The following is a 55,817-nucleotide window of genomic DNA, read 5'->3' as shown; positions in this document are numbered from 1 at the left end:
CTCGGGGTTTGACCCGGGGCAGTTCACGCTTAACTGAGTGCCGCCCGATTGTACTCCTATGGTGTCGCAAGTCCTCGTCGCGATGGACGACTCGGAGATGGCGGTGGAAGCACTGCGCTATGCGCTCGACGTGCACGCGGACGCGGAAATAACCGTATTGGCCGTCGTCGGCGAACCGTCGCAGCTGATGGGCAAGGCGACGGCCATCGCGACGGCCGAGGACCCCCAGGCGAAGGCTGCGGAGATCGCCGCGCCGATCCTCGATCGCGCCCGCGAGATCGCCGACGAGGCGGGCCGTGAGATCACCACGACCGTCGGCTACGGCGCGCCGGCGCGGGAAATCGTCAACCGCGCGGAGTCGTTCGACGCGGTCGTCGTGGGCAGCCACGGCGGGACGCTCCGCGACCGGCTCATCGTCGGCGACGTCGCGAAGACCGTGTTCAACCGCTCGCCGGTCCCGGTGACCGTCGTTCGGTGACCGACGGGCCGATCGATCGCGCGTCGGGCGTGCGCGACACAGTGCCGCACCGCTCCCGTAACGGAATGTTTAAACGAGTATATCTGCCACATGTGAATGCAGGCTCGGTTGGTGTAGTCCGGCCAATCATCTTGGCCTTTCGAGCCGAGGACCAGGGTTCAAATCCCTGACCGAGCACTTCTCTCGACGCCAGTCACCGAGCGACAGCGAGGCGGCTTGCGAGGACAGAAGCGCGACTCGACGTCTCACCAGCCTCGCGCTCGCGCAACGGATGGCCTCATCCGTCGGGGCCACCACCGACGGGAACTATACGTGTCGATGCGTATACATCTACCAATGGAGTCCCGGCATCGGATCCGCGTCGGCGACGCGAGCGGTATGTCGGACGTCGCAACGGACGCCGTGGACCTCGTGGTCACCTCACCGCCGTACCCGATGATCGAGATGTGGGACGAACAGTTCGCCTGTCAGTCGGAATCGGTGGCCGCGGCACTCGAAGACGGCGACGGCGAGCGGGCGTTCGAGGCGATGCACGAATGCCTGCACTCGGTCTGGCGCGAGGTCGCCCGCGTGCTCGCCCCCGGCGGCGTCGCGGCCGTCGTCGTCGGCGACGCCACCCGGACGCTCGACGGCCGGTATCGCGTGTACCCGAACCACGCGCGAGTGATCGACGCGTTCGAGGCGCTGGATTTCGACCCGCTGCCCAACGTCCTCTGGCGGAAGCCGACCAACGCCGCGTCGAAGTTCCTGGGGAGCGGGATGGTGCCGCCGAACGCCTACGTGACCCTCGAACACGAGTACGTGCTCCTGTTCCGGAACGGCGGGTCCCGCCGCGAGTTCGAGCCGGGCGCGACCCGACGCTACGAGTCCGCGTACTTCTGGGAGGAGCGGAACCGGTGGTTCTCGGACGTCTGGACCGACGTCCAGGGGGCGAGACAGCGCCGCGACGACGGACGGGTCGACGACGGCGAGGGGGCACCCCCCGCGGACGGTCCGCAGCACGGCGACGACCCGCCGACAGTCGGCGGCAACGACGACGGGCCGGGGGCTGAGGGTGACGATGGCCCGCCGACGGCCGGCGGTGACGACGGACCGGGTGGCGTCGTCGCCGCCGACGTCGCGTCAAGCCACGGTCACGACGCGCCGACAGAGCGCGACCGAACCGGGGCGTACCCCTTCGAGATTCCGTACCGACTCGTCTGTATGCACTCGGTGTACGGCGACACCGTCCTCGATCCCTTCCTCGGGACGGGGACGACGACACTCGCGGCGATGGTCGCCGGTCGCGACTCCGTCGGCTACGAGATCGACCCGGAGATCCTCTCGACGCTCGGCGAGCGCGTCGAGGGCGTGCCCGGACTGTCGCGACGGGTCGTCTCCGACCGCCTCGACGCGCACCGGCGGTTCGTTCGGTCGGCCCGCGCGGACGGGACGACGTTCGACTACGAGGCGACGCACTACGATTTCCCCGTGCGGACGCGACAGGAGCGGGAAATCAGGTTCCGGGTGGTCGAGGACGTGACGGAGCGACCGGACGGCTATCGGGTGCGGTACGAGCCCGCAGGCGAGTGAGCCGCCCCAGCGGCGAGCACGTCAGTCTCTGAGCCCGTCCGCGACCGCCCGCGATCGCCGTCGGATCTCGTCTGCGTCGCCGGTCCGGAGGCCGCCGGCGGCCTCGTCGTAGACCACGTCGCCGTCGACCATCGTGAACGTCACGTCGTCGCCGTGCGCCGAGAAGACGAGATGCGAGAGCGGATCGAAGAGCGGCGTCGCGCGCGTCAGATCGGTGTCGAGCGCGATCACGTCCGCCTGCCAGCCCTCCCGGAGCGCGCCGACTTCCTCGAAGCCCGCCGCGCGGGCCCCGCCGAGCGTCGCCATCTCGAAGACGACCTGCGCGGGCGTCGTCTCCGGATCGAGCCGGTCGACCTTCTGGAGGAGACTCGCCTGTCGCATCTCGGTGAAGGGATCCAAGGTGTTGTTGCACGGCGGGCCGTCGTTGCCGAGCGCGACGCTGATCCCGCGATCGAGGTAGTCCGCGATCGGCGCGATCCCCGAGGCGAGTTTCATGTTCGACGACGGGCAGTAGGTCACGTGCGTCCCCGTCCGTTCGAGGATGTCGCGCTCGCGCTCCGTCGTGTGCACGCAGTGGGCGAGCACGACGTCGTCGCCGGTCAGGCCGACCTCGTCGAGCCACGCGATGTTCCGCATCCCGGTGTCCGACTCCACGGTCTCGATCTCCTCTCTGTTCTCGCTGGCGTGGGTGTGGATCCGGACCCCGTCGTAGCGGTCGGCGATCTCCCGCGACCCGCGGAGGCACGCCTCGGTACAGCTCACGGCGAAGCGGGGCGTGACCGCGTACCGGATTCGGCCGTCCGCCGCGCCGTGGTACTTCCGGAGCAGCCGCTCGGTCGACGACAGCGCCGCGTCGGTGTCCTCTTCGAGCCCGTCCGGCGCGCGCTTGTCCATCAGCACCTTCCCGAGTCGACCGCGGATCCCGAGGTCGATCGCCGCCTCGAACGCGGCCCCGGCGTGGCGGACCGAGAGGTGGTCGATCGCGGTCGTCGTCCCGCTCTCTAAGAGTTCGAGGTACCCGAGTTCGGCCGCCGTTCGCATCTCCTCGCGCCCGAGCGACGCCTCCATCGGGAGGACGTGCTCGAAGAGCCACTCCAGGAGCGCGGTGTCGTCAGCGATTCCGCGCCCGACGCTCTGTACGGAGTGGACGTGGCCGCCGACGAGACCGGGCGAGACGAGGTCGAACTCCCGGACCGCGTGCCCGGTGTAGGCGTCCTCGAGGTCCGCGCGCGGTCCGACGGCTTCGATCCGGTCGTCGTCGACGACGACGGCCCCGTCGTCGTAGACGGTCTCGGGGTCGGCGACGACGGTTCCTGCCAGTAGCATCCCACCGCTCGGAGTGTGCGCGTCGACAAGTGCCTTGCGTTCGAGGGTAGTCTGTTCCGGGCGGTTCACCCCAGGAACGCCGGCGTCGCCGTCGGTAGCGAGATCAGCCACAGGCTCGCGACGGTGTAGCCGATCATCACGAAGACGAACGGGTACTGGCTCCGGATCGCCTGCAGTCGACTCGGGAACAACCGATAGGCGATCGAGTGGGCCACCCAGATCGCGACCAGGTGCCCGCCGAGGACGAAGACGATATTCAGCGCCGACACCCACGCCGGCAGGGTGAGCACGATCGGGTTCGTCGGCGCCGCCAGCGGCGTCGCCAGCACGGCCGCCAGCGACGGGGACAGCGACAGGAAGAAGGCGAAGTAGTGTGCGAGGTGGTAGCCCGCCGCGACGACGAGCAGCGACGGCGCGAAGGCGACCGCCAACTCCCGCGGCGTCCGCGTCGTCAGGATCCGTCGCACTGAGACGCGCGCCGCCAAGAGGAACGCGCCGTAGAAGACCGCGAAGCCGCCGACGAAGAGGCCCGCGTAGACGAGTAGCGGCGGGAGCCCCACGCCCGCGACGCTCCTGATCGCCGCGGCCCCCTGCTCGGTCGTGACGAAGCCGCTGAAGGTGAGTTCCCAAACCAGCGCCACGGCGATTGCGACGTCGTCGAGGCCGGTGACGAGTCGCCGACGGGTCCCCCCCGACCCGTCGGTCGCGGCCGTCGGTTCGTCTTCGCTCCGCGATCCGCCCGCGACCGCTCCGCTCCGCTCGTCGATCTCGACGAGCCGCATCGCGGGCAGGGAGAGGCGGAGCCGACCGTCTTCCCACGCCAGCGGGGCGACCCGACCGTAGAACCGGAAGAACGTCGCGATCGGGTCGATGTGTCGGAGCCACGCGTCGCCGCCGACGAGAACGGTGCCGACGACCGCCACGACTCCGTAGACGGCTACGGCGGTCGCGAGCGTCGCCGGGGTGTCGGTGACGCCGGTCGTCGTCTCGATCCAGACGAGGAGGAGGATGCCGGCGGCCGCGGGCCACCGACCGAGCCGTTCGGGATAGTCGACGAACCCGCTGGGGAGCCGCGCGCCGAGGATTCCGACGGGGTTCAGCGCCGGCCAGACGTTGCCGATCGCGTAGGCCGCCATCGTCAGTCCCGCGCGACCGCCGGCGAAGACGACGACGATTGCGAAATTGACAGTCGCGAGCGGTGGGCCGGTGAACCCGCGGACAACCACGAGCGCGAACAGCGCGAGTCCGAGAAGCGCGGCGAGCGCGCCCGTTGCGGCGCGGACTCGTCCGCCGTGACCGAGGTCCCGCCGCCACCCGTGGACGCGCTCGACGAACCTCCGATCCGTGACGAAGCCCGCGAGCAGCGCCGAGGCTCCGATCGCCGCCCCGCCGGTCGCGACGTAGAGCCAGCGGGGGACGGCGAGCGCGTCGCCCGACGCGTCCGAGAGACCGACGGCCGCGTTGCTGGCGGCGACGCTGCGCGCGAGGAGCAGCACGCCGACGACGGCGAGGCCGAACGCACCGGCTCGAACCGCCGGCCGCCACGTTGCTCGACGACCGTTCCGATCAGGAGGCATAGAACACGTAGAGGAAGAGAAAGCCGAAGTACAGTGCCACGAGGATTCCCAGCGCGCGGATGCGGAACGATCGGATCGCGCGCTCCTCGGCCGCGTACGCCTCCCGGTACGCGTCGCGCTCGGCGTCGTCGAGCGCCGCCGGATGCGTCACTCCGCGGTGCAACACGAGCAGGTCGGCGGCGTAGAACCGCCGACCGCAGTCCTCGCAGACGTACTCGGGAGTGTCGGCGACGTCGGATTCGGACCTGTCGCCAGGATCGAACCCGCGGGTCGACTCGCGGCCGTCAGCCGTTACAGCGGCGTTGGGATCGGTCATCGTGCTCTCGATCGGAGTGTGGAGGCGAGCAGTCGAATCGCCTTCGGTTCGAGTCGACAGTTACGTCCAGGGGACGGAGCGCTCCTGTAACTCGCCGGCGATCGATCGGCGCATCGCTCTCGCCGGATCGTCGTGGTTCGCGAGCGCCCACATCAGTTTCACCTTCGCCGTTCCCGGGAGGGTGTCGCCGGCCTCGACGACGCCGGCGTCGAGCAGGTCGCGACCGGTGTCGTAGACGCGGTCGCAGACGCGGCCCTCCAGGCACTGGCTCGTCATCGCGACGACGACACCGTCGTCGACGAGGCCTTCGAGAACCGGAATCAGATCCGTGTGGACGTGTCCGAGGCCGGTTCCTTCGACGACCAGTCCGTCGAGGTCCGCCGAGCGCAGCATCTCGGCGTAGCGCTCCGTGTCGAGTCCCGGAGTGAACTTCAGCAGGTCGACGCTCTCGTTCAGTTCGAGACCCACGTCGAGATCGACAGCGTCGCGCTCGGCGTACTCGCGACGGAACTCGACAGCCTCGGCGTCGTAGTCGACCGTGCCGAGCGGTTCCGCGCCGACCGTCTCGAAGGCGTCGCGCCGGGAGGTGTGGTTCTTTCGGACGCGCGTGCCGCGGTGCAGCGCGCAGGCGTCGTCGGACGTCGAGGCGTGCATACAGACCAGCACCTCGGCGGCGTCGGCCTTCGCGGCCTCGACGGCGCAGACGGCGTTCATCACGTTGTCGGAGGAGGGGCGGTCCGCCGAGCGCTGACTCCCCGTGAAGACGATCGGGACCGGCGTATCGAGCATATACGACAGCGCCGAGGCGGAGAACTGCATCGTGTCCGTTCCGTGCATCACGACGACGCCGTCCGCGCCGGCGCGGACCTCCTCGGCGACGGTGTCGGCGAGGTCGCGCCACACCGTCGGCGTCATATTTTCCGAGAGGATGTTCGTGACGACCCGACCGCGGTAGTTGGCGCGGCCGGCGAGGTCGGGGACGGCGCGGAGCACGTCCTCGGCGTCGAACTGCGCGGTGACCGCGCCCGTGCGGTAATCGACCGTCGACGCGATGGTCCCGCCGGTCGAGATGAGCGAGATCGTCGGGAGGTCGTCGTCGAAGGCGATCTCGCTCTCCGCGGACTCGGACTGTGCGGCCTCGACGTCGTAGGCGTCCGATTCGAGCACGTCCACGTCGGCGTCCTCGCGTGCGATCCCGACGTTGTACCCGCCGTCGAGTTTGACGACGAGGTGGTCCGGCGTCGAGGAGGGCATCAAGACGCCCTCGTTCGTGACGCCCGCGCGCTCGACGCGGACGCGGTCTCCGGGGTTCATACACGGCGATACCGGTGGCGCGGACTTGAATCCATTCGTTCGCGGCGCGGGTCGGTCAGCGTCGTCGTCGATCCGGCGGTCCGGCAGCTACGCGACGAATCTGCGACTGCGCTGGCCGCGAGGCGACGAGCCGGCGGCTGCTTCGACCGCGACGGGTCACTTCCGCGGTGACACCCGAGCGCGAGCAGCACAAGAGTCAGGATCCGCGAGAACGTTGTCTCCGTATGCAGCGCTCCAGCGAAGGGGACGAACGAGAGCGGATCGACCCCGATTCGCTCCTCGACGACGACAGCGGCCGCGACACGTTCGGGACCGCGGGGGAAACGAGCGGATCCGACCGCGCCGAGCGGGACGTAACGACCGGCGGCAGTCGTCTGCGTCGGCTGCTGCCCTCGCGGCCGCGGCCGTTGCGCGGTTCGTTTTCGATCCGATCCTTCCTCGTCGTCCTCGCGCTCTCGATTGCGGGCGTCGTCGCCGGCGGGTCGATTCCCCTCGTGGGATCGATCGGTCAGTTCCTCGGCCTGTTTCTCGTCGCGTTCGTCGTCGGGGCCGTCGGATCGCGACGGCGGTACCTCGAAGTCGGCCTCGCGGGGGCGGTCGCGGCGGGGCTCGCCTTCGTCCTCGGGACGCTCACGAGCGTCTTCGCGCCCGTAGCGGTGCAAGTCCTCGCGGACTACGGGGTCGCGATCGTCGGAGTCGGCACCGGAGCGGGGCTGCTCGCGTCGCTCGCCGGGCACTACTTCGGCCGGGACCTCCGGGACGGACTCACTCGGGAGGTGTGAGTAATCTGAGAGGGGCCGCCGCTGGGGTCAGACGATCCGCCAGCCGGTGCCGTCGTACTCGACGAGCTCCTGCTCGGAGAGGCGGTCCAGCGCCGTCTCGACTCGCTCGGTGCTCGCGTTGAGCTCTCGGGCGACCTCGCGTGCGCTCTTCGGGTCGTGAGCGATGGTTGCGAGGAGTTCGGCGTAAAACCGGCTGTCCGCCTCGGCGCCGATCTGCGCCGAAAGGCTGTCGAGGACGTCTGTCACCCGGCCGTGAACCCAGCGCTGTGCGAGCGAGAGTTCGCTCTCGACGTCTTCGAGATAGGCGTACTGCCGCGCGAGTTCTGCCACGTCGTCCTCGGACGCATCGTCGGTTCCCCGATCGAAATCTGGGTCCCCGATATCCGGATTCCCGGCATCCGGGCTCTCGACGCTCGGGGCTTCGGTTCCGCCGTTCGCCGCTGCCTCGTCGTCGCAGAGCCGTCGCGTTCGTCCGTCGGCGACCTCTTCGGTGTCGTCCTCGTCGATATCGTTCTCGCCGCCGTCGTTCTCGCCGCCGTCGCTCTCGCCGCCCCGACGGCCCTCGGGCGCGGGAACGTCGAGCGAGATGTGCTGGCAGCGACCGCGCATATCGAGACTCCGGCTGGCCGGATAGGCGCTCTTCGCGCCGAAGCGGTACGGCGAGACGCTCACCTCGAGTCTGAGGTTCCGCGCGATGTGGAAGTACTTCCGACGCTGGTCGTCGGTGCGGCTCTCGACGAGGCCGGCCTCTTCGAGTCGCCGCAGGTGGTCGATGACGGCTTTCGGACTCACCCCGAGGTACTCGCTGATCTCGGTGACGTAACACGGTTTGTGTGAGAGGAGCCGGAGGATGCGCCGCCGGTTCTCGTTCCCGAGGAGATCCAGCAGTACCGCGGAGTCCATAACCGGAGGTAAATCGCCGAGACGTAAGACGCTGACGCATCACCAGACGGCAAACTGCGGGACGACACGGGAACGTCGGCTGCACGGTGATCTGCCGCGGATGGATGGGGGAGTCGGCGGATAGCGGACTATTCGCCGCTTGGCGGGATATCGGCGGCTGGCGCATAGTCGGTGCGCGCTGGAAGGGGCGAACAGCCGGCACACCGCTCGCGACGACGCCGTCGGGCCGCGCCGGTGCGGTGCGTCCGGGTCGGCGTCGCCGTTCCCCGCGTCGACGTGCCGAACAACCGCGGCCCGACGCGGGGTGACATTCACGTCACGGAGACGGTGGCACCGTTCTCGTATATAAATTCACGTCGCGGCGCGCCGGGAGGCAACCGCCTCGGTCGCTCTACTCAGTCATCCGTGCCGTGGCGGTCGAAGACCCAGGCAGCGGTAGCGACGGCGACGACGGAGAGGACGACGGTGATTCCCGCCAAGAGCGGTCCGGCCTCGTATCGAAGCGGCGGATACAGTCCGAGTCCGTAGTCGAAGGCGTCGTTGACGAAGAGCAGAACGATCGCCGCGACGAGCGCCTCGCGCGTCGTCCGCCCGTAGTAGGGGATCACCGCCGCCTGCAGCAGGAAGAACAGGTGCGTGATCAGGATCCCCCAGTACTCCCACAGCAGCGCCGGCGTGAAGCCGACGTAGAGGTCCGGCCGGAGATTGAGCGCGACGGCCGTCCAGAGGCCGTATTTCACGAGCCAGACGAACGCGAGCGTGTGCAGGAGCGCGAGCACCCGATTCGAGGGGGCCTCGGTGACGCGCCGCCCGAGGTTCGGGAGCAGCGTCGCCACCGAGAGCGTCGCGAGCGCGAGCGCGGTCGGCGAGTCGCCGAACAGCGGGTACGCGAGCGAACTGAGGTCGTTCAGCGAGGGGTCGGAGTGGACGTAAAAGCTGACGCCGAGGAGGAAGGCCGCGCCGTCGACGACGAGCAGCCATCCGAGGCTCGCGCCGTTGCCGAGGTAGTACTGCACCCAGCGCTCGGGGAACGGGCGTCGGAGGCGCGACCGCCACCCGCGACCTGCGTTCGATCCGCCCGACGAGTCGGTCATCAGTCCCGACGACGGCGGGGACCCGAAAGAAGGTATCGCGTCGGCGCTGTTGGGGGGAACGGCTCACGGGGAGTCCGACAGCCGAAGCGAAGCCTATTCCCGACGACCTCGCGTCACCCCAGGTATGCAGGCAGCGCTCGTCATCCTCGACGGCTGGGGCCTCGGGGACCACGACCGACGCGACGCGGTGACGGCGGCGTCGACGCCGAACTTCGATCGACTCGCCGAGGCCGGCGCGTACGGAACGCTCGACGTCTCCGGCCGGAACGTGGGCCTCCCGGAGGGACAGATGGGCAACAGCGAGGTCGGCCACCTCAACATCGGCGCGGGCCGCGTCGTCAAGCAGGCCTACACGCGCATCGAGGACGCCATCGAAGAGGGCACGTTCCGAACCAACGACGCCATCGTCTCGGCGTTCGACCACGTCGCGGAGACGGGCGGTCGCGTCCACTGTATGGGGCTCCTGAGCGACGGCGGCGTCCACTCCGAGCAGGGACACCTCCACGCGCTGATCGAGGTCGCGGCCGACCGCGGCGTCGAGGCCGTCACCCACGCCTTCACCGACGGCCGCGATACCGACCCGCACGGCGGCGAGGAGTACCTCGAGACGCTCGAAGGCGTCGTCGACGAGCACGGGACCGGCGACGTCGCGACCGTCTCGGGACGGTACTACGCGATGGACCGCGACCAGAACTGGGAGCGGACGAAGCGCGCATACGACGCCATCGTCCACCGCGAGGCCGACCACGAGGCGCCCTCGGCCGTCGAGGCCGTCCGCGATTCCTACGAGCGCGGCGACACCGACGAGTTCGTGGAGCCGACGCTCGTAGCGGACGGGCCGGCGCTGGAAGACGGCGACGCGGTACTGTTCTTCAACTTCCGGCCCGATCGGGCGCGGCAACTCGTCCGGCTCCTCGCGGACATCGACCCCGAGTGGCCCTTCGAGACCGACCCGCCGGACACGCGGATCGTCACGATGACCGAGTACGACGAGACGTTCGATCTCCCGGTGGCCTTCCCGCCCGAGGAGCCGACAGACACGCTCGGCGCGACGCTCTCGGCGGCCGGGAAGACGCAGCTCAGAATCGCCGAGTCCGAGAAGTACGCCCACGTCACCTACTTCCTCAACGGCGGCCGCGAGGTCGAGTTCGAGGGCGAGATCCGTCGGATCGTCGAGAGCCCGGACGTGCCCACGTACGACCTCGAACCGGAGATGAGCGCCGCCGAGGTGACCGACACGGCGATCGAACTCATCGACGCCGAGGATCCCGACGCGCTCGTGCTCAACTACGCGAACCCGGATATGGTGGGACACACCGGCGACTTCGAGGCGGCGGTCCGAGCCGTCGAGGCGGTCGACGAACAGCTCGGCCGACTCGTCGCGGCAGTCCAGGACGCGGGCGGTCACGTCCTCGTCACGGCCGACCACGGCAACGCCGACGATATGGGGACCGAAACGGAACCGCACACCGCCCACACGACGAACCCGGTCCCGTTCGTCTACCTGACGCCCGACGGCGACGACGGCGGCCGGCGGGTCCGCTCGGGCGGATCGCTCTGCGACATCGCGCCGACGATCCTGGAACTGATGGACGTGTCGCAACCGACGACGATGACCGGAGCGTCGCTCCTCGAATAACGAGCGTCGGTCCGACCCCGCCGCTACGCATATACGACCGCGTCACGTACCTCCGAACTGGAAGGGTGGCTCAGTGGTAGAGCGTTCCGGCAGCGACCGTCACTCGGTCGCTCCGGCGTACGGCTTCGCGTGGTTCGATTCCCGCCCCTTCCATTCCCCTGCGAATGCCGAACGGACAGTATCGTCAGCAGTCGAAAAAATCGCCGTCGGAGCGCGCCGGAACACCGATGAACGTTCGTCCACTTTTGCGAAGATGCGGAGTAGGAGCATTCTCCCGACCGATCTCTGATCGAAGCACTTCGACAATCGTCGTGGATGGGTTTTATTATCGTCGAAGCTAAGGGGATGACAACAACAATGCAGGGAACGATGCACTCACGACCGACGGCCGGGATCGAGACACCGTCCATTCCGTCCGACCTCGAATCGCCGCGTGCGAAACTCGTCTATCTGTTCCTTTCGACACACGGGGAAGCGACCCTCTCGGAACTCGAATCGTGCCTGGATATGAAGAAAATCTCGTTGTACAGCATTCTCTCGACGTTGTGTGAACGCGGCCTGATCGATCAGGACGCCGAGCGCTACCGCCTCTGCTGAGGCCGCCGTCCGGCATCGACTGTGTCTCTCCGCGAGCGGTGATTCTCCGCGGCTGCGCTCGTCGAGGTCTACCGCGGCGGGCGCTGTGAGCGGTTCGGTTACACTTCGTCGCCGCCGTGGAACAGCGTCAGTTCCTCGGCCTCGTAGATGTTGATGAGTTCTGTGACGATTTCGTCGTAGTCTTCGCCCTCCTGCCGGAGCGAATCCAGTCGCGCCACGGTGTCCTCGTCGAGATGTATCTGCGGCATATCCGAGAAAACGCCGCGTAGCGACTTAAACACCGGGGCGCGGACTACGTGTACCGACTCTGTCCGGCGCTTCCGGAGACTTCGGTCAGGTCGGCGTGGACGTCGGCGATGCGCTCGCGGATCTTTCGCCCGGCGACTCGCGGGTCGAAGACGTCCTTGTTCGGCGACCAGTCGGTGTCGTTGAAGAACGTGTCGCGGTCGGCGTCGACCCCCTCCGGCGGGACGATGTTGGTCGGGTCCTCCCGGTAGAGGTCGTAGGCCGTCCGCGTGTACTCGTACTGGTACCGCGTGTCCTTGTTCACCTTACAGATGCCGTGCTGGAGCATTCGCTGCAACTGCTCCGGTTGGACGCCAGAGGAGCCGTGAAGCACCAGCGGCGTGTCGAGGCCGTGGTCGCGGAGCGCCTGCCGGATGTCACCAGCCAGATCCGGGCGCAGTTCCAGGTCCTTGCCCTTCGCGACGCCGTGTTGCGTCCCGACCGAGATGGCGAGCAGGTCACAGCCCGTCCGGTCGACGAACTCGACGGCCTGCTCCGGGTCGGTGTAGAACGCCTCTTCGGCTTCGACCTCGTCCTCGACGCCCTTGATCTGGCCGAGTTCGGCCTCGACGAGGACGTCCGCGTCTTTCTCCTCTTTCATTTCGACGACCGCTCGGCTCGTCGCGACGTTCTCCTCGAACGGCTCGTGTGAGGCGTCGATCATGATCGAGGAGGGGATGCCGAGGTCCATCTGCGCCTCGATGAACTCCATGTCCGACTGGTGGTCCATATTGAGGAAGACGCCGATGTCGTACTGGTCGGCGATGGTCTCGATGTACGTCCCCATCGCTTTCAGCCCGTCCACCGGATCCTCGTTGCCCGCGAACGTGGCTGCGCCGCCGCTGAGTTGCAGGAGGAGGTCCGAATCCGCTCGCGCGGCACCCTCCATTAGCCCCATCAGTATGTTCGGTTCGGCGATGTTCGACGCGACGAGGCCGAATCCCTTCTCTAAGGCGTCGTCGTAGACGTTGGCGAGTTCACTCCCGCCGTAGAACGGCACTTTGTGTCACCTCGGTTCGGACATCCCGCGCCTGCGTGATAAGGGATACGGAGCCTGTCCGTCTCTGCACGATATTGCGCGTTCCGGCGCCGCATCGATCACGGCGCGATCGAATTCGACGCCGAGAGATCAGGAGAAGAGCTTCTTGAGGCGCGCGAACAGCCCCTTCTCGCGGTCGCCGCCGCGTCGGCTCGGCTCCGACGCGCTCGATTCGCCGGCGTCGGTCTCGGCGGCACCGCTGTCGGTCGCCTCGGCACTGGCATCGGACGCGTCGCCGTCGACCTCGACGGCGCCGGTCGTGCCCTCTTCGACGAGTTCGGCCGCCCGCTCGAAGAGGCTCTCGGGGTCGTTGACGCCGTCTTTCACGGTTCCCTTCACCACGGGCTTGCCCTCGAAGCGGTCGCGGCTGACCGCGGTGTCGGAGGCGATGATGACGGCGTCGGCGTCGGAGATCTCCGCGGCGGTGAGTTCGTTCTGCGCGCCCATCGCGCCCTGGACCTCGACCTTGATCTCGTGGCCGAGTCGCTCGGCCGTCTGTTCGAGGTTCTCCGCGGCCATCTGGCTGTGTGCGATTCCGGTCGGACAGGATGTGACTGCGACGAGGTTCATCGTGTGGTCTCCGTTAACACGGCTTCGACTTCAGCTTTCGTACTGGCCGCGAGCGCCCGCTCCGCGAGGTCGCGCGCGTCCGAGACGGTCGTTTCGGTCACCGCCCGTTTCACCTGCGGCACCGTGACCGCGCTCATACTCAGTTCGTCGAGTCCGAGGCCGACGAGCAGTCCCGTCAGTTCGGGGTCACCGGCCATCTCCCCGCACATTCCGACCCAGACGTCCGTCCCCTCCGTGGCCTCGACCGTCGCGCGAATCGCTCGCAGCACCGCGGGCTGGCGGTAGTCGCCCAGGTCGGACACTCGGCTGTTGCCGCGCTCTGCGGCCATCACGTACTGCGCGAGATCGTTCGTCCCGATGCTGAAGAAGTCGACGTGCTCGACGAGGTCGGGAGCCAGAAACGCCGCCGCGGGCGTCTCGATCATCACGCCGAACTCCGGAACGGCGTAGTCGACGCCCGCCGCTTCTAGGTCGGTCGCGACCGACTCCAACACCTCGCGCGCCTCGCGGACCTCCTCGACCGTCGAGACCAGCGGCAGCATCACCGAGAGTTTCCCCTCGCCGTCGCCGGCCGCACGCAGGAGCGCACGGAGTTGCGTCTCGAAGAGGTCGGCGTCGGGACCCAGCGAGCGCCGGATGCCGCGTTCGCCGAGGAACGGGTTCTCCTCCTCGGGGAGGTCGAGGTAGTCGATCGGTTTGTCGCCGCCCACGTCGAGCGTCCGGACGACGACGCGCCCCTCGGGGAACGTCCCCAGCGCGTCGCGGTAGGCCTCGTACTGCTCGTCCTCGTCCGGCGGCGACTGTCGGTCCAGGAAGAGGAACTCGGTGCGGAAGAGCCCGATCCCGTCCGCGCCCCGGTCGGCCGCGGGAGCGAGGTCCGCTTCCGTTCCCACGTTCGCGGCGACCTCGATCGGCGTTCCGTCCGCCGTCTCGACCGGCTCCGCGCGGATCTCGACGTCCTCACTGCCCGCCGCGGCCTCGCGCGTCTCCGCGTCGGGATCGACGACGAGCGTACCCTCGGTGCCGTCGACGACGACCGTCGAGCCGTCCGCGACGTCGTGGAGGCCCTCGCCGATGCCGACGACCGCCGGCAGCGCCAGCGAGCGCGCGAAGATCGCCGCGTGCGACGTCCGCCCGCCGGTGGCGGTCACGAACCCGGCGACGCGCTCGGGGTCGAGCTGGGCGGTGTCGCTCGGCGTCAGCCGCTCCGCGAGGACGACGCTCCCGTCCGGGAGGTTCGCGAGGTCGACGCGGTCGCCGCCGACGAGAACGCGCACGAGGCGGTCGCGAACGTCCCGGAGGTCGTCCGCGCGCTCGGCCATCCGTCCCTCCATCTCCTCGAACCGCTCGACGAACCGGTCGAACGTTCGGGAGACGGCGTGTTCGGCGGGCAGTCCGCCTTCGATCTCTCCCTCGACGCCCTCCGTGATCTGGGGGTCGTCGAGGAACTGCACGTGGGCGTCGAAGACCTCGGCCTCGGCCTCGCCGACCCGCTCGGCCGTCTGCTCGCGTTCCGCGCGGATCTCCTCGCGGGCCTCGTCGCGGGCGCTCTCGAACCGATCGATCTCCGCGTCGGCGTCGACCGTCTCGGGGGCCGGCGGCTCACCGAGATCCGCGTCCGGCGCGTACCAGACGACGGTGCCGACGCCGGACAGCGGCGTGACGCCGATGCCGGAGAATCGTCGCTCAGTCATCGGTTCAGAGCTCTTCTTCGGGCGTCGACAGGATGCGTTCCAGTTCGTCGAGCGCGGCCTCGGCGTCGTCGCCCTCCGCGCTCAGTCGAACGTCGTCGCCGGTGGCGGCGCCCAGTCCGGTGACCGCGAGCATGCTCGCCGCGTTGACCATGTCGCCGTCGACGTGCCCGACTTTCACCTCCGCGTCGAACTCGTTCGCCGCCTCGACGAACTTCGACGCCGGGCGCGCGTGCAGTCCGTCCTCGGGGACGATGGTGACGACGCGCTCGGGCATCAGTTCACCGCCTCCCTGACGGCCGCTTGGACGGTCGCTTCGTCTTCGGCCTCCAGCAGCGTCTCGCGGACGTCTTCGTGCATCAGTGCTCTCGATAGGGCGCTCAAGATCTGTAAGTGTTCCTCGCCGCCCTCCGCGGGAACGAGAATCATAAAGAGCAGGCGAGCGGGTTCGTCGTCCATCGCGTCGAAATCGATCCCCTCGCCCGAGCGAGCGAACGCGATCGACGGCTCCTCGACGGCGCTCGTCTTCGCGTGCGGGATCCCGATCCCCATCCCGACGCCCGTCGTCGCCTCCTTCTCGCGCTCCCGCAGCGCGGCGAGGGCGGCCTCGCGGTCCGTCACGCGGCCGTTGTCCGCGATGAGATCCAAGAGGAACTCGATCGCGGCCGCCTTGTTCGCCGGCGGCTCCGCGAGCGAGATGTGCGCGAGCGGCAGCAGCCGGTCGATGTCATCTTCGAGCATAACCAATCGAATATGTGCACGGGATTGTTAAGGAATTTTCTCTTCGATTCGCGGTCAGCGCGTCGGGTCGGGAAAAATCGAAATCGATCGGTCCGCCGATCAGTCGTCGGCACTCGCCGCCGCGCCGGCTTCCGCCTCGCCGGCCGCGCCGACGCCCTCCTCATAGTCCGGTTTGAGGACCGTCGCGAGCGCCGCCGTCACGAGCGAGCCGATGACGATGGCCGCGAGGAACATCAACGGGCTGTTCGACAGCGGGACGACGAAGATGCCGCCGTGCGGGGCGGGCATCGAGACGCCGAGCGACATCGACATCGCCGCGCCGACGGCGCTGCCCACCATAATCGACGGGATGACGCGGATCGGGTCCGCCGACGCGTAGGGGATCGCCCCCTCGGTGATGAACGAGAACCCGAGGATGATCCCGGACTTGGCGTTCTCGTACATCTCTTCGGCGTACTTATGCGGCGCGATGAAGTTCGAGATCGCCAGGCCGATCGGCGGGATCATCCCGGCGATCATCACCGCCGCCATCGGCTGGGTGATCCCTTCGGTGATCAGGCCCGCGGCGAACACGTAGGCGACCTTGTTGACCGGACCGCCCATGTCGAACGCCATCATCGCCCCCAGAATGCCGCCGACGAGAAGGGCCTGGCTGCCCTGTAGCCCCTGCAGGTACGCGGTCAGACCCGCGTTGGCGATGGCGACTGGAACGCCGAGGACGAACAGGACGACCGGCGAGACGATCGCCATCGTCAGCACCGGAACGATGAGGACGGGCATCATCGGCCGGATGAAGTCCGGAACGCTCCAGTTCTTGATCCACCGGGCGACGTACCCGACCAGGAGACCGGTGACGAGCGCACCCAGGTACCCGGCCCCGGCCGATCCGCCTTGGAGGCCGATAACCTCTCCCGCCGCGACCAGGACGTCACCCTGCTGGATCAGATACGACGCCAGGAAGCCGGGTGCGAGTCCCGGTCGATCGGCGATCGCGTACGCGACGTACGCGCCGAGGATCGGGACCATAATCGTCAGTCCCAGTCCGCCGATCTGGCCGAGGAAGTACGCCATCGTTCCCACCTGTGAGGTATCCGGAGCGCCGTTCGGCCCCGTCGGCGCGACGGCGAACCCAAGCGCCAGGAAGATCCCGCCGATAGTCACGAACGGGATCATGTACGATACGCCGGTCATGAGGTCCTCCTTGACCTTCGTCAAGTGGGACCGCATCTTGCTCTCAGCTTTGGATGACATATGTCTCCCTCACGGATATTGCTGAAGATCCTCAAAAATACTTTCGCTCGCGTTTGTTTCTGAGTTAAAGATATAAAATTAAGATAAAGTGATCAGTACGGATCAGACAGAGCGAATCTCGACCCGCTCGCGGCGCTCGAAGACGTCCTCGAAGGAGGGGACGCTCGTCCCCGACACGGACACGACGCGCGCCGCGACGACGACGGCGGTTCGGAGGGCGTCCGCGGTCGAGTCCCCCCGAGCGAGCCCGGCTAAGAACCCCGAAAGGAGCGCGTCGCCCGCGCCGACGGTGTCGACGACGTCGACCGGCAGCGCCGGTGCGCGGACGGCCCCGGACTCGGAGACTAAGAGTGCGCCGTCGGGGCCGAGCGACGCCAAGACGTACCGGTATCCGCGCTCGCGGAGCTCGGCGGCGGCCGATGCGGCGTCCTCGATCGTCTCGACGGCTCGGCCCGTGGCCTCGGCGAGTTCCGCCCGGTTGGGTTTGCATACGAGGTAAGACCCGTCGAACCGGCCGAGAAACGACCCGCCCATATCCACGGCGGTGTCCCAGGGTCCGGCGCCGGCCAGCCGGTCGACGGCGTCGGCGCCGATCCCGCGCGGGAGGCTCCCGGCGACGACGAGCCGTTCGGGCTCACGGTCGCGCACCCGTTCGACCAGCGCGTCGACGTCTCCCTCTTCGACCACCGGGCCGTCGTGATTGATCTTGTACTCACCGTCGGGGCTCAACACCGTGGTGTTCAAGCGGGTTCGCCCGCCGATTTCGACGAAGTCGCGGGCGACACCTTCCTCGTCCAGGGTTCCGCCGATCATCTGCCCGAACGGCCCGCCGAGGAATCCCGTCGCGGGGGCGTCGACCCCCAGTGCGGTGAGGTACTGCGAGACGTTGATCCCCTTCCCGCCGGCGTCGAACTTCGCGTCGTCGGTCCGCACGACTTCGCCTTTCCGGAGCGGTTCCGCGACCGTGAGCGTGTGGTCGAGCGCCGGGTTCATCGTCACCGTCAGCACGGCTGCGCCGGTCGGTGCGTCGCTGTCCCGGTCGCTGCTCACGGCTCCCCGGCTACTACTCACGGCGTCACCACCTCTTCGTCGGCAACGACGAGGGTGACGTCCTCGGCCTCGAACCGCTCTCTGACCTCGTCGTCGATCTCGCCGGCGGTGACGAACAGGTCGACGTCCGAGAGGTCGGCGAAGGTGACGAATGACCGCTCGCCGATCTTCGACGCGTCAGCGACGAGGACGACGCGCGAGGCCCGCTGCACCATCAGTTCCTTGACGCGCGCCTCCTCCTCGTTCGGCGTCGTGAGCCCGCTTTCGACGTCGACGGCGTTCGCACCCAGAAACAGCAGATCGAAGTTCGTCCGTTCGAGGAACGACTCCGCGGTCGGCCCGACGAGCGAGCGCGTCCGCCGCCGGAGCGTGCCGCCGGTCAGTTTGACGTCGTTGTCCTCCTTACCGAGTTCGACCGCCAACCGGGGGGAGTTCGTCACCGCGAGCATCGAGCCGTCCTTCGGCGCGTTCTGTGCGACCTGCATCGTCGTCGTTCCCGCGTCGAAGAAGACGACCTGTCCATCCGTGATCTCCTCGACGGCGCGCTCGGCGATGGCGCGTTTCGCCTCGAGGTTCTGGACCTCCTTCTGTCCGTACGCCTGTTCGTGCCCGACGCTCGTCACCGGGACCGCACCGCCGTGTGACCGCTCGATGAGGCCCTGGCCCTCCAGTTCCTGAAGATCGCGACGGATCGTCGCCTTCGAGTAGCCCAGCTCCTCGGCGAGGGCCTCGACCGATCGGCCGTCGGCGGCGGTGACGAGTTCCACGATGCGCCGTTTTCGCTCAGCGGGTAACATAGGATTCGTCTGTGCGGTCTTCGCTCTGTGTATTGTTAATGGTTTGTGTTCGTATCGGAACGGTACGGCGAATGATTTCCCTTCGATCGATCACGAACGGACACCAGTAGGCGGATACGGCCGTGGCCGAACGCGCTCGGCCACCTTCACTTGACAAATAACAGATATTTGTTGCCCGACGATCGACGGGGAGGTGTCTGTCCGGGAAAGATCCAGACGATTCGCGTGCGGAAGGACCCCGAAAACCGCGGCGTCAGTCCAGTCGGTCGAGGACCGCGGTCGTGACTTCCTCGGTCCCGGCGTCGCCGCCGAGATCGGCCGTCCGCGGTCCGTCTTCGAGGACGGATTCGACCGCCGTGCGGACGTTTTCGGCCTCGTCGCCGTAGCCGAGGTGATCGAGCAGCATCGCCGCCGAGAGGATCGCCGCCGAGGGGTTGGCGACGCCCTCGCCCGCGATGTCGGGCGCGGTGCCGTGGACCGGTTCGAAGAGCGCGTTATCGGGGCCGACGTTGGCGGACGGAAGCAGTCCCAGGCCGCCGACCAGTCCCGCGGCCAGATCCGACAGCACGTCGCCCGCGAGGTTCGGACAGACGACGACGTCGAACTGCGTGGGGTCCAGACAGACCCGCGTCGCGAAGGCGTCCATCAGGACCTCCTCGGTCTCGACGCCCGCCTCGTCGGCGACGTCGACGACCGCGTCGCGGAAGCGACCGTCCGTCTCGCGCATCACGTTCGCCTTGTGGACGACCTGGAAGCCCTTTTTCCCCTGCTCGTCGACGTACTCGCAGGCGTACTCGGCCAACCGCTCCGAGGCCGAGGTGGTGACGACCCGCGTCAGCGTCGAGAGGTCGTCGGAGAGGCGGTCCTCGTGGCCCGCGTAGACTCCCTCAGTGTTCTCGCGCAGGAAGACGAGGTCCGTCTCCGGTCGCACCGCCTCGACGCCGGGATACGCCCGCGCCGGCCGGACGTTGACGAAGGATCCCACGGCGGTCCGCAGCGGGAGGATGACGTCCGCAGCCGTCTCGCCGGCCGCGCCGAACAGCGTCGCGTCGGCGTCGGCGACGGTGTCGTAGGTCTCCTGCGGGAGCGCCTCGCCCGTCGCCTCCTTCACGGCGTCACCGGCCTCGGCCGCGACGAACTCGAAGTCGCCGACGGCCTCCAGGACGGAGACGGCGGCGGGGACGACCTCCCGACCGATGCCGTCGCCCTCGATGACGACGATCTCCTCAGACATCGACGTAGGGGAGTTCGGCGGCTTTCTCGGCGACCGCGTCGGCGTTGGACTTCATTAGCGCCGTCGTGTCCCAGACGCCCTCGGTGAGCGCCCGCCGCTGTGCGTCGTCGACGGTCGCCTCGACGGTCGTGTCGCCGTAGGTGACCGTCTCTTCCTCGACGTCGACGTGGATCTCACCGTCGGGATTCTCGTCGATCCACTCCTGGAGTTCGACGATGGTCTCGTGATCGGCCGTGACCGTCGGGATGCCAAGCGCGAGGCAGTTGCCGGCGAAGATCTCGGCGAAGGACTCGCCGACGATGGCGTCGATGCCCCAGCGCATCAGCGCCTGCGGGGCGTGTTCGCGCGAGGACCCGCAGCCGAAGTTGGCGTTGACGGCGAGCACCGAGGCGTCCTGGAACTGCGGTTCGTTGAAGGGGTGGTCCTTCTGATTGTCGTCCTCGTCGAACCGGAGGTCGAAGAACGCGAACTCGCCGAGGCCGTCGAACGTGACGACCTTCATGAAGCGCGCCGGGATGATCTGGTCGGTGTCGATATCGTTCCCGCGGACGGGAACGCCCGTGCCCGTTACCGAGTCGATCTCGGGAATCTCGTCGGTCATACGATCACCTCCAGAGCGAAGCTCTGGCGTACTCGCATTCGCTGTCGCAGACAGCTCATGCGACTGTCACCTCCTTCAGTTCGCGCACGTCAGTCACTTCTCCGGTGATCGCCGCCGCGGCGACCATCCGGGGGTTCATCAGCACGGTGCGGCCGTCCTTCGAGCCCTGCCGACCGATGAAGTTGCGGTTCGAGGAGGACGCACACGCCTCGTCGCCCTCCAGTTGGTCCTCGTTCATCCCGAGGCACATCGAACAGCCCGCGTTGCGCCACTCGAAGCCGGCTTCCTCGAAGATCTCGTCGAGGCCCTCGGCCTCGGCGGCGGCCTTCACGCGCTGGCTGCCCGGGACGACCATCGCGCGGACGTCCTCGTGGACCTGCTGTCCCTTCACGACGTCGGCCGCCCGACGGAGGTCCGGAAGGCGCGCGTTCGTGCACGATCCGAGGAAGGCGACGTCGATCTCGTAGCCATCCATCGTGTCGCCGGGCGTGACGCGCATGTGCTCCTGGGCGCGCCGCGCGGTGTCCTGTTTGTCTTCCGGCAGCGACTCGGGTTCCGGGATGGGTTCGCTGATACCGATTCCTTGCCCGGGGGTTGTCCCCCACGTGACGACGGGCTCCAGCTCGGAGCCGTCGATGGTGACGACGTCGTCGTACTCGGCGTCGTCCTCGGAGCGGATCGACTCCCAGTAGGGCTTGAGTTCGTCGAACTTCTCGGGGTTCTCCCGGAAGTAGTCGGTCTCTTTCATCCACTCGTAGGTGGTCTCGTCGGGGTTGACGTAGCCCGCGCGAGCACCGCCCTCGATGGACATGTTGCAGATGCTCATCCGCCCCTCCATATCGAGGTTCTCGATGGCCTCGCCGGCGTACTCGTAGACGTAGCCGACGCCGCCCTCGGTTCCGAGGCGACGGATCACTTCGAGGATGATGTCCTTCGCCTCGACGCCGGGGCCGAGTTCGCCCGTGACCTCGATCTTTCGGACGTCCTTCTTCTCCATCGCGACGGTTTGGGTCGCGAGCACGTCGCGGATCTGGCTCGTCCCGATCCCGAACGCCAGCGCGCCGAACGCGCCGTGCGTCGAGGTGTGGGAGTCGCCGCAGACGATCGTCTTCCCGGGCTGGGTGAGTCCCTGCTCGGGCCCGATGACGTGGACGATGCCCTGTTCGCCCGTGGTGGGGTCCGAAAACTGGATGCCGGCGTCCCGAACGTTCTGTTCGAGCTCCGACATCATCTCCTCGGCGGCGTCGTCGCGGTAGGGCCGCGACTGGTCGGCCGTGGGGACGATGTGGTCGACCGTCGCGTGGGTGAGCTCGGGGTAGGCGACTTCCAGGTCGCGCTCCTGCAGCATCCCGAACGCCTGCGGGCTCGTCACCTCGTGGATGAGGTGCAGGCCGACGAACAGCTGCGTCTGTCCGGTCGGCAGCTCCGAGACCGTGTGCTCCTCCCATACCTTGTCGTACAGCGTTCCCTCACTCATCTACATCACCGTGGGCTTTCAGGCTGATCAATATCTCGGTCATCTCTCAGTCGTCCGCGGCCGCCTCGGCGGCCTCCTCTTCTTGCTCGCCCCACGCGAACAGGTCGCGGAGGGGTTCGCCCACCTGTTCGACCTCGTGGGTCTCCTCGGCGTGTTTCAGCTGCGTGTACGAGGGTCGGCCGGCCTGGTTCTCCGCGATCCACTCGCGGGCGAACGTCCCGTCCTGAACCTCCTCGAGGACGGTCTCCATCTTCTCTCTGGCGTGTTCGTCGATGATGTCGTCGCCGCGGGTGAGCCCGCCGTATTCGGCGGTGTCGGAGACGGAGTCCCACATGTTGGAGAGGCCGCCCTCGTACATCAGATCGACGATGAGCTTCAGTTCGTTCAGACACTCGAAGTACGCCATCTCCGGGGAGTAGCCCGCGTCGACGAGCGTCTCGAAGCCCTCACGGACGAGCGCGGTCATCCCGCCGCAGAGGACGGCCTGCTCGCCGAAGAGGTCGGTCTCAGTCTCCTCGCGGAACGTCGTCTCGATGACGCCGGCGCGGGTGCAGCCGATCGCGTGCGCCCACGCGAGCGCCTCCTCGCGCGCATCGCCCGTCTCGTTCTGGTAGACGGCGACGAGCCCCGGCGTTCCCTGCCCGGCCTCGTAGTTGCGCCGCACCAAGTGACCGGGAGACTTCGGCGCGACCATCGTCACGTCGACGTCCTCGGGCGGTCGGATCTGGTTGTAGTGGATGTTGAACCCGTGGGAGAACTGCAGCGTGTCGCCGGCCTCAAGTCCGTCCTTGATCTGCTCGAACACCGCGGGCTGAACCGTGTCGGGAACGAGCATCGAGACGATGTCGGCCTCGGCGGCCGCGTCGGCGGGCGTCTCGACCCGCAGGCCGTCGGCCTCGGCGGCCGCGCGCGAGGAGGAGTCCTCGCGCAGACCCACGATCACGTCGACCCCGCTGTCGGCGAGGTTCTGCGACTGGGCGTGGCCCTGGCTGCCGTAGCCGAGGACGGCCACGGTCTTGTCGTCGATGTAGGAGCGATCCGCGTCGTCGTCGTAGTATACCGTCGTATTCAGGTCTTCGTCTGTCATTTTGAGCTATTGTTGTGCGTTCTTCGGTCGTGTCGGTTCGTCTGCGGTGCCCGGTTTCTCGCCCGGGACGGTCGCCTGGTCGCCGCGCGCCAACGCCGTGTAGCCCGTGCGGGCGATCTCGATGATGCCGAACTGGCGGAACGCGTCGATCGCGTCGTCGATCTTCTGCTCGTCGCCGGTGAGCTGGACCGTGATGGTCTTCGGACCGGCGTCGAGCGTCTGACCGTCGTACATCTCCGTGACCGCGTGCACTTTGTCGGGGTCGTCGCCCTCGACTTTCAGGAGGACGAGTTCGGTCCGCACGGCGTCGTCGTCGAGTTCACCGACGGCGATCACCGGCTTGAGTTTGGCGAGTTGCTTCTCCGCCTGGTCGATTCCGGGGTCGGACTCCTCGATGACCATCGTGATCCGCGAGTGGTTCTCGACGGTCGTCGGCCCGACGGTGAGGCTCTCGATGTTGAACTGCCGGCGGGAGAACAGCCCCGCGATGCGCGAGAGCACGCCGGGGTCGTCCTCGACCAGCGCCGACAGCACCGCGCGTCGCTGTTCGGGTTCGGCTTCGGCCGCCGGATCGATGCGGATCCCCTGGGAGTTGCGGCGTCCCTCGGGGTGCGGCCGCTCGTCCGGCGACGGTCCTTTCAGTCCGTGCTTCGGCAACTCCTCGGCCTCGTCGGATTCCTGCGAGCTCATAGCTGATCCTCCGTCAGTGCGAACTGTCCGTTTGCGCCGCCGGAGGGGACCATCGGATAGACGTTCTCCGCCGGGTCGATGTGGAAGTCGATGACCGACGGCCCGTCGTAGGCGACGGCCTCCTCGACGGTCTCTGCGACCTCGTCGTAGTCGTCGACGCGGAAGCCGCGCGCGCCGAACGCCTCCGCCAGCATGTCGAACTCGGGACACCAGTTGTACTCGGCGGCCATCCGTCGGCCCTCGAAGAAGGCGTCCTGCCACTGGCGAACCATCCCGATGTACTCGTTGTTCAACACCGCGACGGTGATGTCCAGTTCCTCGCGGACGGCGACCGAGAGCTCCTGAATCGTCATCAGGAACGAGCCGTCGCCGTCGACGCAGACGACCTCCTGGTCGTCGTCGGCCGCGATGCGCGCGCCGATCGCCGCCGGCAGTCCGTAGCCCATCGTCCCGAGGCCGTGGCTCGACACCCACGTCCGCGGCTCGGTGAACGTCCAGTATTGGGCGGCCCACATCTGGTGCTGGCCGACGCCCGAGGTGACGATGGCGTCGTCGCCGGTCGCCTCGTCGAGGATCTCGACGACGAACTGCGGCTTCAGCGGCTCGTCGTCGGGCGTCGCGTAGTCCATCGGGTACTCCGCCTTCCAGGTCTGACACTGCTCGCGCCACTCGTCGGCGTCGGGCGAGGCCTCGAGCGCGTCGTCGACCTGATCGAGGACGATGCCCGCGTCGCCGATCAGCGGGTAGTCCGCGTGGACGTTCTTCGAGATCTCCGCGGGGTCGATGTCGATGTGGATGACCTCCGCCTCGGGCGCGAAGGTGTCGATACCGCCGGTCAGGCGGTCGTCGAAGCGCGTCCCGACGGCGATCAGCAGATCTGTGTGCGTGATCGCCATATTCGCGTAGCCGGTGCCGTGCATCCCCGCCCACGACAGACACAGGTCGTCGTCCTCGGGGAACGAGCCGATGCCCGGCATCGTCGTGACGACCGGGATCTCGTGTTCGCGTGCGAACTCGCGGGCCTGTTCGGTCGCGTCGCCCTTGATGACGCCGCCGCCGAAGAGCAACAGCGGCCGCTCGGCCGCCTGGATCGCGTCGGCGGCCTCGGCGACGTTCTCCTCGTCGGCGACGTACTGCGGTCGCGTCGTCGCCGGCGGCTCCGCCGGCCCGGGTTCGGCGTCGGTCTCGTCGAGCGTGACGTTCTTCGGGAGGTCGACGAGCGTCGGGCCGGGGCGTCCCTCGCCGGCGAGCGCGAGCGCTTCGCCGACCGTGTCGCCGACGGTGTCGGCGTCGCTGGCGAAGTAGTTGTGCTTCGTGATCGGCGCGGTCACGCCGGTGGTGTCGGTCTCCTGGAACGCGTCGGAGCCGACCATGTCCGAGGGGACCTGCCCGGTCAGCGCGAGCAGGCCGTCGGAGTCCATGTTCGCGTCGGCGATGCCGGTGACGAGGTTCGTCGCCCCCGGTCCCGACGTGGCCAGACAGACGCCCGGTTCGTTCCGGACGACGCTGAAGGCGTCGGCCGCGTGGGCCGCGCCCTGCTCGTGTGCCATCGTGACGTGCCGGATGTCCGAGTGGTACAGCGCGTCGTAGACGGGCATAATCGCCCCGCCCTGGACGCCGAAAGCCGCCTCGACGCCCTCGTTTTCGAGCGCGCGGATGACGGCCTCCGAGCCGGTCGTCACGGGCGTCTGTTCCGTCTCCTCGTCCGGATCGACTTCGGCGTCGGTCGTCGCGTTCGGCGACGAGGGTGCCTGTTTACTCATCGTCTCTCACCTCCGGCGGCGGTCGAGCGGGCGCTCGGTTCGGGACGGGCGTTCGGCCCCGTGCGGGCGCTCGCTTCCGTGCGGGCCGCTGTTGTCTGCGTGCGATACGTCGGTGTCGGTCGTGTGGGTCGGGCGTGATGCTGCATAGTCGGTGTGTGACGGTCACTGGTCGGTCGAACGGCGGGCGCGAACGGGATCGAAACGGCGAGAATTGGGAGTGACGGGGCTAGAGTGCCCCTACAATGATCTGCGCGTCGACGCCGAGCGTCTCGGCGTCGGCTGGCAGGCGCACGCGAGCGAGCGACGCCGCTGTCGGCGCGGCGGCCGTCGCGTCGGTGTGCCGTCGTCGCATCGTACCTCGAAGATGCGTCTCGGCCGTAATTAACGTTTCGCGCCGCGCGTCCGGTTCGGGCGGTCGGCCGGCGGCGCACCCGTGGCTCGTCGGATCGAGCAACCGGGGCGCGCGCCATCAGGCGCGGACCTCCTCCTGTTCGTCGTCCTCGTCCTCGCGGTTGACGCCGACCTCCCGGGCGAAGCGCGTGAGCACGTCGACGGTGACGCGCTCCTTCTCCGCGCCGTAGTCTTTGACCCGTCGGGTGACGTCTCGGACCTCCGTGTCGGTCGGCGTGAACCCGGACTCCTCCAGTCGCTTTCGGACGGAGTGCGTCCCGGTGTGTTTGCCGAGGACGAACTCGCGTTGGGCCCCGACCATATCCGGCGTCATCACGCCCGGCTCGAACGTGTCCGTGTTCTCGAGCACGCCCGCGGCGTGGATGCCGCTCTCGTGTGAGAAGGCGTTCCGTCCCACGACCGGCTTGTTCGCCGGAACCGGGATGTCGCTCGCCTCCTCGACCATCCGCGACAGTTCGGTGATTCGAGTGGTGTCGATCCCCGTGTCGACGCCGTACAGCGACTCCGCCGCCATCACGACCTCCTCGAAGGCGGCGTTGCCGGCGCGCTCGCCGATGCCGTTGACGGAGACCTGCGCCTGCGACGCGCCCGCCTCGAAGCCGGCCATCGCGTTGGCGGCGGCCAGTCCGAAGTCGTCGTGCGCGTGCACGTCGATCTGAGCGTCGGTGTGCTTGCGCACCTCACGGACCATACTGGCGAAGCGCGTCGGCGTCGCGACGCCGGTCGTGTCCGGGATGTTGACCCAGTCGACGCCCGCCTCGTCGACGGCGCTCAGGATCTCGGCCAGGAAGTCGATGTCGGTCCGGGTGGCGTCCATCGGCGAGAACATCGCCTCGACGCCGGCATCTTTCACTCGCTCGACGCTCTCGACGGCGCGCTCGACCGCCTCCTCGCGGGAGGCGTGCATCGAGTCCGCCAGCTGGACGTCGCTCGTGCTGACGAAGACGTGGACCAGCCCGACGCCGGAGTCGAGTGCGGCCTCCACGTCCTTGTCGACGACGCGCGCCAGCCCGCAGACGGTCGTGTCCGTCGCGGCGGCGATGTCGCTGACGGATTCGAACTCGGCGTCGGAGTTGACCGGGAACCCCGCCTCGATGACGTGCGTCCCCATCTCGTCCAGCGTCGCCGCGATGTTCCGCTTCTCGTCGTAGCTGAACGAGGTGCGTGGCGACTGCTCGCCGTCGCGGAGCGTCGTGTCGAAAATCCGTACGTTCTCGATCTCGGATTCAGTTATTTGGGCTAATGTGCCCTGGAAGAACTCGACCAGCCGGGGTGTCCGACTGAGCCTCCATGTCGTCGTTAGACATTGTGTCTGTTCACTGCCCCGGAAAGATATTAAAAGCTTTCGCTGTGACCGGCTCAGACTCCTCGGACCGGCCGTCGGGCTCCTGACCCCGAATACGACTCAGAACGCCCGGAGCATCCGAACGGGCGGGCAAAACGGCGGTACAGGGATGACGGGGCCTCGGTCTCGGCATCGCGCCGGTCCGTGTGAACGGTCTCGGATCGGTGCAATTTCCGCCGCGAATTCGGTCAGTTGCCCACCGTCGCCGCTCGCGCGCGCCTTGAACTGGACGAACGGGCACGGCGATTTCCGGTTCTCAGCGGGGACCCGTCGTCGCGACTGCGACACCCCCCGTCTCGACGCGTTCCGTCCGAATCCTTTTCGTCCCGCTACGCGTCTACGTCGGTATGAGCGATTTCAACCTGAACCTCTCGGAGGCCGAAGAGCACCTCGACGAAGACGTCGAAGGCGACGTCGTCCTCGGAATCCTCGACGGGTCCACGGACCCCGAGGTGTGGGTCCGGACCGTCGAGGCCGACAACGTCCTGGTCCTCGCCGTCGAGGGCGACCTCAACGAACTGGCGAAGGGCTTCGCCCGCCCGGTCAGAGATATGGGCGGCAGCCTCACGCACTTCCGGAACTTCCTGATCGTCGCCCCGCCCGAGGTCGACATCGACACCGACCGACTCTGATCGGGGAGCGGCGTTCGCGCCGCGGGCTCGCGACGCACGGTCACCCGCGTCCGGGGCGCAGAAACGTCAGGACGTGGCCGTCGTCGTCGACGACCCGGACGCCGCCGTCGACGGGATGCGGACCGGCGGCCCAGGGCGCGCCGGCCTCGACCGCGGCGTCGGGGTTCGGCGCGGCGAACGCGAGGTCGACGTGCAACCCCCCGCGGGCGTCCGCGATTCCCAACTGCGGTTCCCAGAGCTCCAGCGCCACCGGCCCGTCGAGGCGGACGCGACGCCGCTCGTCCCCGCGGTCGACGACCTCGAAGCCGAGCCGTCGGTACCGCTCCTCCGCACGCGGGAGGTCTGTGACCTCCAGCACGACCTCGAAGATCCCCGTGAGCGGCGGCGCCCGTTCCCCCTCGGTGTCGGTCGCGAGGTCGGCAGCCTCGACGGCGCCCTCCCGGTCGACGCTACCGATCTCGACGCAGTGACCGTCCGGGTCGTCGACGTAGAGGGAGTCGCTCGCGCCGAACGAGAACTCCACCGGGTCGAGGTCGGCGAGTCGCCGTCGCCACGCTCGATAGGCCGCCGGCGTCGTCGAAAACGCGTAGTGGGTGTGGACGCCGCCGCGCGGCGTGTCCGTCGGCCGGCGGAGGAGGAGCCTCGTCGGGTCTGCGTCGCCGTCGACGCCGACGTGGTAGGCGACGGCCGTCTCCGGTCCCCCCTCCGCTCCGTCGAACCCGAGGCGTCCTTCGTAGAATTCCCGCGCCCGGGCGAGCGATTTGACTTCGAGGCCGAGACGGTGGAGCGCAGTGAGCATACCCGGCCTTAGGAGTCGAGCGTCAAGGGTGTGCTGCCCGATATCGACGCATTGGCCGCGGCTCGCTCGTAGTATCACCTTCGATAGCCGACGTGAATTTATATACCCCGAGTCTCAGTATAGTCTCGTATGTCTGAAACGACGGGGCCCCCGCAGGACCCGCCGGCGGAGATACGGGTCCTGCACGTCGACGACGATCCCGGCATCGTCGATCTGACCGCGTCGTTTCTGACGCGATTCGACGACGCGTTCTCGGTGTACACCTCGACGGACCCCGAGGCCGCCCTCGAACGCATCCGGAACGAACGGATCGATTGCGTCGTCAGCGACTACGAGATGCCCGGGATGGACGGCCTCGAACTCCTCGAACGGGTCACGGAGTTCGACGGGGACGTGCCGTTCATCCTCTTCACGGGGCGCGGGTCCGAAGAGATCGCGAGCAAGGCGATCTCCGCGGGCGTGACGGACTACCTCCAGAAGGAGACCGGGACCGAGCAGTACACGGTGCTGGCGAACCGCATCCAGAACGCCGTCGAACAGACTCACTCACAGCGGGCGCTGGCCGAGAGCCAACGTCGGCTCTCCAGGTTCATCGACCAGTCGCCGCTGGGGACGATCGAGTACGACGAGACGTTCACGATCGTCAGAGTGAACGAGGCCGCCACCGAGATCACCGGCTACGACGCGGCGGACCTCGTCGGGGGGACCTGGCTCCCCATCGTCCCCGAAGACGGTCGACGACACGTCGCCGAGATCGAACGCAAACTGCTCGCCGACCGCGGCGGCTACCAGAGCCTCAACGACATCGTCCGCCAGGACGGCGAGCGACGGCTCTGCTCGTGGCACAACCAGGTCGTCACCGGCGAGGACGGGGACATCATCTCGATATTCTCGCAGTTCGAGGACGTCACCGAAGAACACGAACAGCGGGAGCGACTCGAACGGACGAACATCCTCCGATCGACGCTCTTCGAGACGCTCCCCGTCGGCGTGCTCGCGGAGGACGCCGATCGAAACGTGCTGCGGGTGAACGAACGCCTGCTCGAACTCTTCGATCTGCCCGGGGTTCCGGCGGACGTGATCGGGACCGACTGCGAGGCGTTCGCCAGGGAGGTGAGCGATATGTTCGCCGACCCCGACGGGTTCGTCACGCGGATCAACGGACTGATCGAGGAGCGCGAACCGACCTGGAACGACGAACTCGTGCTCGACGACGGGCGGGCCTTCGAGCGGAACTACCGGCCGATCGAACTGCCCGACGGGCAGGGCCACCTCTGGGTGTACTACGAGATCACGGAGCGAAAGGAGCGCGAGCGTCGCCTCGAAGCCCTGAACGAGACCGCGAGAGAGTTGATGGCGGCCGAGTCCTGCGAGGAGGTGGCCGAGGTCGGCGTCGACGCGGCGAAGACGATCATCGGTCTCGACGCCAACGTGGTCAACCTCTACAGGGAGGGAGAGGGACTCGTCCCCGTCGCCGCCACCGACACGGCGAGGGAACTCGTCGGCCCGTTGCCGACGTTCGCCGAGAGAGAAGGGATCGCGTGGCGCGTCTTCGAGCGGGGCGAGGCGAAGTCGATCGACGACGTCCAGTCCGATCCCGACGTGTACAACCCGGAGACGCCGATCCGCAGCGAGATGTTCGTCCCGCTCGACGAGTACGGCATCCTCATCGCCGGGTCGCCGACGCCGGACGCCTTCGACGACGAGGACGTCGTGCTCAGCGAGATCCTGGGGATCAACATCGTCACGGCGCTCGAACAGGTCCAGCGGAACCAGCGGATCCGAGAGCGCGAGCGCGAACTCACGCGACAGAACGCCCGGCTCGAAGAGTTCGCCAGCGTGGTCTCTCACGACCTCCGGAACCCGCTGAACGTCGCCGAGGGACGGCTCGACCTCGCCCTGGACGAGTGCGACAGCGAACAGCTCGAATACGTCGCCGACGCTCACGACCGAATGGCGGAACTCATCGACGACCTGCTCACGCTCGCCCGCGAGCGCGACACCGAAATCGAGCTGACGCCGGTCGCGCTGTCATCGTTCGTGCGGTCCTGTTGGCAGAACGTCGACACGGGCGACGCGGCGGTGACCGTCGGCGTCGAGGGGACGGTTGAGGCCGACGAGACGCAACTCCGACAGCTCTTCGAGAACCTCCTGCGCAACGCCGTCGAGCACGGCGGCGAGACGGTGACCGTCGGCGCGCTCGACGACGGCTTCTACGTCGAAGACGACGGCCCGGGTATCCCTCCTGACAAGCGCGACGAGGTCTTCGAGTACGGCTACTCGACGACCCATGGCGGCACCGGGTTCGGGCTCTCGATCGTCAAGCAGTGTGCGGAGGCGCACGGCTGGGAGATCGGCGTGACCGACGGCGCCGACGGCGGCGCTCGCTTCGAGATCACCGGCGTCGACGTCGGCGAGGAGTGATTCAGCGAATCTCGTCGACCCGCTTCACCGGATCTTCCGAACGTCGCTGATGTCGAACCCGCCCTCGTGAATCTCGGTCTCGAATCGGACGATGTTCTCGCGCTCGATCTGCGAGAGGACGCCGCGGAACTCCTGGACGACCATCGTCCGCGCGCGCTTCGAGCCCCCGGACTCCCACTCGAACTGCAGCGTCCCGTCGGCGGCGTCCATCAGGTGTCCGAGTTCGGTCCGATCGAGCGTCTCGCGGCTGGCGTACGCCAACACGAGGCCGTCCCAGCGGTGGGCGGCCTTTCCGAGGCCCCGGAGCAGCATCGCGATGTCGTTCCACGTCATCTCGTCGGAGATGCCGGCGACCAGGTCCGTGATCGAGTCGATGACGACGAGGTTCTCCGCGGCGTTCGCGTTGAGATACTGGCCGAGCGCCGTGAGGACTTCCGAGCGCTCCTCGCGGCCGCCGAGGTCCTGGAGTCTCGTCGTCTCGCCGAGATACCACTCCCGCGGCACCGGACTCAGTTGGAAGTACTCCGGCGAGAAGTCCCGGACGGCGATCCGGTCTGCGGCCGCGCTCACGAGGTCGTCGTCGAGGACGTAGGCCATCTCGCGGCGGAGGTTCGCCTCGTCGTCCGTGAAGGAGAGATAGTGCACTTCCGGGGGCAGTGCGGCGTCATCGTGGAGGTCGCCGTAGTGCAGCTCGAACAGCTCTCTGTCGGCCCGGGCGACGGCGTTCATCGTCGCGCTCGTGTACATGAATTCCCGGGCGCCGGCACCCGGTTCGCCGACCAGGAGCACGACCGTTCCCGACGGCGCGCCGCCGCCGATGACGCTATCGAGATGCGAGACGCCGAACGGGATCCGCTCCATAGGCGCACCTCACGGCCGCCGCCGTTAATCGTTTCGGGCGGTGTCCGGCCGCCGGTTCAGGGAAGCGGGCAGAGGCTCGCCGTGAAGACCGCGACCTCGTCGGACTCGTTGCGCGCGCCGTGGACCGCGCCGCGGTCGTGACGGACGACGCTCGGCGCGTCGACGGCCTCGCTCTCGCCGTCGCGGACGACGACCACGGACCCCTCAAGCACGTGGAAGACGTTCGTGCTCTCGGCGTGCTCGTGCGGCTCCAGCTCGGCTCCGGGGCCGAGGGCGAACGCCTTGACCAGTACGTCGTCGGTCACGACGAGTTCCGCGGTCTGAATCTCGCCGTCGTCGGGATCGAGCGTCGCGCGAACCTCCTCGTACAGGTCGAGTGCCATACCGGAGTCGTGTGGGGGAACCGTCTATAGGCTGTCGGTCGCGGGGGCTCGCTCTCAGCCTTGGGAGTACTCCGACGCGGTTCGGATCTCGAAGCGCGCGCCGCCCGATTCGGCTTCCGTCGCCCGGATCTTCCACTCGTGGGCGTCGACGATCTCCGAGACGATGGCGAGGCCGAACCCCGTGCCGTCGTCGGCGGTCGTATAGCCCGCCTCGAAGATCTCGTCGCGATCCGCGTCGGGGATTCCGGAGCCGTCGTCCTCGATGTAGAAGCCGGCGTCGTTCTCCAGCGGTCCCACGCGCAGGACGACGTCGTCGCCGCCGTGCTCGATCGCGTTCCGGAACAGGTTCTCGAACAGCTGCTGGAGGCGCTCGGGATCCGCGGAGACGGTCAGGTCGACCGCGTCGTCGATCGAGAGCGACGCCTGCCCGCCGGCGATCATCCCCCACGCCCGCCGCGCGAGGTCGACGACGTCGACGCGCTCGGTCTCGTCGATCGAGACGCCCTCCCTCGCGAGCGTCAGCATCTCCTCGATGAGCTGTTCCATCCGCTCGTGGGCTCGGACGACCGGTTCGAGGTGTCCTGTGTCCTCCTTCTCGATCGCGAGTTCGGTCCGCCCCTTCGCGACCTGCAGCGGGTTTCGGAGGTCGTGAGAGACGATGCTCGCGAACTGTTCGAGCTTCTCGTTTTTGCTCTCCAGTTCCTTCCGGTACTGTTCGCGGTGTGTCACGTCCGAGAGGACGATCGACTGCCCCGTCTCCGCGCCACCCGTGGTGAACGGGTTCGAGGAGACGTTGTAGTACCGGGTCGTCTCGTCGCCGTCGATCTCGAGGATCGCTTCCTGTCCGTCGAGCCGTTCCGAGAGTCTCGGGACGAACTCTGCGAGCGGCTTGTCGATCGCGTCCGAGAGCCCCGGGAACAGGTCCGCGGCGCGCGTGTTGTAGTCCCGGACCTTGCCGCTCCCGTCGATGACGACGATCGGATCGTCGGTCTCGCCCGCGACGCGGACGAACTGGAAGCGATCGAAGTACAGCGACAAGACGCCGACGGCGAAGGCGGCCACGCCGATCGAGGAGTAGGTGATGTCGAGGACGGCCGGCGACAGCGCGCCCGCGACGTCGAGGACGACCGGAATCCCGGTCAGTCCGATGAGGGCGAAGAGCGGGCGGGTGTCCGAGTTGACTCGGACGAACAGCTCGAAGAGCATAAAGAAGCCGACGAACGCCAGCGAGTATGCCAGTCCCATCGCGATCCAGTGGAACGCGCGGTGGTTGATCTCGAGGTAGGCGAAGGGAGCGACGGCCGACTCGGCCACGAAGTACCAGTTGTGAACCGGGTTCGTCACTTTCACCGCGACGATGGCGAGGAAGACGACGAGAAACGCGTTTCGAACGGCCGGGTCGCGGTGGACGGAGCGGCCGGTGTACGCCGCACAGAAGTACAGCCAGGGGCCGACCGAGGCGATCCCGACGACGAGTCCGATCACGTAGAACGTGTAGCGGAGTCCGACAGTCGGCATCGTGAGGTAGCCGACGTGTGCGGCCGCCCATCCGCCGCTCGTCACAAGGAGCCAGAAGAGGCCCCGCCGGGTGTCGTCGTGTTCGATGTGTTTCGTCCGGGGCAGCATCGCGAAACAGGCGAGTGCGGCGGCGGCGAAGGCGAACACGTACGCACCGTAGAGCGCGCTCGAAGAGGATAGCGACAGCATCCGTGTCGGTTCTGCTCCTACGTTAGGGAGCAAGGCAATCAAGCCACCGAATTACCGCACAGGTTCTCAGACTGATTACGCTCACTGTTTCCCGCCGAACGTCCCCTCGCTGACGGCGCTCGGCAGTATGTGACCAGCGTGATCAGTAGCAGTGTCTTCGAGAAGGGGTGTCGATCGTGCGGACGGCCGCTCGTCCGCGCCTGCGGGTGCCTCTGTCGCCGGTCGCCGGGTGGGGCGGCGACCGGCCGGAGTGTCGGTCGCGAGCGGGTGGTCAGGCCCGCTCGCATCCGCGACGACCCCCGCCGGGACGGGAGAACCGACGGGGGTCGGCGCGTCGAATCCGCGGCCGGCGACGCGGGACGCCGGTGGGCGGCGTTCCGGTACCGGCCGCGGGCGGTCAGTCTCCCCGACCATCCATCGGGGCGACCGCGGTGCGACGCCGCGCACTGCGGCACGACGGCGCAACCCAACCTTGTCGACTGGACCACTTCAACCGGGCCGATCATCAATCCGAATTCACGGTCCGCCCGCGACGAAAACCCGGTTAATCCGGCTAAAACGCGACGCAAAAGCTGCCGGAACCTCGGCGTCAATCGACCGGGACCCCCCGACGCCGACCGACAGGGATCGCCCGGCGTCGACCGACTGTTTTTGTACGAAGCCGCGCCTACCCGACGTATGGCGACGATCAAGGACAGCGTCCACGACCACATCGAGGTCGAGGGCGTCGCCGCCGCTCTCCTCGACACCGAGCCGGTCCAGCGGCTCCGGCACATCAAGCAACTGGGGACGGTCCAGTTGGTCTATCCCTCCGCGAACCACACGCGGTTCGAACACTCCCTCGGCGTCTACCACCTCGCGGACCGGGCGCTCGATCACCTCGGGATCGGGGGGCGACAGGCCGAGCGGATCCGCGCTGCCGCGCTGCTTCACGACGTCGGTCACGGGCCGTACAGCCACAACGTCGAGACCGTGACCCACCGACACACCGGCAAGTACCACGACGACGTCCACGAACTGCTCGCGGCCGGCGCGGTCGGGGAGGTCCTCCGCGAGCACGACCTCGAACCCGACCGCATCGCGGACCTCGTCGCCGGCGAGGGCCAGTACGGCCAGCTCGTCTCCGGGGAACTCGACGTCGACCGGATGGACTACCTCGTCCGCGACGCCCACCACACCGGCGTCCCCTACGGCACGATCGACCACGAGCGCCTGATCCGCGAACTCACCTTCGTCGAGGGCGAACTCGTCCTGGCGGAGGGCAACGTCCAGACGGCCGAGTCGCTGCTGCTCGCGCGCGCACTGATGAATCCAACCGTCTACCAGCACCACGTCGCCCGCATCTCGAAGGCGATGCTCCGGCGGGGGGCCGAACGGCTGCTCGACCGGACGGACACCTCGCCGCGGGAACTCCGCCGGATGGACGACCACGACCTGCTGGTCGCGCTCCGGTCGACGCCGTCGACGAGCGACCTGGCGGACCGGCTTCGCACCCGCGACCTGTACAAGCGCGCCGTCTGGGCCGAACTGGAGGCCGTCCCCGAACCCGTCGTCGACGCCGACTACGAAACGCTCAGAGACCTCGAAGCCGAGGTCGCCGAGCGGGCTGACCTGCCCGCCGAGCGGGTCGTCGTCGACGTTCCGCCGCGACCGTCGATGACTGAATCCACGTCGCGGGTGATGGTGAGCGGCGAGATGCGTCGGCTCGGCAAGCAGTCGCCGCTGGTGTCTGCGCTGCGGACGGCTCAGAAACAGCAGTGGCGGCTCGGGGTCTACGTTCCCGAGGCGGAGACCGACCGCGCCGGCCGCGCGGCCGTCGAAACCCTCGGCCTCGACCTCGACGGCGCGCTCGTCTCCGACGTCCGCCCGGGCGTGACGGCGACGCTCGACGAGTTCACGGAATCGTGACGGTCGCTCTCGTTGCTCTCGGGGCGACCACCACCGCACTCCGGGAGTTTCAAGCCGCTGTGCCGGCGAGTGTTCCGCAATGATCGTCGAGGGAACGGTACTGCGCGGTCCGGAACTCGAACCCGTCCGGGGACGCGTCGTCGTCGAGGACGACGAGATCGTCGCCGTCGAGGAGGCGGACGTCTACTCCGAGGACATCGTCCTGCCGGCGTTCGTCAACGCCCACACCCACATCGGTGACTCGATTGCCAAGGAGGCCGGCGCGGGGCTCTCCCTGGACGAACTCGTCGCGCCGCCGGACGGGCTGAAGCACCGACTGCTCCGGGCGGCGAGCCGCGAGGAGACGGTCGGGGCGATGCGCCGCTCGCTGCGACTGATGAGCGAGACGGGAACGGCCGCGTGCATCGAGTTCCGCGAGGGCGACGTCGAGGGCGTCGAGTACATTCGCGCCGCCGCGGAGGGCCTCCCGATCGAGCCGGTGACGCTCGGCCGCGAGTCGGAAGCGGCGATGCACGAGTCCGACGGGTTCGGGGCGTCCGGCGCCCGCGACGCCGACTTCGACCGGCTCCGAAACGCTACGCGCGAGGCCGGCAAACTGTTCGGCATCCACGCGGGCGAGCGCGACCCGCACGACATCAACCCCGCGCTGGACCTCGACCCCGACTTCGTGGTCCACATGGTCCACCCCGAGTCGATCCACTACGAGCGGCTCGAAGACAACGACGTGCCGGTCGTCGTCTGCCCGCGCTCGAACCTCGTGACCGGCGTCGGCGTCCCACCGATCCGCGAACTCGTCGAACGCACGACCGTCGCGCTCGGCACCGACAACGTGATGTTGAACTCCCCGTCGATGTTCCGCGAGATGGAGTTCGCCGCGAAACTCGCCGACGTTCCCGCGCGGGAGGTACTCAGGATGGCGACGGTCAACGGCGCGGAGATCGCGGACCTGAACTGCGGCGTCGTCGAACCCGGACGGGACGCGAAACTCCTCGTCCTCGACGGCGACTCGGACAACCTCGGCGGCGCGCAGGACATCGTCCGCGCGATCGTCCGCCGCGCGGGCGCGAGCGACGTGAAGGACGTCATCCTGTAGCGCCCGCGGCCTCGTCCATCGTCGGCGCGATTCTCCGGCGCGCGTGATCCGACGCCGCGGTTCCTACGGCCTCGGTTTTCGGCGACCTCCGGATCGCGCCACGCAGAACGGCTTTACGGCTGGGCGGACGACTGCCGGCGATGCGACGCAGACGACTGCTCGCCGCCCTCTCCGTCCTCCCCGCATCGCTCGCCGGTTGCGGCGGTCGCACCGGACCGACCACGGACCGATCCACCGAGACCGATACGACGGTTCCGGGGCCGACGGCGACGCCGCTGACCGAGACTGAACCCCTCCCGGACCCCCCCGAGTCGCCGTCGGCGGCGGACGCCCTCGCGTTCGTTCGGGAGTACGAACGCACGGCCGTGCGGAACGAGATCGTCGAGTACGCCGGCGACGCGCCCGCGAGACGCCCGGAGATCGGCGACCCCGCCGCGACGCTCGTCGTCGAGACAGGCGGAGGATTCTACCTGTTCGGTGCGTGCCGCGCCGCCGCGCAGTACGGCGAGCGCGGGGGATACGGACGGAACCGTCACGAGGTCCCCCACTTCGTCGGCCGCGACGGCCGCCACGAGGTCGCGCCGTGGAGCGCGGTGGTCTGTGAATCCGCCGACGAACCCTACGCCGCGGCCGATACCGACGCGAACGCCGTCGACCCCGGTGAACGCTACGGCGCCGAGATCCACCTCTTCCGCTTCGACGGCGCCGAACACCCGATCTCGGTGTTCGTCGATTACCTCGACGACGGCGCGCCCCGCGCGGTGTTCTCGACGACCGTCGAGGCGAGCGCGGACGCGCCGGATCCGGCCTACGAGTACGTCATCGGAAACCTCGCGGTACGGACGGGAACGTACCGAGTGACCGTCGAGGTCGCCGGGGCGTCGGCGGCGGACCCCGACGCGGTGACGACGTGGACGCTCTCGGACCCCGACGCCGTCTCCTGGACCGGGCTATCGGTCTTCGTCGACGACGACGGCCGGCCGCACATCGGTCTTCCCGACACGGACGACGACTCGCTCGTCCCGGGGCCGTCGCTGTGCGCGCGACAGTTGCGACACGAGGAGTGAGGTGGCCGGGGAACGACGCGGTCCGCTACCCCTCGACCCGCCCGTCGACCAGTTCCTCGGCGACGACGTCCGGCGTCAGGAGGTCGGGGTCGATAGCGAGGTCGGCCTGCCCGCGGGCGAACTCCGGGAGCGAGTCGCGGCTGTAGGCGACGATTCGCACCTCGGTGTTCGCCTCCTTCGCCACCGGGATCGCGGAGGCGTCGTCCATATCCGTCAGGACGAGCGTGTGGGCCTCCGCGAGTCCGGCCGCGTCGAGCGATTCCCGGGTGGCGACGCCGGTGACGCGGACGACCTCGACGCCGAGCGCTTCGAGCGCGTCGCCCAGGCCGTTCGCATCTGCGCCTGCGACCAGGATCATTCGTACTCGATGGTCGCGGGTGGTTTGTGCGTCACGTCGTAGACCACGCGGGCGACGTTCTCGTTCTCGCCGGTGATCCGCGACTGGATGCGCTGCAGCGTCTCCCAGGGGAGTTCCTGTGCGCGCGCGGTCATCCCGTCGCGGGACTCGACGGAGCGGACCGAGACGATCCAGCCGTGGACGCGGTTGTCGCCCTTCACGCCGGTCCCCTTGCCGACGACGGCGGCGAACGCCTGCCAGGGGTCGTGTTCGGCCGTCTCCTCCTCGACGATGTGACAGGCCTCGCGGGCGATGTCGACCTTCTCTCTCGTCACCTCGCCGACGACGCGGATCGCCAGCCCCGGGCCGGGGAACGGCATCCGCTCTGAGATGATCTCTTCGAGGCCGAGTTCGCGGGCCACGTCGCGGACCTCGTCCTTGTACAGTTCGCGGACGGGTTCGACGAGTCCCTCGAAGTCGACGACCTCCGGAAGCCCGCCGACGTTGTGGTGGGACTTGATGTTCCCCTCGGACTCGATCCGGTCGGGGTAGATCGTCCCCTGGACGAGGTAGTCGGCGTCGGCGGAGATGGCCTCCCGCTCGAACTCGCGGATGAACCGCTCGCCGATCGCGTGACGCTTCTCCTCGGGGTCGGTGATCCCCGCGAGCGCGTCGAGGAAGCGGTCCTGCGCCTCGACGATCCGCAGCGAGTCCATATACGAGAAGGTCTCTCTGATCTGCTCGGTCTCGCCCTTCCGCATCAGTCCGGTGTCGACGTAGACCGGGGTGAGGCGGTCCCCGATCGCGCGGTACGCCAGCGCGGCGGCGACCGAGGAGTCGACGCCGCCCGAGAGCGCGATGACGGCGTTGGCGTCGCCGATCTGCTCGTCGATCTCTTCGACCGCGTCGTCGATGAACGACGGTGCGTCGACCATCAGGCCTGCACCTCCCTGTCCGCGAGGTCACGCGCGTCCAACTCCCCGGACACCGCGTCGAGGAACCCGACGAACGGCGGACTCGCTCGGTCCGGCCGCGAGCGGAACTCCGGATGGAACTGCGTCCCGAGGAAGAACGGGTGATCGGTGCGTTCGAGAATCTCCATCCGGTTGTCGGCGCGTCCGGAGAAGTCGAGCGCGCCCGCCTCCAACTCTCCGATGTACTCGGGGTTGACCTCGTAGCGGTGGCGGTGGCGTTCGGTACAGACCGTGTCGTCGTAGACCCGTTCGGCGAGGGAGCCGGCGTCGATCGCCGTGTCGTGTGCGCCGAGGCGCATCGTCCCGCCCATGTCGTTGACCTCGTACTGCTCGGGGAGGATGTCGATCACGGGGTGTTCGGTGTCGGGGTCTAACTCCGCGGAGTGAGCGCCCTCGAGTCCGAGGACGTTTCGCGCGTGCTCGACGACAGCCATCTGGAAGCCGAGACAGAGGCCCAGGAACGGAACGTCGTTCTCTCGGCAGTACTCGACGGCCTTCAGTTTCCCCTCGATGCCGCGGGAGCCGAAGCCGCCGGGGACGACGACGCCGTCGGCCTCTTTCAGTCTGTTTTCGTGCCGATCGAGCATCTCGTCGGAGTCGACCCACAGGACGTTTACCTCAGTCCGGCGCTCGATGCCCGCGTGCTTCAGCGCCTCGCGGACGGACATATAGGCGTCCTCGAGGTCGTACTTCCCGACCAGCGCGATGTCGACCTCGTCGGTCCGCTCGCGCGTGACCAGTTCCCGCCAGCGGTTCTCGCGTTCCGCCGGCGGCAGCGCCTCCGCATCGAGGTTCAGCCGCTCCATCACGTACTGGTCGAGGCCCTCCTCCTCGACCATCAGCGGGACGTGGTAGACGTCCTCGACGTCGGCGTTGGAGAAGACCGCCTCCGTCGGGACGTCGCAGAAGAGCGCGATCTTCTCCTTCGTCTTCGGGTCGAGTTCGTTCTCACACCGCCCGACGAGGATGTCGGGCTGGAGGCCGATCGACCGAAGTTCCTTTACGGAGTGCTGCGTCGGCTTCGTCTTCTGCTCGCCGTTCTTCGAGTACGGGACGAGCGTGACGTGCGTAAAGAGGATGTCGCCGTCGTCCTCCTCGTGGGCGAACTGCCGGAGCGCCTCCAGGTAGGGCATCCCCTCGATGTCGCCGACGGTGCCGCCGACCTCGACGATACAGACGTCGGTCCCCTCGGCGGCCTCCCTGATCCGGCGCTTGATGTCGTTGGTGATGTGCGGAATGATCTGGACGGTCTTGCCCAGATAGTCGCCCGCGCGCTCCTTCTCGATGACGTGCTGGTAGGTCTTCCCCGTGGTGACGTTGTGATCGGAGGTCATGTCGACGCCGAGGAAGCGCTCGTAGTTTCCGAGGTCAAGGTCGACCTCGCCGCCGTCCTTTAACACGTATACCTCGCCGTGCTGGTACGGGTTCATCGTCCCCGCGTCGACGTTGAGGTACGGATCGATCTTGACCGCCGTCACGTCGAAGCCCGCGTTCGACAGCAGACGGCCGGTGCTCGCGGCGGTGATCCCCTTGCCCAGCCCGGACATCACCCCGCCGGTCACGAAAATGAACTTCCGACCCAGCGTGGGGTCGTACCCGGTGTCGGGTTCCTTCGGCATACCGAGTGTGCGCGAGGCCGCATCAAAACCGTTTCGGAGCGACGGACGGTATGCGACCGACCCGCACGGATACGCATCGTCTCTCCGGCGAGTGACCGACAGAACGGGTACTATCAAAGAATATATTCGACATACGTGAAATTCTCTGGAGCGGTGAGAGTCCCGCGGGCCGCTACTCCGCAGCCCGCGAAGTGCTCGGTTCCGACGCGTGCTCGACGACTTCGCCGTCCTCGACGTCGACGCGTTCGACGCCGGGAACGTCGAGGATCAGATCCGGTCCGAACGCGCCGGCGGGCGTCTGATAGCCGACGGGGGCCTCCCCGCCGAGCACCTTCGTCGCTATCAAGAGCGCCGTCCGAACGGTGAGGCGGTACGTCTCCGGCGTCCGGAGTCGCGAGACGACCCGGTCGTCGCTGGACCTGGCCTCGCCCCAGACCCGCGACTCGCCCGTCGCGCGCGTCTCCTCGTCGGGGCCGTCGACGTAGCGGTCGACGAGCCACGAGAGCCCCCGCTGGAGGGCGTCGCTGTCGAGCGCGCCGCCCGCGTAGGCCGAGAGCGCGACCGCGCGCCGCGCGTTCGCCGGCAGGGAGAGGTACACGTCCACGTTCGGAATCCCGGTGGTGTGATACGCCGTCGAGACGTCGCCCCAGGGAATCGAGACCGCGCGCCGGAGCCCGTCACCGAAGTCGACGACGCGGGTCCGCGCGCCGACGCGTTCGTACCGGAGGTCGCCGTCGCGCCGCACCGCACCCCCCGCGCTCAGATCCGACAGGACCGTCTTCAGCGTCCCCGGCGAGACCCCGCCGTCGGCTTCGAGCGCCAGCGAGAGGTGCGTCGCCTCCGGGAGTCGGCGGTGGAGGTGCGCCGCGAGACAGTCGGTCGGAACGACGTCGAAGCCCACACCCGGGAGGAGCGTCACGCCGGCCGCCGCGGCATCGGCGTCGCGACGGCTGATCCGCTCGAAGACCGCCAGTTCGCCGGTGATGTCGAGGTAGTGCGTCTCGGTCTCGATGCAGGCGTCGGCCATCGCGTCGGCCGTCCCGGCGAACGGGCCGGCGCAGTTGAGCACCGCGTCGACGTCGCCGAGGTGCTCGGCGGCGGTTTCGACGGGGAACGTCCGCGCCTTGAGCCCGTTCGCGGTCGCCACGCCCCGCGTCTTGGTGACGTCCCGCCCGGCGACGACGGGGTCGAGACCGCGTTCGACCGCGGCCTCGACGATCAGGCGGCCGGTGTAGCCGTACGCGCCGTAGACGAGGAGTCGGGATTCGGATTCGGCGTCGGAGTCGGATCCGGCGGCGGAATCGGACTCTGCATCGAAACCGTCGTCGGATCCGGCTCCGTTCGGCGTCGACGCCTCGGAATCGGCCGACGTTTCGGCACCGGAACCGTCCGGAGCGGCGGCGCCGGAATCACCCGCTGTGGAAGAATCAGCGTCTGTCATACCTCCGCGTTCGGCCGGGAACGACAAAGGGACACCGACGCCCGACCCGGCTCCCGTCGGGCGACACCGAAACTATCGAAAGCCTGGCACGCGTCGGTGTTGTATGGACTTTCCACCGCTCGGTCTCGGGACGTACGACCTCACCGACCCCGAGCAGGGACCGACCGCCGTCTCGACCGCTGTCGACCTCGGATACGACCACGTCGACACCGCACAGAGCTACGGGAACGAGGCGCTCGTCGCCGAGGGACTCGCGCGCGCCGACCGCGACGCCGAGGAGGTCTTCGTCGCGACGAAACTCGACACGAAAAATCTGGCGTACGACGACGTGCTCGCGACCGCGCGAGAGAGCGCGGCGCGGCTCGACGTCGACTCGATCGACCTGCTGTACGTCCACTGGCCGCTCGACGCGTACGATCCCGACGAGACGCTGCCCGCGCTCGACGAACTCGTCGACGAGGGCGTCGTCGACCACGTCGGCCTGAGCAACTTCCGTCCCGATCAACTCGAAACGGCCCTCGACCGTCTCGACGCGCCGCTCTTGGCGCACCAGATCGAGATGCACCCGTTGCTTCCGCAGACAGAATTACACGAACTGGCCGTCGAAGCGGGGCACCGCCTGGTCGCGTACTCGCCGATCGCCCGCGGGAAAGTCGCCGAGGTCCCCCAGATCGTCGACGTCGCGGAGAAGCACGACGCCACGGCGGCGCAGGTGTCGCTCGCGTGGCTGCTGGCGAAGGAGAACGTCACGCCGATCCCGAAGTCCGGGACGCCGGCGCACATCCGCGAGAACTACGCCGCACTGGATCTGGACCTGGACGACGAGGACGTCGCCGCGATCGACGCGGTGGAGCGCCGGCACCGCGTCGTCGACTTCGAGGGCACGCCCTGGCGTCAGGACTGAGCGGAGGGTTATATACCAAGAGGGGGCCACACCCCCCGTGACGTAGCAGGCGTCCCGCGTCGGGCAGCGATCGTTCGGCACGTCGACGCGGGAGCGATTCGGCGGGCAGCAACCCGCGCGTGTCGACTGTTCGCCAAATTTCGGCCGCAGCGACGCGGCTATCCGGTGTTCTTCATCCCGGCGGCGATCCCCTTCACCGTCAGCCGCAGCGTCTGTTCCTCGTCGTCGGTCCGGTGCTCCAGATCGAGCAGGTGCGTCTGCAGCAGGTTCAGCGGGTCGACGTAGGGGTTGCGGCGGCGGAGGCTCTCGTCGAGCCAGTCGCGTTTCAGCAGCGAGTCGCGGTCGGTCACGTCGAGGACGACCTCCCGGGCGCGCTCGTACTCAGCCGAGAGGTGCGGGAAGAACTCCTCGCGGAGGTCCTCGTCGGCGAGATCGGCGTAGTAGGAGGCGATTTCGAGATCGGTCCGCGCGAGCGCCAGCGACGCGTTGTCGAGCGTCGTTCTGAAGAACGGCCACGTCTCGTACATCTCCTGGAGAGTTTCGAGGTCGCCGCCGTCGTCGAGGTAGGCCTCGATCCCGGTGCCCAGGGCGTACCACCCGGTGATGATGCAGCGCGACTGCGTCCAGGAGAACACCCACGGGATCGCTCGCAGGTCCTCGACGGTACGTTCGCCCGACCGCGACGCCGGTCGGGACCCGAGGTTCAGGTTCTCGATGACTCCGATCGGCGTCGCCTGTCCGAAGTACGTCACGAACCCGTCGGACTCCAGCAGGTCGCGGTACTGCGCTCTGGCCGTCGTCGCCATCTCGTCCATCGCGTCGATCCACTCCTCGCGGACGTCTTCCTCGGGCTCGCGGATCGCCCGGAACCGCGATCGGACCTGTGCGTTGAGCATCTGCTCGACGTTGCGCTCGGCGATCTGAGGGTTCGCGTACTTCTCGGCGATCGCTTCGCCCTGCTCGGTGAACTTGATCTGCCCGGTCACTGTCTCGTTCGGCAGCGCGAGCATCGCCTCGTTCATCGGGCCGCCACCCCGGGAGATCGACCCGCCGCGACCGTGGAACAGCCGCATCTTCACGCCGAAGTCGTCGCAGATGGTCGCGAGGCGTCGCTGGTTCTTGTAGAGGTCCCAGTTGGCGGCCAGGAAGCCGTTCTCCTTGTTGGAGTCGGAATAGCCGAGCATAATCTCCTGGACGTTCTCGCGGGCGTCGAGCGCCTGCGCGTACGCCTCGTTCTCGAAGAGCGTGCCCATAATGCGCCGCGCGCCGTTGAGCGCCGACTCCGTCTCGAGCAGGGGAACCACGTCGAGGCCGCAGTGATCGGGCAGCGAGACGACGCCCGCCTGATCGGCCAGAAAGAGTACTTCGAGTACGTGGCTGGGCTCCTCGGTCATCGAGATGCAATAGGTGTCGATGGCGCCCACGCCGAACTCCCGCTGCCACTCGCCGAGCATCCCGAACCGTTCGAGCACGCGCTCGGCGGTCTCGGAAATCTCGCCGGGGTTGTCGAGGTCGACGACCCGCTCTTCCTGCAGGATCGACTCGGTCAGGACCTCGATTCGCTCGTCCTCGTCGAGAGCGGCGTAGTCGATGCCCTCGTTGGCGAGCGCCTCGTCGACCGCTTCAGTGTGGTTCTCCTGGTGGTCGCGCAGGTCCAGGCTCGCGAGCGTGAAGCCGAACGTGTCGACCTGCCGCATCAGCGGTTCGACGTACTCGTCGGCGACGACGTCGGCGCCGATCGAGCGGAGGCTCTCGTCGATGACGCCCAGGTCTTCGAGGAGTTCGCTCTCGTCGGCGTACCCGTCGGGGCGGACGTCCTCGATCCGGCGGAGTCGCTCGCGCATCAGCTTCAGCTTCTGGCGGTAGGGTTCTCCGGGATAGCGCTCTTCGGCCTCGTCGGCGACGCCTGGGAGCCGCGCCCGATCGGCCTTCAGCGACCGTTCGAGACCCGCGCCGACCTCGACGCGGCGACCGTCCTGACTCAGGACGCCCGAGAGTCGCTTGAGCGCCTGGCTGTACTTTTCGAGGACGACCCCGCGCTGTCGTTCCAGGGTGTCGGTCGTCACCTCGGGCGTGACGAAGGGGTTGCCGTCGCGGTCGGAGCCGGCCCACGAGCGGAACTCGAAGAGCTTCGGGACGTCGACCTCGGGGTACTCCTCGGCGAGGAGGCCCTCCAGTTCGGCGTACACTTCGCCGACGACGTCGAAGAGGATGGATTCGAGGTACCACTGGACGTTGCGGGCCTCGTCCTGGGGTTCGGGGCGTCGCTCGCGGACCTGGGAGGTCTGCCAGAGGCTCGTGACCTCGGCGTCGACCTTCCGCCAGAGCTGATCGTGCTCGCGGTCGGTGAGCCGCCGCTCGTCGAGTTCTTCGAGTCGGCTCGCGATGGAGCGGAGCTTCGCCTTCACCGTCTTCCGCCGCGCTTCCGTCGGGTGGGCGGTGAACGTGGGCTCGATGAGAACGTCATCGAGGACCTGCTGGACGGTCTCGGCGTCTGCGTCGGCCTCCAGCAAGGTCTCGACGGTGGCGACGAGGCCGTCTTCGAGTTCGCCCCTCTGGGAGGATTCGCGGACGACGCGGGCGCGCTCGCGCTCTTCGGCGAGATTGATGAGCTCGAAGTAGGTGGTGAAGGCGCGTGCGACGACGCTCTCGTCGCCGGGCGAGAGCCCGTCGAGTCGGCCGTCCAGTTCCGTGCGCGAGTCGCGGTCGCCTTTCCTGTAGTCGATGGCGGCGGTTCGGATGTCTTCGACGGTCTCGAAGGCGTCCCGGGAAGTCTGTTCGGCCAACACGTCGCCGAGGAGGGCACCGAGTTCGCGGACGTCCTGCTTGACGTCCCTGCTGTGCAAGTCCATACCGAGCGATATACTGTCATCCGAGTAAAAACCTCGGTGTTATCGAGATATTTGCAACCGACAGACCCATCACCGGAATCTCGGTTCGATGGGCGCGCTCGACGGCTTCTGTCGTCTGTAAGCCGGTCGCGTCGGTCGGTCGGCGAACGCACTCGACCACGGGTTTCGTCATCCTTTTTACCGGCGGGACGAAGGATCAGGTATGAGCGAGCGCGACAAGTACCCGGCGGAATCGGGTCGCCGCCGGTTCGTCAAGGGTGTCGTGGGTGGCGCGGCACTCGCGGGCGTCGGCGCGACAGGTGCGGCCGCAATCAACTCCGCGACGCAATCGTCCGGGGCCGGCGGTGGGTCCACCCAGGCGTACGCCATCGAAAACACCGACGGTCCCGCACCGCGCGGGATGCCACAGATTCCCGTCGAAATCGACGACGAGGGGTATCTCAAGGGCGTCTGGCCGGAAGTAAAGACAGAAGATCAGGGCGGGGTTCAGGTCACCATCGCCGAGACGGAGGACTTCAAGGGCTCGGGCGTGACGTACAGCACGGACTGGTTCCAGTTCTGCGGCGTCGAGTCCTACGCCGGGATCAACCCCGACTACGACTCGGACAACTTCTTCCGCTCGGGGAGTTCGCCGGGCTACGAGTGGCAGAGCGAGGCGTACTCCGAGGGCGACCGCCTCCACGTCGACGACTTCTCCGATTACAAGGAGTGGTCCAACGGGGTCGGGACCGCCGGCCTCGGCAAGCCCGCGACCGGCCGCTGGCGCTCGGAGGACGCCGAGGACATCATCCCGATCCAGGTCATCAAGTCCGATCGGGTCCGGGAGATGGCGCAAGACGACCCCTGGCTGGAAGCCTCGACCGAGGAGGGGTACATCGCGTGGCTCAACAAGTGTACGCACTTCTGCTGCGTCCCGCAGTTCAAAGCCGAGGGCTCGGCAAAGTTCGGTGCCGAGGACGACGTCTACTGTCAGTGTCACCAGTCCATCTACGACCCGTTCAGCATCGTCCAGACGCTCTTCGTCGCGCGGCCGCGGCCGACCGAGTAGGCCCGCGCCCGCGCCGCGGTGGCGTATGCCGCGTTGTGTGCGACGAGCCGACTCACCCCGTTTGTGAACCCTGTGAACCATCTGTTCGGGCGTTTCGAGCGTGAGATGTCCCGGTTGCTATGCCGTCCTGACATCTCGATTCGGATACATTCATGTAGGGGCCACCACGAGGATAACGTAGAATGACTGAGCCCGAGGTCGCACCGGGGCCCGACGATGAGAGCCTGGCGGCCTCGGAGATACACGACGTGCTTCGGAACGACCGCCGGCGACTCGTTCTCGAGCGGTTGCGCGCGGACGGGGGAACCGAGACGGTTGCGGACCTCGCAGAGCGGATCGGTGCGATCGAATCCGGCGAAACGCCGCCGCCTCGGAACGTCCGCCAGAGCGTCTACGTCTCCCTGCACCAGACGCACCTGCCGAAACTCGACGAACTCGAAATCATCGAGTACGACCCCGACGCGAAGACAGTCACGCTCGCGGAGAACGCGGACGACGTCGCCGTGTATATGGAGGTCGTTCCCCAGTACGGTATCTCCTGGGCGGAGTACTACCTCGGACTCGGCGTCCTCGGGGGGCTCTCGTCGCTCGCGGCGTCGCTCGGCGTGCCCGTCCTGCGGTCGCTCTCCCCGGGCGTGATCGGGGCCGCGCTCTCGCTGGTGCTGATCGTTTCCGCCCTGTACCAGCTCCTCGAACAGGAGAGTTCGCTCCTGCACCGGCTGCGAGGCGACTGAGTAGACCTACCGGAAGGTAGCCCGCCACCTACGTCTGGCGAGGCGGCGAATTCCGAATGGCCGACACGCTCAGGTACGTGGCGTCCGCCATCCCAGTGATGGTCGACACCGCAATCGCGTGGTTCCGCCGCGATCTCCGGGTCCACGACAACGAAGCGCTCGTCGCTGCCGCCGAGGCGGATCGCTTGCTCCCGGTGTACTGCGTCGATCCCCGATCCCGCGACACGCGGCCGTACGGCGGTTCCGACTCCTTCCGCTATCCGAAGACGGGCGGTCACCGCGCGCGGTTCCGACGCGAGTCGCTCGAAGCCCTCCGCGGCCGACTGCGCGAGTCGGGGTCGGACCTCCTGATACGGTTCGGCCGGCCGGAAGCGGTGGTTCCGGAACTCGCCGCGGCGGTCGGGGCCGACGCGGTGACGTTCCACGGGATGCCCGCGCCCGAGGAGCGGGCGGTCGATCGAGCGACCGCGGCCGCCCTGCGGGAGCGCGGAACCGAGCCGCGTCGGTTCTGGGGCCGGACGCTGCACCACCCCGACGACCTGCCCACGCCGCCGACCGAAATCGACGACACGTACACCCGCTTCCGGAAGGCCGTCGAGGCGGATTCGACGATCCGGGCGACGCATCCCGTCCCGTCGCTGCCGCCGGTTCCGGGAACCGACGATCCGACCGTCGAGGCGGCGACTGTCCGCCCCGGGGACCTCCCGTCGGTCGAGGACCTCGCGGCGACGGGGGACTCGCTCGCGGCCGGGGCCGACGGCGCGTCGCCCGACCCGGACGAACGTGCCGTCCATCCGTTTCCGGGCGGCGAGGACGCCGCGCTCGACCGGATCTCGGCGTATCTCTGGGACGGCGACCACCTCCGCGAGTACCGCGAGACGCGGAACGGCCTGCTCGGCGCGAACTACTCCTCGAAGTTCTCGCCGTGGCTCAACGAGGGCTGTCTCTCGCCGCGCCGCGTTCACGAGGAGGTGACCGCCTACGAGCGCGAGCGCGTCGAGAACGACTCGACGTACTGGCTCCGGTTCGAACTCCGGTGGCGCGACTTCTTCCAGTTTCAGGTCCTGAAACACGGCGCGCAGTTCTTCGCCCCGGGCGGGCTCAGACGCCGGGACGACGTCGAGTGGAAGTGGGACGCGGACGAGTTCGGGCGGTGGGCCGCCGGCGAGACCGGCGTCCCGTTCGTCGACGCGAATATGCGCGAACTGAACGCGACCGGCTACCTCTCGAACCGCGGGCGGCAGAACGTCGCCTCGTTTCTGGCCAACGACCTCCGGATCGACTGGCGACGCGGCGCGGCCTACTTCGAGACACGCCTCGTCGATTACGATCCGGCCTCGAACTACGGGAACTGGGCGTACGTCGCCGGCGTCGGCAACGACTCCAGACGGCGGGCCTTCGACGTGCTCGCGCAGGCCCGGCAGTACGATCCGGACGCGGCGTACGTCACCACCTGGCTCCCGGAACTCGACGGCCTCCCGGCCGACCGGGCGCACGCGCCCTGGACCCTTTCGACGGAAAAACAAGCGGACTACGGGGTCGAACTGGGCGTCGACTACCCGCGTCCGATGATCGATCCCGAGTCGTCCGGGGACGATCCGGTGTGACCGCGACTGTCGCGCTCGAACGGGTCTGCGTTACGATCTGTCTCCTTGCCGCGCGGCCCACGCTCCGAGCGTGAGCGCCGTCACGAGGACGAACGCCGTCAGCGACAGCCGCGGTATCGTGAGGAGCCCGCCCGCCATCGGGTAGAGGATCGACGAACAGCCGCCGCCGACCGAGCAGGTCGCTTCCAGCGTCGGGCGGAGTTGCAACAGCACGTGGTACGCCGCGACGACGACGCCGAGTCCCGAAAGTGGCAGGACGGTGCGCGCCACCCGCGGGCGGTCGTCGAGCGTCGCAACCCCGAGAACGACGGTCAGGGGGTACAGCAGGATCCGCTGGTACCAGCAGAGTTCGCAGGGGACGAGCCCCAACCCCAGGCTGAAGTAGAGGCTCCCGGCCGTTCCGACCGCCGCGACGAGCGTCCCCAGAGCGAGCAGTGATCGGGTCCGTGTGGGCACGTCCGCCCCGAGACCGGGGAGCGGCTTGATACTGACGGCGCGGTGTCGAGTCTCGAACGATCGATTACCGGTATTTCCCGCCCTCGCGGTCGCGGGAAGAAAGACTTATCATCGTTTCCCGACCGCACACATCGTGAGGATAGTTATCAATGGGTATCGCCGAGACATACACACGCGGACGTCAGTTCGCGATCACGCGGCCAGGCTCCGTTCTGCTGGCCCTCGTCGGAGTCGTTCTGCTGTTCGACCTCGTTGCCGGTCTCGCAACCGGAGAGCACTCGTTCAGCGGGATCGGCTCGCTCGTGTGGGACGGGCTGATGCGCGGGCTGGTGGTCGGTCTCGCGGGCATCGGGCTTTCCATGACGTACAGCATTCTGAACTTCGCGAACTTCGCGCACGGGGACTACATCACTGCGGGCGCGTTCTCCGGGTGGGCGACGACGTACCTCGTCGCGGGGTTCGGCCGCGCCGACGTGGGCGCGCTGTTGCTCGTCGGTGCGGGCGGATCGGTGTTCGGGGGCACGCTCGGGATCGGGGTCACGACGACGCCGCTCGCGGTCGTCGCCGGCATTCTCGTCGCCGGGGTGGCTACGGTCGCGCTGGCGTTGTTCGTCGACCGCACGACGTTCCGCCCGATCCGTGACGCCGACGGGATCACGCTGCTCATCACGAGCGTCGGCGTCGCGTTCGCGCTCCGGTATCTGATGCAGTTCGTCTTCGGGTCTGACGTCCGCGGCACGACGTCGCAACCGCCGGCGATCGCGCTGTATCTCGTCGACGGCGCGGTCCGGGTCAACGCCCACGACATCGCGCTCGTCGTCGTCGCCGGCAGCCTGATGCTCGGCGTACACCTTCTCCTGCAGATGACCAAACTCGGGAAGGCGATGCGGGCGATGGCCGACAACGAGGACCTCGCCCAGATCACGGGGATCCCGACCGAACGGGTCATCCGCGCGGTGTGGGTGATCGGCGGCGGCCTCACCGGGATGGCGGGCTATATGTTCATCCTCTGGAAGGGCACGCTCGGGTTCAACGACGGGTGGCTGCTGTTGCTCTTGATCTTCGCGGCGGTCATCCTCGGCGGGATCGGCTCGATCTACGGCGCGATCGTCGGCGGTCTCGCGATCGGGCTCACGGCGTCGGTCTCGATCATCTGGATCCCCTCGGCGTTCGCCCGCGCGGCCGCGTTCTTCGTGATGATCGTCCTCCTCCTGGTGAAGCCCGAGGGACTGTTCTCCGGGAGGTCGACAGCATGAGCGTTCGCGACGACGTCGCCGAACGGATTCCGGGCGGCGACGCGGGGCTGATCGTGGCCGCGCTCCTCGCCATTTACGCCGCCTACGTGCTGATCGGCGTCGGTCTCGGCTACTCCGTCCGCGGCCAACTGAACACGATCGGCGTGCTGACCTTCTACATCGGGGTCTTCGCGATGCTCGCACTCGCGCTCAACCTCCACTGGGGGTACACCGGGCTGTTCAACATCGGTATCGTCGGGTTCATGGCCGTCGGAATCTACGTGATGGCCCTGGTCTCGAAGCCGCTGTACGAATCCGGCGGGGCGGCGCAGGTCGGGGGTCTCGGCCTGCCGCTGCTCGTCGGGATCGTCGCCGGGATGATCGCCGCCGCGCTCCTGGGGGCGCTGATCGCGTTGCCGGCGCTGCGGTTGCGGGCCGACTATCTCGCGATCGTCACGATCGCGATGTCCGAGATCGTGCGCTTCTCGTTCCTCTCGGGCGAACTGCAGCAGTTCCAGCTGTTCGGCGAGCGAGTCGGCTTCGGCGGGGGCTCGGGGCTCATCCTCGACTTCACCAACCCGCTGGAGGCGTTCTTCCAGTTCTTCGGGCTGTGGGACGTGTATCTCGGCTTCGTCGCGACCTTCGAGGTGATCATCCCCAACAACCCGAAGCCGGTCGTCGACGGCCTCGTCTACGGCGCGGTGCTCCTCGGGTTCGTCGCCGTCTACTTCTGGCTGCTCAAGCGCACCGGCGAATCGCCGTTCGGACGCGTGCTGAAAGCGATCCGAGAGGACGAGGACGTCGCCAATTCGCTGGGGAAGAACACGAACCGGTTCAAGATCAAGGCGTTCATGCTCGGCTGTGCGCTGATGGGGCTGGCAGGCATCCTCTGGCTGATGACGAGCGGAGCGGTCACGCCGAACTTCTTCCGGCCGCGGATCACCTTCTTCGTGTGGATCGCGCTCATCATCGGCGGTGCGGGCTCGAACACAGGGAGCGTCCTCGGCGGCGCGGTCTTCGCCGCGCTGCTCTACCAGGGACCGCGGTACCTGAAGAACCTCATCGACACCGTGATCCCGAACGCCGACGCGCCCGCTGGGTTCGGGCCGGCGATCGCGCCGCTCATCTCGAATTTCGACCCCGCGCCGCTGTTCTTCTACACTATCGACAGCATCCGTCAGCTCCAGCTCGTCTTTATGGGGCTCGTCCTGATCTGGCTGATGCACAACCGCCCGGAGGGGATGCTCGGCCACCGCAAGGAGACGGCCGCGGGGATTCCACTCACCGCGTCGCGGGCGAGCGGGAGCGCCCGGACCGACGGCGGCGACGCCGGAGGTGGTGGCGATGAGTGATTCCGACGTCACGAACGTCGACGGCGGCGCTGCAGGTGACGACGGTCCCAACGCGGACGCTGCCGGCGCGCCGACGACCGGATCGACCAGCCTGGACCTCGGCTCCGGCGGTCCGAACGTCAGTGAAGAGTATCCGCTTCAGGTCGAGGCGTTACGCAAGTCATTCGGCGGGATCACCGCCGTCGACGACGCCTCGTTCCGGGTCAAACAGGGAAGCCTCACCGGCCTCATCGGCCCCAACGGCGCGGGGAAGTCGACGACGTTCAACCTCATCACCGGGATGTTGCAACCCGACTCCGGGACTGTGACCTTCGACGGCGAGGACATCACCGGACAGCGGCCACACGCCATCGCGAACAAGGGGCTCGTCCGGACGTTCCAGATCGCACGCGAACTGCAGGAGATGACCGTCCTGGAGAACCTGATGCTGGCTCCGAAGGGCCAGCGCGGGGAAGCGCTCTGGCGGTCGGTCACGCCCGGCTTCCGCGACACAGTCGTCGAACAGGAGACGGAACTCCTCGAACGGGTCTGGAACGTGCTGGAGTTCTTCGACATCGATCACATCGCCGAGGAGTACGCCGGGAACCTCTCGGGCGGACAGCGGAAACTGCTGGAGATGGCCCGGGCGCTGCTGACCGATCCCGATATGCTGCTGTTGGACGAGCCGTTCGCGGGCGTCAATCCCTCGTTGGAGAAGCGGCTTCTGCAGCACATCCACGAACTCCGCGAGGAGGGGTACACCTTCCTGCTCGTCGAACACGATATGGACCTGATTATGGAAAACTGCGAACGCGTCATCGTCCTCCACCAGGGCCGGGTCCTGACGGAGGGCTCACCGGACGAGATACAGGCGAACGAGGAAGTCATCGAGGCCTACCTCGGAGGGAACGTATGAGCGCCGACACCGAACCGGATTCGACGCCCTCCGAGTCGGCTGCGGCCGTGTCTCAGGAGACAATCCCGGACCGGGAGGATCAGGCACTTCTCGAAGTCCGCGACCTCGACGCCGGCTACGGCGACCTCCAGATCCTGACGGACGTCGATCTGGACGTCGCCGACGGCGAGTACGTCACCATCGTGGGGCCCAACGGCGCGGGCAAGTCCACGGTGATGAAGTCAGTCTTCGGCCTCACGAACCATATGGGCGGCACCGTGATCTTCGACGGCGAGGACATCACGGGGCTCCGTCCCGAGGAGATCATCCACGAGGGCGTCGGCTACGTTCCGCAGAACGACAACATCTTTTCCTCGCTGACGGTCCGTGAGAACCTGGAGATGGGCGCGTACATCCTCGATTCGGTCCCGCAGGACGCCCTCGACGCCGTGTTCGAGCGGTTTCCGATCCTCGAAGAGCGAGAGACGCAGAAGGCCGGGACGATGTCCGGCGGCCAACAGCAGATGCTCGCGATGGGTCGTGCGCTGATGCTCGACCCGTCGCTGCTCCTGCTCGATGAGCCCTCCGCTGGACTCGCTCCGGACCTCGTCGACGATATGTTCGACCGGATCGACGCGATCAACGACGACGGGACGGCCGTCCTGATGGTCGAACAGAACGCCAAGGAGGCGTTGCGGCGGTGCGACCGCGGCTACGTCCTCGCGAACGGACAGAACCGGTATATGGACGACGGCGACGTCCTCCTGAACGACGAGCAGGTCCGGCGGGACTTCCTGGGCGGGTAGTTCCGGCCGCGCGTCCGGACGGTTCTCGGAGGACTACACGGCCGGACGGAGGGTTCGGGGGCGTTCGACGTCGACCCCGACCCGATTTCCTCTTTCTGCGCGACTTCACCCTCCGCGTCCCGAGTGCGAATATGCGTCGCTACGGTCGTCTTCGCTCGCAAAAAACAGGGTACTGAGACGGCCGTCGAGCGTGGCTTAGCTGTCCGGGGCCGACAGCGCGTTGCTGATCACCGAGGAGTACGAGGACTCGCCGATGTTGAACGCGACCTGTCGGTACACCTCTCCGTCGAACGTGTCTTCGAACACGCTGCTGAAGCGCTCGGAGAGCTGCTGGCCGTAGTCGTTGTTGACGTACAGCGTCGAGACGGTGTCGACGCCGAGCCGTTCGGACATCACCTGCGCCATCACGCGTCCCTGGAGTATGTCCGAGGGCGCGGTCCGGAAGATGTAGTCGTTGTCCTCGAGGTTCGTCACCGACAGCGCCGTGGACGACGGCGAGCAGCCGACGACCTCGTTCGGGATGAACACTTCCTGTGAGACGGGCACGTTCACGCCCGAGGAGGCGGACCCACAGACGCTTGGGACGCCCGCGCTCACGAGCGATTCGGCCGCGGCGGTCCCCGCGCTCGGCGAGGTCTGGGTGTCTTCGACCTGCGCGTTGACCGAGAGTCCGGCCGGGTTGGCCTCGTTGACCTGCTGGGCCGGGAGCTGTGCGGCCTGGATCATCGGCGCGCCGACGGAAGCGAGGTCGCCCGTCTCCGGCAGCAGGATCCCCACGGACATCTCGCGGTCGCTCCCGCCGGGGCCGCTGTCGGCCGCGGGACCCGCTCCGTCGGGGTTCTCCCCCTCGAAGTTCTGCACTTCGATGTTCTCTGCGGCGCCCTCGTCTGCGTTGAACTCCCAGATGGCGTACGCGGCCGATGCCGGGTCGCCGGCCTCGTTGAAGTTCGTCGACGACGAGGCGCCCTGATAGTTCACGTCGTCGCCGTTCGCGGCCGCCTCGATGCCCTCGACGAGGTTATCCGGCGTGACCTCCATCCCGCCGGGGTTGGCGATCCGGCGCATCTGATCGCG

The 55,817-nt window shown here is 67.9% G+C and carries 52 protein-coding genes, 2 tRNA genes and 1 pseudogene (1 of these 55 cut by a window edge); 20 read left to right on the top strand and 35 right to left on the bottom strand.

Annotated features, from left to right (window positions below):
- Positions 1–58: 58 nt before the first annotated feature.
- The 3 genes from NO360_RS02830 (at position 59) to NO360_RS02820 (ending at position 2,050) form a co-directional block, all read left to right on the top strand.
- Positions 59–478, top strand: a complete 420-nt coding sequence (locus NO360_RS02830) for a universal stress protein (RefSeq protein ID WP_256305880.1) — start codon at positions 59–61, stop codon at positions 476–478.
- A gap of 102 nt (positions 479–580) precedes the next feature.
- Positions 581–655: transfer RNA gene (locus tag NO360_RS02825), tRNA-Glu, on the top strand.
- Positions 656–814: 159 nt separating this feature from the next.
- The gene (locus NO360_RS02820) at positions 815–2,050 is read left to right on the top strand and encodes a DNA-methyltransferase (protein WP_256305879.1); all 1,236 of its coding nucleotides are present in this window, start codon (positions 815–817) and stop codon (positions 2,048–2,050) included.
- A 21-nt stretch (positions 2,051–2,071) separates the two neighbouring features.
- Here the strand turns inward: NO360_RS02820 and NO360_RS02815 are convergent, their stop codons facing one another.
- From NO360_RS02815 to gatD, 4 genes are all read right to left on the bottom strand, one after another.
- Positions 2,072–3,376 (bottom strand): 5'-deoxyadenosine deaminase, encoded by a 1,305-nt coding sequence (locus tag NO360_RS02815; RefSeq protein ID WP_256307077.1) that lies wholly within the window; start codon positions 3,374–3,376, stop codon positions 2,072–2,074.
- Between the two features lie 65 nt (positions 3,377–3,441).
- Entirely contained in the window at positions 3,442–4,953 is a 1,512-nt protein-coding gene (locus NO360_RS02810; protein WP_256305878.1) for a hypothetical protein, read from the bottom strand.
- Positions 4,943–5,269, bottom strand: a complete 327-nt coding sequence (locus tag NO360_RS02805; RefSeq protein WP_256305876.1) for a DNA-binding protein — start codon at positions 5,267–5,269, stop codon at positions 4,943–4,945. Before NO360_RS02805 ends, NO360_RS02810 begins: the two co-directional genes overlap by 11 nt.
- A 60-nt stretch (positions 5,270–5,329) precedes the next feature.
- Entirely contained in the window at positions 5,330–6,583 is a 1,254-nt protein-coding gene (gatD, locus tag NO360_RS02800; RefSeq protein ID WP_256305874.1) for a Glu-tRNA(Gln) amidotransferase subunit GatD, read from the bottom strand.
- A 224-nt stretch (positions 6,584–6,807) separates the two neighbouring features.
- Between gatD and NO360_RS02795 the strand changes: the two genes are divergently transcribed.
- Complete coding sequence (locus tag NO360_RS02795) at positions 6,808–7,365, top strand: hypothetical protein (RefSeq protein WP_256305872.1); 558 nt, start codon at positions 6,808–6,810, stop codon at positions 7,363–7,365.
- Between the two features lie 27 nt (positions 7,366–7,392).
- Here NO360_RS02795 and NO360_RS19045 read toward each other — a convergent pair whose 3' ends face one another.
- The 3 genes and pseudogenes from NO360_RS19045 to NO360_RS02785 all read right to left on the bottom strand — a co-directional run bounded on the left by NO360_RS19045 (position 7,393) and on the right by NO360_RS02785 (position 9,362).
- Complete coding sequence (locus NO360_RS19045; protein WP_425601424.1) at positions 7,393–7,953, bottom strand: hypothetical protein; 561 nt, start codon at positions 7,951–7,953, stop codon at positions 7,393–7,395.
- A pseudogene (locus NO360_RS02790) lies at positions 7,939–8,268 on the bottom strand (ArsR/SmtB family transcription factor); the annotation flags it as partial. The gene NO360_RS19045 and the pseudogene NO360_RS02790, both read right to left, overlap by 15 nt.
- A gap of 395 nt (positions 8,269–8,663) precedes the next feature.
- Positions 8,664–9,362 (bottom strand): DUF1405 domain-containing protein, encoded by a 699-nt coding sequence (locus tag NO360_RS02785; RefSeq protein WP_256305871.1) that lies wholly within the window; start codon positions 9,360–9,362, stop codon positions 8,664–8,666.
- A 124-nt stretch (positions 9,363–9,486) separates the two neighbouring features.
- On the opposite strand from NO360_RS02785, the gene gpmI reads away from it, so the two are divergent.
- The 3 genes from gpmI (at position 9,487) to NO360_RS02770 (ending at position 11,598) form a co-directional block, all read left to right on the top strand.
- A complete protein-coding gene (gene gpmI / locus NO360_RS02780; RefSeq protein ID WP_256305869.1) occupies positions 9,487–11,001 on the top strand; it encodes a 2,3-bisphosphoglycerate-independent phosphoglycerate mutase in 1,515 nt (504 codons plus the stop codon).
- A 59-nt stretch (positions 11,002–11,060) separates the two neighbouring features.
- Positions 11,061–11,154: transfer RNA gene (locus NO360_RS02775), tRNA-OTHER, on the top strand.
- A 204-nt stretch (positions 11,155–11,358) separates the two neighbouring features.
- Complete coding sequence (locus NO360_RS02770) at positions 11,359–11,598, top strand: helix-turn-helix domain-containing protein (RefSeq protein ID WP_256305868.1); 240 nt, start codon at positions 11,359–11,361, stop codon at positions 11,596–11,598.
- A 98-nt stretch (positions 11,599–11,696) separates the two neighbouring features.
- On the opposite strand, the gene NO360_RS02765 is transcribed toward NO360_RS02770, so the two are convergent.
- From NO360_RS02765 to NO360_RS02685, 17 genes are all read right to left on the bottom strand, one after another.
- Complete coding sequence (locus tag NO360_RS02765) at positions 11,697–11,846, bottom strand: DUF7557 family protein (protein ID WP_256305867.1); 150 nt, start codon at positions 11,844–11,846, stop codon at positions 11,697–11,699.
- 44 nt (positions 11,847–11,890) lie between these two features.
- A complete protein-coding gene (gene fba / locus NO360_RS02760) occupies positions 11,891–12,883 on the bottom strand; it encodes a class II fructose-bisphosphate aldolase (RefSeq protein ID WP_256305865.1) in 993 nt (330 codons plus the stop codon).
- 129 nt (positions 12,884–13,012) lie between these two features.
- Positions 13,013–13,492, bottom strand: a complete 480-nt coding sequence (locus tag NO360_RS02755; RefSeq protein ID WP_256305863.1) for a PTS fructose transporter subunit IIB — start codon at positions 13,490–13,492, stop codon at positions 13,013–13,015.
- On the bottom strand, positions 13,489–15,186 hold the full coding sequence (ptsP, locus tag NO360_RS02750; protein WP_256305862.1) for a phosphoenolpyruvate--protein phosphotransferase: 1,698 nt from the start codon (positions 15,184–15,186) through the stop codon (positions 13,489–13,491). The genes NO360_RS02755 and ptsP overlap by 4 nt, the downstream gene beginning before the upstream one ends.
- A gap of 4 nt (positions 15,187–15,190) precedes the next feature.
- Complete coding sequence (gene ptsH1 / locus NO360_RS02745; protein WP_256305860.1) at positions 15,191–15,460, bottom strand: phosphocarrier protein HPr; 270 nt, start codon at positions 15,458–15,460, stop codon at positions 15,191–15,193.
- The gene (locus NO360_RS02740; RefSeq protein WP_256305858.1) at positions 15,460–15,924 is read right to left on the bottom strand and encodes a PTS sugar transporter subunit IIA; all 465 of its coding nucleotides are present in this window, start codon (positions 15,922–15,924) and stop codon (positions 15,460–15,462) included. Before NO360_RS02740 ends, ptsH1 begins: the two co-directional genes overlap by 1 nt.
- A gap of 99 nt (positions 15,925–16,023) precedes the next feature.
- A complete protein-coding gene (locus tag NO360_RS02735) occupies positions 16,024–17,175 on the bottom strand; it encodes a PTS fructose transporter subunit IIC (RefSeq protein ID WP_256305857.1) in 1,152 nt (383 codons plus the stop codon).
- 102 nt (positions 17,176–17,277) lie between these two features.
- The gene (pfkB, locus tag NO360_RS02730; RefSeq protein WP_345780182.1) at positions 17,278–18,183 is read right to left on the bottom strand and encodes a 1-phosphofructokinase; all 906 of its coding nucleotides are present in this window, start codon (positions 18,181–18,183) and stop codon (positions 17,278–17,280) included.
- Positions 18,184–18,242: 59 nt separating this feature from the next.
- Complete coding sequence (gene glpR / locus NO360_RS02725) at positions 18,243–19,022, bottom strand: HTH-type transcriptional regulator GlpR (protein ID WP_256305856.1); 780 nt, start codon at positions 19,020–19,022, stop codon at positions 18,243–18,245.
- Positions 19,023–19,275: 253 nt separating this feature from the next.
- Positions 19,276–20,256 carry a 3-isopropylmalate dehydrogenase gene (gene leuB / locus NO360_RS02720; protein ID WP_256305854.1) on the bottom strand — a complete coding sequence of 327 codons (981 nt, stop codon included), beginning with the start codon at positions 20,254–20,256 and terminating at the stop codon, positions 19,276–19,278.
- Positions 20,249–20,857, bottom strand: coding sequence for a 3-isopropylmalate dehydratase small subunit (gene leuD / locus NO360_RS02715; protein WP_256305852.1), 609 nt, complete (start codon positions 20,855–20,857; stop codon positions 20,249–20,251). Before leuD ends, leuB begins: the two co-directional genes overlap by 8 nt.
- 55 nt (positions 20,858–20,912) lie before the next feature.
- Positions 20,913–22,334, bottom strand: a complete 1,422-nt coding sequence (gene leuC / locus NO360_RS02710) for a 3-isopropylmalate dehydratase large subunit (protein ID WP_256305850.1) — start codon at positions 22,332–22,334, stop codon at positions 20,913–20,915.
- A 46-nt stretch (positions 22,335–22,380) separates the two neighbouring features.
- Positions 22,381–23,421 carry a ketol-acid reductoisomerase gene (ilvC, locus tag NO360_RS02705; RefSeq protein WP_256305849.1) on the bottom strand — a complete coding sequence of 347 codons (1,041 nt, stop codon included), beginning with the start codon at positions 23,419–23,421 and terminating at the stop codon, positions 22,381–22,383.
- Positions 23,422–23,427: 6 nt separating this feature from the next.
- Positions 23,428–24,111 carry an acetolactate synthase small subunit gene (gene ilvN, locus NO360_RS02700; RefSeq protein ID WP_256305848.1) on the bottom strand — a complete coding sequence of 228 codons (684 nt, stop codon included), beginning with the start codon at positions 24,109–24,111 and terminating at the stop codon, positions 23,428–23,430.
- Positions 24,108–25,874, bottom strand: coding sequence for a biosynthetic-type acetolactate synthase large subunit (gene ilvB, locus NO360_RS02695; protein WP_256305847.1), 1,767 nt, complete (start codon positions 25,872–25,874; stop codon positions 24,108–24,110). The genes ilvN and ilvB overlap by 4 nt, the downstream gene beginning before the upstream one ends.
- A 226-nt stretch (positions 25,875–26,100) precedes the next feature.
- Positions 26,101–26,226 carry a hypothetical protein gene (locus tag NO360_RS02690; RefSeq protein ID WP_256305846.1) on the bottom strand — a complete coding sequence of 42 codons (126 nt, stop codon included), beginning with the start codon at positions 26,224–26,226 and terminating at the stop codon, positions 26,101–26,103.
- Positions 26,227–26,343: 117 nt separating this feature from the next.
- Entirely contained in the window at positions 26,344–27,621 is a 1,278-nt protein-coding gene (locus NO360_RS02685) for a LeuA family protein (RefSeq protein ID WP_390282337.1), read from the bottom strand.
- Positions 27,622–27,977: 356 nt separating this feature from the next.
- Here NO360_RS02685 and NO360_RS02680 point away from each other — a divergent pair, with 356 nt between their 5' ends.
- Positions 27,978–28,262: a DUF5779 family protein gene (locus tag NO360_RS02680; protein ID WP_256305844.1), complete on the top strand. Its 285-nt coding sequence runs from the start codon at positions 27,978–27,980 to the stop codon at positions 28,260–28,262.
- A 40-nt stretch (positions 28,263–28,302) separates the two neighbouring features.
- Here the strand turns inward: NO360_RS02680 and NO360_RS02675 are convergent, their stop codons facing one another.
- Positions 28,303–29,061, bottom strand: coding sequence for a VOC family protein (locus tag NO360_RS02675; protein ID WP_256305843.1), 759 nt, complete (start codon positions 29,059–29,061; stop codon positions 28,303–28,305).
- Positions 29,062–29,190: 129 nt separating this feature from the next.
- Here NO360_RS02675 and NO360_RS02670 point away from each other — a divergent pair, with 129 nt between their 5' ends.
- Entirely contained in the window at positions 29,191–31,485 is a 2,295-nt protein-coding gene (locus NO360_RS02670) for a PAS domain S-box protein (RefSeq protein WP_256305841.1), read from the top strand.
- Positions 31,486–31,509: 24 nt separating this feature from the next.
- Here NO360_RS02670 and NO360_RS02665 read toward each other — a convergent pair whose 3' ends face one another.
- The 3 genes from NO360_RS02665 to NO360_RS02655 are packed head-to-tail and all read right to left on the bottom strand — an operon-like array spanning position 31,510 to position 34,436.
- Positions 31,510–32,346, bottom strand: a complete 837-nt coding sequence (locus NO360_RS02665) for an RAD55 family ATPase (RefSeq protein WP_256305840.1) — start codon at positions 32,344–32,346, stop codon at positions 31,510–31,512.
- A gap of 56 nt (positions 32,347–32,402) precedes the next feature.
- Positions 32,403–32,729, bottom strand: coding sequence for a cupin domain-containing protein (locus tag NO360_RS02660; RefSeq protein ID WP_256305839.1), 327 nt, complete (start codon positions 32,727–32,729; stop codon positions 32,403–32,405).
- A gap of 54 nt (positions 32,730–32,783) precedes the next feature.
- A complete protein-coding gene (locus NO360_RS02655; protein WP_256305837.1) occupies positions 32,784–34,436 on the bottom strand; it encodes a sensor histidine kinase in 1,653 nt (550 codons plus the stop codon).
- A gap of 678 nt (positions 34,437–35,114) precedes the next feature.
- Here NO360_RS02655 and NO360_RS02650 point away from each other — a divergent pair.
- The 3 genes from NO360_RS02650 (at position 35,115) to NO360_RS02640 (ending at position 38,504) form a co-directional block, all read left to right on the top strand.
- Positions 35,115–36,344: an HD domain-containing protein gene (locus NO360_RS02650; protein WP_256305835.1), complete on the top strand. Its 1,230-nt coding sequence runs from the start codon at positions 35,115–35,117 to the stop codon at positions 36,342–36,344.
- A gap of 79 nt (positions 36,345–36,423) precedes the next feature.
- Positions 36,424–37,437 (top strand): amidohydrolase family protein, encoded by a 1,014-nt coding sequence (locus NO360_RS02645; RefSeq protein WP_256305834.1) that lies wholly within the window; start codon positions 36,424–36,426, stop codon positions 37,435–37,437.
- Between the two features lie 140 nt (positions 37,438–37,577).
- On the top strand, positions 37,578–38,504 hold the full coding sequence (locus NO360_RS02640; protein WP_256305832.1) for a hypothetical protein: 927 nt from the start codon (positions 37,578–37,580) through the stop codon (positions 38,502–38,504).
- Positions 38,505–38,529: 25 nt separating this feature from the next.
- Here the strand turns inward: NO360_RS02640 and NO360_RS02635 are convergent, their stop codons facing one another.
- The 4 genes from NO360_RS02635 to NO360_RS02620 all read right to left on the bottom strand — a co-directional run bounded on the left by NO360_RS02635 (position 38,530) and on the right by NO360_RS02620 (position 42,875).
- Entirely contained in the window at positions 38,530–38,862 is a 333-nt protein-coding gene (locus NO360_RS02635; protein ID WP_256305831.1) for a DUF7126 family protein, read from the bottom strand.
- A complete protein-coding gene (guaA, locus tag NO360_RS02630; protein WP_256305829.1) occupies positions 38,859–39,776 on the bottom strand; it encodes a glutamine-hydrolyzing GMP synthase in 918 nt (305 codons plus the stop codon). The genes NO360_RS02635 and guaA overlap by 4 nt, the downstream gene beginning before the upstream one ends.
- Positions 39,776–41,434, bottom strand: a complete 1,659-nt coding sequence (pyrG, locus tag NO360_RS02625) for a glutamine hydrolyzing CTP synthase (RefSeq protein WP_256305828.1) — start codon at positions 41,432–41,434, stop codon at positions 39,776–39,778. Before pyrG ends, guaA begins: the two co-directional genes overlap by 1 nt.
- 172 nt (positions 41,435–41,606) lie before the next feature.
- The gene (locus NO360_RS02620) at positions 41,607–42,875 is read right to left on the bottom strand and encodes a saccharopine dehydrogenase family protein (protein ID WP_256305827.1); all 1,269 of its coding nucleotides are present in this window, start codon (positions 42,873–42,875) and stop codon (positions 41,607–41,609) included.
- 103 nt (positions 42,876–42,978) lie between these two features.
- Between NO360_RS02620 and NO360_RS02615 the strand changes: the two genes are divergently transcribed.
- Entirely contained in the window at positions 42,979–43,779 is an 801-nt protein-coding gene (locus NO360_RS02615; RefSeq protein ID WP_256305826.1) for an aldo/keto reductase, read from the top strand.
- A gap of 158 nt (positions 43,780–43,937) precedes the next feature.
- Here the strand turns inward: NO360_RS02615 and ppc are convergent, their stop codons facing one another.
- Positions 43,938–46,631 (bottom strand): phosphoenolpyruvate carboxylase, encoded by a 2,694-nt coding sequence (ppc, locus tag NO360_RS02610; protein WP_256305825.1) that lies wholly within the window; start codon positions 46,629–46,631, stop codon positions 43,938–43,940.
- Positions 46,632–46,833: 202 nt separating this feature from the next.
- Between ppc and NO360_RS02605 the strand changes: the two genes are divergently transcribed.
- From NO360_RS02605 to NO360_RS02595, 3 genes are all read left to right on the top strand, one after another.
- A complete protein-coding gene (locus tag NO360_RS02605) occupies positions 46,834–47,679 on the top strand; it encodes a ubiquinol-cytochrome c reductase iron-sulfur subunit (RefSeq protein WP_256305824.1) in 846 nt (281 codons plus the stop codon).
- A 182-nt stretch (positions 47,680–47,861) separates the two neighbouring features.
- Positions 47,862–48,413: a DUF7344 domain-containing protein gene (locus tag NO360_RS02600; RefSeq protein ID WP_256305823.1), complete on the top strand. Its 552-nt coding sequence runs from the start codon at positions 47,862–47,864 to the stop codon at positions 48,411–48,413.
- A gap of 95 nt (positions 48,414–48,508) precedes the next feature.
- The gene (locus tag NO360_RS02595; RefSeq protein WP_256307071.1) at positions 48,509–50,020 is read left to right on the top strand and encodes a DASH family cryptochrome; all 1,512 of its coding nucleotides are present in this window, start codon (positions 48,509–48,511) and stop codon (positions 50,018–50,020) included.
- A gap of 30 nt (positions 50,021–50,050) precedes the next feature.
- Here the strand turns inward: NO360_RS02595 and NO360_RS02590 are convergent, their stop codons facing one another.
- Positions 50,051–50,476 carry a disulfide bond formation protein B gene (locus NO360_RS02590; protein WP_256305821.1) on the bottom strand — a complete coding sequence of 142 codons (426 nt, stop codon included), beginning with the start codon at positions 50,474–50,476 and terminating at the stop codon, positions 50,051–50,053.
- Between the two features lie 149 nt (positions 50,477–50,625).
- Here NO360_RS02590 and NO360_RS02585 point away from each other — a divergent pair, with 149 nt between their 5' ends.
- From NO360_RS02585 to NO360_RS02570, 4 genes are read left to right on the top strand one after another with little or no spacing between them, the layout of a single operon-like run.
- On the top strand, positions 50,626–51,732 hold the full coding sequence (locus NO360_RS02585) for a branched-chain amino acid ABC transporter permease (RefSeq protein WP_256305820.1): 1,107 nt from the start codon (positions 50,626–50,628) through the stop codon (positions 51,730–51,732).
- Positions 51,729–53,063 carry a branched-chain amino acid ABC transporter permease gene (locus NO360_RS02580; protein ID WP_256305818.1) on the top strand — a complete coding sequence of 445 codons (1,335 nt, stop codon included), beginning with the start codon at positions 51,729–51,731 and terminating at the stop codon, positions 53,061–53,063. The genes NO360_RS02585 and NO360_RS02580 overlap by 4 nt, the downstream gene beginning before the upstream one ends.
- Positions 53,056–53,958, top strand: a complete 903-nt coding sequence (locus NO360_RS02575; protein WP_256305817.1) for an ABC transporter ATP-binding protein — start codon at positions 53,056–53,058, stop codon at positions 53,956–53,958. The genes NO360_RS02580 and NO360_RS02575 overlap by 8 nt, the downstream gene beginning before the upstream one ends.
- A complete protein-coding gene (locus NO360_RS02570) occupies positions 53,955–54,743 on the top strand; it encodes an ABC transporter ATP-binding protein (RefSeq protein ID WP_256305815.1) in 789 nt (262 codons plus the stop codon). The genes NO360_RS02575 and NO360_RS02570 overlap by 4 nt, the downstream gene beginning before the upstream one ends.
- 195 nt (positions 54,744–54,938) lie before the next feature.
- On the opposite strand, the gene NO360_RS02565 is transcribed toward NO360_RS02570, so the two are convergent.
- Positions 54,939–55,817, bottom strand: partial view of an ABC transporter substrate-binding protein gene (locus tag NO360_RS02565; protein WP_256305814.1) — the 3' portion only. 543 nt of this gene lie beyond the right edge of the window; the window shows 879 of its 1,422 coding nt (coding positions 544–1,422); the start codon falls outside the window, past its right edge — the gene reads right to left on this strand; it ends in the stop codon at positions 54,939–54,941.

The sequence above is a fragment of the Halobellus litoreus genome (genome assembly GCF_024464595.1).
Classification (GTDB): Archaea; Halobacteriota; Halobacteria; order Halobacteriales; family Haloferacaceae; genus Haloquadratum; species Haloquadratum litoreum.
The sequence above is the reverse complement of the archived record's forward strand: the minus strand, read 5'-3'. Positions and strand labels throughout refer to the sequence as shown.

Bases quoted from the DNA above. Each gene is read 5' to 3' on its own strand.
- glpR (WP_256305856.1), bottom strand. From the start codon at position 19,022: ATGTTACCCGCTGAGCGAAAACGGCGCATCGTGGAACTCGTCACCGCC.
- NO360_RS02810 (WP_256305878.1), bottom strand. From the start codon at position 4,953: ATGCCTCCTGATCGGAACGGTCGTCGAGCAACGTGGCGGCCGGCGGTT.
- NO360_RS02645 (WP_256305834.1), top strand. From the start codon at position 36,424: ATGATCGTCGAGGGAACGGTACTGCGCGGTCCGGAACTCGAACCCGTC.
- pyrG (WP_256305828.1), bottom strand. From the start codon at position 41,434: ATGCCGAAGGAACCCGACACCGGGTACGACCCCACGCTGGGTCGGAAG.
- leuB (WP_256305854.1), bottom strand. From the start codon at position 20,256: ATGTCTGAGGAGATCGTCGTCATCGAGGGCGACGGCATCGGTCGGGAG.
- NO360_RS02570 (WP_256305815.1), top strand. From the start codon at position 53,955: ATGAGCGCCGACACCGAACCGGATTCGACGCCCTCCGAGTCGGCTGCG.
- ptsH1 (WP_256305860.1), bottom strand. From the start codon at position 15,460: ATGCCCGAGCGCGTCGTCACCATCGTCCCCGAGGACGGACTGCACGCG.
- ilvB (WP_256305847.1), bottom strand. From the start codon at position 25,874: ATGAGTAAACAGGCACCCTCGTCGCCGAACGCGACGACCGACGCCGAA.
- NO360_RS02670 (WP_256305841.1), top strand. From the start codon at position 29,191: ATGTCTGAAACGACGGGGCCCCCGCAGGACCCGCCGGCGGAGATACGG.
- NO360_RS02690 (WP_256305846.1), bottom strand. From the start codon at position 26,226: ATGCGACGACGGCACACCGACGCGACGGCCGCCGCGCCGACAGCGGCG.
- NO360_RS02600 (WP_256305823.1), top strand. From the start codon at position 47,862: ATGACTGAGCCCGAGGTCGCACCGGGGCCCGACGATGAGAGCCTGGCG.
- NO360_RS02650 (WP_256305835.1), top strand. From the start codon at position 35,115: ATGGCGACGATCAAGGACAGCGTCCACGACCACATCGAGGTCGAGGGC.
- leuD (WP_256305852.1), bottom strand. From the start codon at position 20,857: ATGACCGACGAGATTCCCGAGATCGACTCGGTAACGGGCACGGGCGTT.
- NO360_RS02830 (WP_256305880.1), top strand. From the start codon at position 59: ATGGTGTCGCAAGTCCTCGTCGCGATGGACGACTCGGAGATGGCGGTG.
- guaA (WP_256305829.1), bottom strand. From the start codon at position 39,776: ATGGTCGACGCACCGTCGTTCATCGACGACGCGGTCGAAGAGATCGAC.
- NO360_RS02755 (WP_256305863.1), bottom strand. From the start codon at position 13,492: ATGAACCTCGTCGCAGTCACATCCTGTCCGACCGGAATCGCACACAGC.
- NO360_RS02765 (WP_256305867.1), bottom strand. From the start codon at position 11,846: ATGCCGCAGATACATCTCGACGAGGACACCGTGGCGCGACTGGATTCG.
- NO360_RS02785 (WP_256305871.1), bottom strand. From the start codon at position 9,362: ATGACCGACTCGTCGGGCGGATCGAACGCAGGTCGCGGGTGGCGGTCG.
- NO360_RS02675 (WP_256305843.1), bottom strand. From the start codon at position 29,061: ATGCTCACTGCGCTCCACCGTCTCGGCCTCGAAGTCAAATCGCTCGCC.
- NO360_RS02655 (WP_256305837.1), bottom strand. From the start codon at position 34,436: ATGCTGTCGCTATCCTCTTCGAGCGCGCTCTACGGTGCGTACGTGTTC.
- gatD (WP_256305874.1), bottom strand. From the start codon at position 6,583: ATGAACCCCGGAGACCGCGTCCGCGTCGAGCGCGCGGGCGTCACGAAC.
- NO360_RS02575 (WP_256305817.1), top strand. From the start codon at position 53,056: ATGAGTGATTCCGACGTCACGAACGTCGACGGCGGCGCTGCAGGTGAC.
- NO360_RS02635 (WP_256305831.1), bottom strand. From the start codon at position 38,862: ATGATCCTGGTCGCAGGCGCAGATGCGAACGGCCTGGGCGACGCGCTC.
- NO360_RS02580 (WP_256305818.1), top strand. From the start codon at position 51,729: ATGAGCGTTCGCGACGACGTCGCCGAACGGATTCCGGGCGGCGACGCG.
- NO360_RS02680 (WP_256305844.1), top strand. From the start codon at position 27,978: ATGAGCGATTTCAACCTGAACCTCTCGGAGGCCGAAGAGCACCTCGAC.
- NO360_RS02665 (WP_256305840.1), bottom strand. From the start codon at position 32,346: ATGGAGCGGATCCCGTTCGGCGTCTCGCATCTCGATAGCGTCATCGGC.
- NO360_RS02735 (WP_256305857.1), bottom strand. From the start codon at position 17,175: ATGTCATCCAAAGCTGAGAGCAAGATGCGGTCCCACTTGACGAAGGTC.
- NO360_RS02660 (WP_256305839.1), bottom strand. From the start codon at position 32,729: ATGGCACTCGACCTGTACGAGGAGGTTCGCGCGACGCTCGATCCCGAC.
- NO360_RS02640 (WP_256305832.1), top strand. From the start codon at position 37,578: ATGCGACGCAGACGACTGCTCGCCGCCCTCTCCGTCCTCCCCGCATCG.
- NO360_RS02815 (WP_256307077.1), bottom strand. From the start codon at position 3,376: ATGCTACTGGCAGGAACCGTCGTCGCCGACCCCGAGACCGTCTACGAC.
- ilvC (WP_256305849.1), bottom strand. From the start codon at position 23,421: ATGACAGACGAAGACCTGAATACGACGGTATACTACGACGACGACGCG.
- gpmI (WP_256305869.1), top strand. From the start codon at position 9,487: ATGCAGGCAGCGCTCGTCATCCTCGACGGCTGGGGCCTCGGGGACCAC.
- ppc (WP_256305825.1), bottom strand. From the start codon at position 46,631: ATGGACTTGCACAGCAGGGACGTCAAGCAGGACGTCCGCGAACTCGGT.
- NO360_RS02620 (WP_256305827.1), bottom strand. From the start codon at position 42,875: ATGACAGACGCTGATTCTTCCACAGCGGGTGATTCCGGCGCCGCCGCT.
- NO360_RS02585 (WP_256305820.1), top strand. From the start codon at position 50,626: ATGGGTATCGCCGAGACATACACACGCGGACGTCAGTTCGCGATCACG.
- leuC (WP_256305850.1), bottom strand. From the start codon at position 22,334: ATGAGTGAGGGAACGCTGTACGACAAGGTATGGGAGGAGCACACGGTC.
- NO360_RS02805 (WP_256305876.1), bottom strand. From the start codon at position 5,269: ATGACCGATCCCAACGCCGCTGTAACGGCTGACGGCCGCGAGTCGACC.
- ptsP (WP_256305862.1), bottom strand. From the start codon at position 15,186: ATGACTGAGCGACGATTCTCCGGCATCGGCGTCACGCCGCTGTCCGGC.
- NO360_RS02615 (WP_256305826.1), top strand. From the start codon at position 42,979: ATGGACTTTCCACCGCTCGGTCTCGGGACGTACGACCTCACCGACCCC.
- NO360_RS02605 (WP_256305824.1), top strand. From the start codon at position 46,834: ATGAGCGAGCGCGACAAGTACCCGGCGGAATCGGGTCGCCGCCGGTTC.
- NO360_RS02770 (WP_256305868.1), top strand. From the start codon at position 11,359: ATGCAGGGAACGATGCACTCACGACCGACGGCCGGGATCGAGACACCG.
- ilvN (WP_256305848.1), bottom strand. From the start codon at position 24,111: ATGAGCTCGCAGGAATCCGACGAGGCCGAGGAGTTGCCGAAGCACGGA.
- NO360_RS02740 (WP_256305858.1), bottom strand. From the start codon at position 15,924: ATGCTCGAAGATGACATCGACCGGCTGCTGCCGCTCGCGCACATCTCG.
- NO360_RS02795 (WP_256305872.1), top strand. From the start codon at position 6,808: ATGCAGCGCTCCAGCGAAGGGGACGAACGAGAGCGGATCGACCCCGAT.
- NO360_RS02820 (WP_256305879.1), top strand. From the start codon at position 815: ATGGAGTCCCGGCATCGGATCCGCGTCGGCGACGCGAGCGGTATGTCG.